Source organism: Kitasatospora sp. NPDC001175 (assembly GCF_053598215.1).
In genome coordinates this window covers 1-57,671 of sequence record NZ_JBSFJU010000032.1, presented here as the reverse complement: position 1 = coordinate 57,671, position 57,671 = coordinate 1, and the positions used below count along the sequence as shown (strand labels likewise).

General features: G+C 71.9%; 50 protein-coding genes, 1 tRNA gene and 2 pseudogenes (1 of these 53 running past the window's edge). 16 read left to right on the top strand and 37 right to left on the bottom strand.

Annotation, left to right across the window (positions count from 1 at the left end):
- The 6 genes from ACWDAK_RS22805 to ACWDAK_RS22780 all read right to left on the bottom strand — a co-directional run.
- A protein-coding gene (locus ACWDAK_RS22805) for a DsbA family protein (protein ID WP_344635561.1) crosses the window boundary here: on the bottom strand, positions 1–136 show its beginning. The gene continues 656 nt to the left of window position 1, outside the view; 136 of the gene's 792 nt are visible here — the first part of the coding sequence; its start codon is at positions 134–136; the stop codon falls past the left edge of the window.
- 98 nt (positions 137–234) lie between these two features.
- Positions 235–894, bottom strand: coding sequence for a hypothetical protein (locus ACWDAK_RS22800; protein WP_344635560.1), 660 nt, complete (start codon positions 892–894; stop codon positions 235–237).
- A 180-nt stretch (positions 895–1,074) separates the two neighbouring features.
- Positions 1,075–1,563, bottom strand: a complete 489-nt coding sequence (locus tag ACWDAK_RS22795) for a MarR family winged helix-turn-helix transcriptional regulator (RefSeq protein WP_344635559.1) — start codon at positions 1,561–1,563, stop codon at positions 1,075–1,077.
- Positions 1,564–1,729: 166 nt separating this feature from the next.
- Positions 1,730–1,891: a nuclear transport factor 2 family protein gene (locus ACWDAK_RS22790; RefSeq protein WP_425557556.1), complete on the bottom strand. Its 162-nt coding sequence runs from the start codon at positions 1,889–1,891 to the stop codon at positions 1,730–1,732.
- Complete coding sequence (locus ACWDAK_RS22785; protein WP_344635558.1) at positions 1,882–2,688, bottom strand: MBL fold metallo-hydrolase; 807 nt, start codon at positions 2,686–2,688, stop codon at positions 1,882–1,884. The genes ACWDAK_RS22790 and ACWDAK_RS22785 overlap by 10 nt, the downstream gene beginning before the upstream one ends.
- Positions 2,689–2,738: 50 nt before the next feature.
- Entirely contained in the window at positions 2,739–3,347 is a 609-nt protein-coding gene (locus tag ACWDAK_RS22780; RefSeq protein WP_344635557.1) for a DsbA family protein, read from the bottom strand.
- Between the two features lie 88 nt (positions 3,348–3,435).
- Between ACWDAK_RS22780 and ACWDAK_RS22775 the strand changes: the two are divergent.
- Positions 3,436–3,639, top strand: a pseudogene (locus ACWDAK_RS22775) (adenosine deaminase); the annotation flags it as partial.
- Positions 3,640–3,667: 28 nt separating this feature from the next.
- Here ACWDAK_RS22775 and ACWDAK_RS22770 read toward each other — a convergent pair.
- From ACWDAK_RS22770 to ACWDAK_RS22720, 11 genes are all read right to left on the bottom strand, one after another.
- A complete protein-coding gene (locus ACWDAK_RS22770) occupies positions 3,668–4,465 on the bottom strand; it encodes a DUF4389 domain-containing protein (RefSeq protein ID WP_344635556.1) in 798 nt (265 codons plus the stop codon).
- A gap of 105 nt (positions 4,466–4,570) precedes the next feature.
- A complete protein-coding gene (locus ACWDAK_RS22765) occupies positions 4,571–5,482 on the bottom strand; it encodes a DUF2797 domain-containing protein (RefSeq protein WP_427393036.1) in 912 nt (303 codons plus the stop codon).
- A gap of 156 nt (positions 5,483–5,638) precedes the next feature.
- Entirely contained in the window at positions 5,639–6,454 is an 816-nt protein-coding gene (locus ACWDAK_RS22760) for an ABC transporter permease (protein WP_344635554.1), read from the bottom strand.
- A 17-nt stretch (positions 6,455–6,471) separates the two neighbouring features.
- Positions 6,472–7,344 carry an ABC transporter permease gene (locus tag ACWDAK_RS22755; RefSeq protein ID WP_344635553.1) on the bottom strand — a complete coding sequence of 291 codons (873 nt, stop codon included), beginning with the start codon at positions 7,342–7,344 and terminating at the stop codon, positions 6,472–6,474.
- Between the two features lie 3 nt (positions 7,345–7,347).
- Positions 7,348–8,550, bottom strand: a complete 1,203-nt coding sequence (locus ACWDAK_RS22750) for an ABC transporter substrate-binding protein (protein WP_344635552.1) — start codon at positions 8,548–8,550, stop codon at positions 7,348–7,350.
- Between the two features lie 27 nt (positions 8,551–8,577).
- Positions 8,578–9,618, bottom strand: coding sequence for an ABC transporter ATP-binding protein (locus ACWDAK_RS22745; protein ID WP_427393037.1), 1,041 nt, complete (start codon positions 9,616–9,618; stop codon positions 8,578–8,580).
- 168 nt (positions 9,619–9,786) lie between these two features.
- On the bottom strand, positions 9,787–10,341 hold the full coding sequence (grpE, locus tag ACWDAK_RS22740) for a nucleotide exchange factor GrpE (protein WP_344635550.1): 555 nt from the start codon (positions 10,339–10,341) through the stop codon (positions 9,787–9,789).
- Positions 10,338–12,200 (bottom strand): molecular chaperone DnaK, encoded by a 1,863-nt coding sequence (gene dnaK, locus ACWDAK_RS22735; RefSeq protein ID WP_344635549.1) that lies wholly within the window; start codon positions 12,198–12,200, stop codon positions 10,338–10,340. Before dnaK ends, grpE begins: the two co-directional genes overlap by 4 nt.
- Before the next feature lie 340 nt (positions 12,201–12,540).
- Positions 12,541–13,719 (bottom strand): serine hydrolase domain-containing protein, encoded by a 1,179-nt coding sequence (locus ACWDAK_RS22730; RefSeq protein WP_344635548.1) that lies wholly within the window; start codon positions 13,717–13,719, stop codon positions 12,541–12,543.
- On the bottom strand, positions 13,716–14,642 hold the full coding sequence (locus ACWDAK_RS22725) for a DUF6895 family protein (protein ID WP_344635547.1): 927 nt from the start codon (positions 14,640–14,642) through the stop codon (positions 13,716–13,718). Before ACWDAK_RS22725 ends, ACWDAK_RS22730 begins: the two co-directional genes overlap by 4 nt.
- On the bottom strand, positions 14,642–15,424 hold the full coding sequence (locus tag ACWDAK_RS22720) for a hypothetical protein (protein ID WP_427393038.1): 783 nt from the start codon (positions 15,422–15,424) through the stop codon (positions 14,642–14,644). Before ACWDAK_RS22720 ends, ACWDAK_RS22725 begins: the two co-directional genes overlap by 1 nt.
- Positions 15,425–15,748: 324 nt before the next feature.
- On the opposite strand from ACWDAK_RS22720, the gene ACWDAK_RS22715 reads away from it, so the two are divergent.
- A complete protein-coding gene (locus tag ACWDAK_RS22715) occupies positions 15,749–16,012 on the top strand; it encodes a dsRBD fold-containing protein (RefSeq protein WP_344635545.1) in 264 nt (87 codons plus the stop codon).
- 47 nt (positions 16,013–16,059) lie between these two features.
- Here the strand turns inward: ACWDAK_RS22715 and ACWDAK_RS22710 are convergent, their stop codons facing one another.
- From ACWDAK_RS22710 to ACWDAK_RS22700, 3 genes are read right to left on the bottom strand one after another with little or no spacing between them, the layout of a single operon-like run.
- Complete coding sequence (locus tag ACWDAK_RS22710) at positions 16,060–17,136, bottom strand: TolB family protein (RefSeq protein WP_427393039.1); 1,077 nt, start codon at positions 17,134–17,136, stop codon at positions 16,060–16,062.
- A complete protein-coding gene (locus ACWDAK_RS22705) occupies positions 17,133–18,419 on the bottom strand; it encodes an MFS transporter (protein ID WP_427393040.1) in 1,287 nt (428 codons plus the stop codon). The genes ACWDAK_RS22710 and ACWDAK_RS22705 overlap by 4 nt, the downstream gene beginning before the upstream one ends.
- A 3-nt stretch (positions 18,420–18,422) precedes the next feature.
- Positions 18,423–19,340 (bottom strand): glycosyltransferase family 2 protein, encoded by a 918-nt coding sequence (locus ACWDAK_RS22700; protein ID WP_344635542.1) that lies wholly within the window; start codon positions 19,338–19,340, stop codon positions 18,423–18,425.
- Between the two features lie 359 nt (positions 19,341–19,699).
- Between ACWDAK_RS22700 and ACWDAK_RS22695 the strand changes: the two genes are divergently transcribed.
- The 6 genes from ACWDAK_RS22695 (at position 19,700) to ACWDAK_RS22670 (ending at position 28,732) form a co-directional block, all read left to right on the top strand.
- Complete coding sequence (locus ACWDAK_RS22695) at positions 19,700–21,052, top strand: sugar transferase (RefSeq protein ID WP_344635541.1); 1,353 nt, start codon at positions 19,700–19,702, stop codon at positions 21,050–21,052.
- A 64-nt stretch (positions 21,053–21,116) separates the two neighbouring features.
- Complete coding sequence (locus ACWDAK_RS22690) at positions 21,117–22,379, top strand: Gfo/Idh/MocA family protein (RefSeq protein WP_427393041.1); 1,263 nt, start codon at positions 21,117–21,119, stop codon at positions 22,377–22,379.
- Positions 22,373–23,065 (top strand): acetyltransferase, encoded by a 693-nt coding sequence (locus ACWDAK_RS22685; RefSeq protein WP_427393042.1) that lies wholly within the window; start codon positions 22,373–22,375, stop codon positions 23,063–23,065. The genes ACWDAK_RS22690 and ACWDAK_RS22685 overlap by 7 nt, the downstream gene beginning before the upstream one ends.
- Before the next feature lie 22 nt (positions 23,066–23,087).
- Positions 23,088–26,555: a DUF4082 domain-containing protein gene (locus ACWDAK_RS22680; RefSeq protein WP_427393043.1), complete on the top strand. Its 3,468-nt coding sequence runs from the start codon at positions 23,088–23,090 to the stop codon at positions 26,553–26,555.
- Between the two features lie 91 nt (positions 26,556–26,646).
- Positions 26,647–27,684, top strand: coding sequence for a glycosyltransferase family 2 protein (locus ACWDAK_RS22675; protein WP_344635717.1), 1,038 nt, complete (start codon positions 26,647–26,649; stop codon positions 27,682–27,684).
- A gap of 67 nt (positions 27,685–27,751) precedes the next feature.
- Entirely contained in the window at positions 27,752–28,732 is a 981-nt protein-coding gene (locus ACWDAK_RS22670; protein WP_427393044.1) for a class I SAM-dependent methyltransferase, read from the top strand.
- Between the two features lie 71 nt (positions 28,733–28,803).
- Here the strand turns inward: ACWDAK_RS22670 and ACWDAK_RS22665 are convergent, their stop codons facing one another.
- The 4 genes from ACWDAK_RS22665 to ACWDAK_RS22650 are packed head-to-tail and all read right to left on the bottom strand — an operon-like array spanning position 28,804 to position 33,122.
- Positions 28,804–29,598 (bottom strand): glycosyltransferase family 2 protein, encoded by a 795-nt coding sequence (locus ACWDAK_RS22665; protein WP_344635536.1) that lies wholly within the window; start codon positions 29,596–29,598, stop codon positions 28,804–28,806.
- Complete coding sequence (locus tag ACWDAK_RS22660) at positions 29,598–31,064, bottom strand: oligosaccharide flippase family protein (RefSeq protein WP_427393045.1); 1,467 nt, start codon at positions 31,062–31,064, stop codon at positions 29,598–29,600. The genes ACWDAK_RS22665 and ACWDAK_RS22660 overlap by 1 nt, the downstream gene beginning before the upstream one ends.
- Complete coding sequence (locus ACWDAK_RS22655) at positions 31,061–32,425, bottom strand: O-antigen ligase family protein (protein ID WP_344635534.1); 1,365 nt, start codon at positions 32,423–32,425, stop codon at positions 31,061–31,063. Before ACWDAK_RS22655 ends, ACWDAK_RS22660 begins: the two co-directional genes overlap by 4 nt.
- A 7-nt stretch (positions 32,426–32,432) precedes the next feature.
- Positions 32,433–33,122 carry a YveK family protein gene (locus ACWDAK_RS22650; RefSeq protein WP_344635533.1) on the bottom strand — a complete coding sequence of 230 codons (690 nt, stop codon included), beginning with the start codon at positions 33,120–33,122 and terminating at the stop codon, positions 32,433–32,435.
- A 190-nt stretch (positions 33,123–33,312) separates the two neighbouring features.
- Here ACWDAK_RS22650 and ACWDAK_RS22645 point away from each other — a divergent pair, with 190 nt between their 5' ends.
- The gene (locus ACWDAK_RS22645; protein ID WP_344635532.1) at positions 33,313–33,951 is read left to right on the top strand and encodes a hypothetical protein; all 639 of its coding nucleotides are present in this window, start codon (positions 33,313–33,315) and stop codon (positions 33,949–33,951) included.
- A 57-nt stretch (positions 33,952–34,008) separates the two neighbouring features.
- On the opposite strand, the gene ACWDAK_RS22640 is transcribed toward ACWDAK_RS22645, so the two are convergent.
- The 3 genes from ACWDAK_RS22640 to ACWDAK_RS22630 are packed head-to-tail and all read right to left on the bottom strand — an operon-like array spanning position 34,009 to position 37,831.
- The gene (locus ACWDAK_RS22640; protein WP_344635531.1) at positions 34,009–34,767 is read right to left on the bottom strand and encodes a WecB/TagA/CpsF family glycosyltransferase; all 759 of its coding nucleotides are present in this window, start codon (positions 34,765–34,767) and stop codon (positions 34,009–34,011) included.
- Between the two features lie 3 nt (positions 34,768–34,770).
- The gene (locus tag ACWDAK_RS22635; protein WP_344635530.1) at positions 34,771–36,603 is read right to left on the bottom strand and encodes a DUF4082 domain-containing protein; all 1,833 of its coding nucleotides are present in this window, start codon (positions 36,601–36,603) and stop codon (positions 34,771–34,773) included.
- Positions 36,604–36,643: 40 nt separating this feature from the next.
- Positions 36,644–37,831 (bottom strand): glycosyltransferase, encoded by a 1,188-nt coding sequence (locus ACWDAK_RS22630; RefSeq protein WP_344635529.1) that lies wholly within the window; start codon positions 37,829–37,831, stop codon positions 36,644–36,646.
- Positions 37,832–38,475: 644 nt separating this feature from the next.
- Between ACWDAK_RS22630 and ACWDAK_RS22625 the strand changes: the two genes are divergently transcribed.
- The gene (locus tag ACWDAK_RS22625; protein ID WP_344635528.1) at positions 38,476–41,970 is read left to right on the top strand and encodes a S8 family serine peptidase; all 3,495 of its coding nucleotides are present in this window, start codon (positions 38,476–38,478) and stop codon (positions 41,968–41,970) included.
- A gap of 88 nt (positions 41,971–42,058) precedes the next feature.
- Here the strand turns inward: ACWDAK_RS22625 and ACWDAK_RS22620 are convergent, their stop codons facing one another.
- The 6 genes from ACWDAK_RS22620 to ACWDAK_RS22595 all read right to left on the bottom strand — a co-directional run bounded on the left by ACWDAK_RS22620 (position 42,059) and on the right by ACWDAK_RS22595 (position 48,539).
- Entirely contained in the window at positions 42,059–42,919 is an 861-nt protein-coding gene (locus ACWDAK_RS22620) for a bifunctional 5,10-methylenetetrahydrofolate dehydrogenase/5,10-methenyltetrahydrofolate cyclohydrolase (RefSeq protein ID WP_344635527.1), read from the bottom strand.
- Between the two features lie 267 nt (positions 42,920–43,186).
- On the bottom strand, positions 43,187–44,287 hold the full coding sequence (locus ACWDAK_RS22615; protein ID WP_344635526.1) for a hypothetical protein: 1,101 nt from the start codon (positions 44,285–44,287) through the stop codon (positions 43,187–43,189).
- A 112-nt stretch (positions 44,288–44,399) separates the two neighbouring features.
- A complete protein-coding gene (locus ACWDAK_RS22610; RefSeq protein ID WP_427393046.1) occupies positions 44,400–45,803 on the bottom strand; it encodes an ABC transporter substrate-binding protein in 1,404 nt (467 codons plus the stop codon).
- A gap of 28 nt (positions 45,804–45,831) precedes the next feature.
- Positions 45,832–46,710: a carbohydrate ABC transporter permease gene (locus tag ACWDAK_RS22605; RefSeq protein ID WP_344635524.1), complete on the bottom strand. Its 879-nt coding sequence runs from the start codon at positions 46,708–46,710 to the stop codon at positions 45,832–45,834.
- Entirely contained in the window at positions 46,707–47,666 is a 960-nt protein-coding gene (locus ACWDAK_RS22600) for a carbohydrate ABC transporter permease (protein WP_427393047.1), read from the bottom strand. The genes ACWDAK_RS22605 and ACWDAK_RS22600 overlap by 4 nt, the downstream gene beginning before the upstream one ends.
- A 414-nt stretch (positions 47,667–48,080) precedes the next feature.
- Positions 48,081–48,539, bottom strand: a complete 459-nt coding sequence (locus tag ACWDAK_RS22595) for a pyridoxamine 5'-phosphate oxidase family protein (RefSeq protein WP_427393048.1) — start codon at positions 48,537–48,539, stop codon at positions 48,081–48,083.
- A gap of 195 nt (positions 48,540–48,734) precedes the next feature.
- On the opposite strand from ACWDAK_RS22595, the gene ACWDAK_RS22590 reads away from it, so the two are divergent.
- Positions 48,735–49,598, top strand: a complete 864-nt coding sequence (locus ACWDAK_RS22590) for a YwqG family protein (RefSeq protein ID WP_427393049.1) — start codon at positions 48,735–48,737, stop codon at positions 49,596–49,598.
- Positions 49,599–50,341: 743 nt separating this feature from the next.
- On the opposite strand, the gene ACWDAK_RS22585 is transcribed toward ACWDAK_RS22590, so the two are convergent.
- Entirely contained in the window at positions 50,342–51,406 is a 1,065-nt protein-coding gene (locus ACWDAK_RS22585) for a PP2C family protein-serine/threonine phosphatase (protein ID WP_427393050.1), read from the bottom strand.
- Between the two features lie 534 nt (positions 51,407–51,940).
- Positions 51,941–52,028: transfer RNA gene (locus tag ACWDAK_RS22580), tRNA-Leu, on the bottom strand.
- Positions 52,029–52,274: 246 nt separating this feature from the next.
- Here ACWDAK_RS22580 and ACWDAK_RS22575 point away from each other — a divergent pair.
- From ACWDAK_RS22575 to ACWDAK_RS22560, 4 genes and pseudogenes are all read left to right on the top strand, one after another.
- Positions 52,275–53,612: a M20/M25/M40 family metallo-hydrolase gene (locus ACWDAK_RS22575; protein ID WP_344635716.1), complete on the top strand. Its 1,338-nt coding sequence runs from the start codon at positions 52,275–52,277 to the stop codon at positions 53,610–53,612.
- Between the two features lie 452 nt (positions 53,613–54,064).
- A complete protein-coding gene (locus ACWDAK_RS22570) occupies positions 54,065–54,307 on the top strand; it encodes a chaplin (RefSeq protein ID WP_344635519.1) in 243 nt (80 codons plus the stop codon).
- Between the two features lie 103 nt (positions 54,308–54,410).
- A pseudogene (locus ACWDAK_RS22565) lies at positions 54,411–55,013 on the top strand (chaplin); the annotation flags it as partial.
- Between the two features lie 399 nt (positions 55,014–55,412).
- Positions 55,413–55,544: an LPXTG cell wall anchor domain-containing protein gene (locus ACWDAK_RS22560; RefSeq protein ID WP_344635726.1), complete on the top strand. Its 132-nt coding sequence runs from the start codon at positions 55,413–55,415 to the stop codon at positions 55,542–55,544.
- A gap of 343 nt (positions 55,545–55,887) precedes the next feature.
- Here the strand turns inward: ACWDAK_RS22560 and ACWDAK_RS22555 are convergent, their stop codons facing one another.
- Positions 55,888–56,097 (bottom strand): DUF5703 family protein, encoded by a 210-nt coding sequence (locus tag ACWDAK_RS22555; protein WP_425557555.1) that lies wholly within the window; start codon positions 56,095–56,097, stop codon positions 55,888–55,890.
- 397 nt (positions 56,098–56,494) lie between these two features.
- Between ACWDAK_RS22555 and ACWDAK_RS22550 the strand changes: the two genes are divergently transcribed.
- Entirely contained in the window at positions 56,495–57,112 is a 618-nt protein-coding gene (locus ACWDAK_RS22550; protein WP_344635518.1) for a hypothetical protein, read from the top strand.
- Positions 57,113–57,227: 115 nt separating this feature from the next.
- On the opposite strand, the gene ACWDAK_RS22545 is transcribed toward ACWDAK_RS22550, so the two are convergent.
- Positions 57,228–57,671 (bottom strand): ATP-binding domain-containing protein (locus ACWDAK_RS22545; protein ID WP_449806490.1); only part of this gene is annotated, 444 nt, incomplete at its 5' end.

Here is a 57,671-nt window from a genome sequence, read left to right as displayed (position 1 = left end):
CCGCCAGGGCCACCACCACGGCGGAGGCCACGCCGAGCACGACCCGGCGGCGGGTCTTCTCCGCCTTCTCCTCGCGGAGCCGCTGCTCGCGCAGGCGCTCGGTGGCCGACTTGTTCGACTTCTGCTGGTTGCTCATGGTGATGCGGTTCCTGTCTCACGCGGTCCGGATACGGATGGGCACGCTCCGGCGAAGTGCCGGGAGCGGCGGGGCCTGCGTGAGGTGCGGGACGGTGCTCAGCAGGCCGGCGCGAAGGCCGGCGGCCCCCGGCGGACGGCGGGGCGGAGCAGGACGGGGTCGGCGGGGATCCGCTCGCGGCTGGCGCGGGGGATCCGCAGCCGGAGCACCGGCCGGGCCGGGAGCGGGGCGCGCAGACGCAGCACCCGCCAGCTGCCGGCGAGCAGTTCGCCGAGCGCCCGGGCGACCGTGGCCTGGCCGCGCAGCGCGCGCTCGCTCTGCCGCAGCCACCAGGAGGCGAGGACGGCGAGCAGGACGTGCCCGAGCAGTACGGACAGACCGCCGACCGACGCCACCGTGGCCGCCGGATCGGTGAGGAAGCCGCCGACCGAACCGCCGCCGCAGATCAGTTCCTCAAGGCTGCTGCGGCTGCCGTGCAGCGCGGCCTCGCCGCTCGGACAGGTGGCCTGCCCGAGGTCGAACAGGACGTTGACCGCCAGCTCGGTCGGAAGGAAGAGCGCCAGGATCCGGCCGAAGCCGTGCTCGGCGCCGGAGCAGACGAACGCGACCAGGAAGGTTGCGAGCGCACCCCCGCCGAGGACGCTGACCGGCAGCGGCCGGCCGCTCAGCACCACCTGGCTCAGGGCAGCCAGCAGCACGACCAGGGCGGCGAAGATCGCGGCCCGGATCGTCCTGGACGCCTGGCTGGTTGTGTACACGAGTCCCGAGTGTGCCATGGAGAGGTGTCGGTTCGGAATAAGGGGGCCGCACCCCGGGGATGCGGGGAAGGGCGCTGAGCGTGAGGTGACCGCCCCGTGCTGAAGAAGGGGTGCGAGGCCGTGTGCTGGAAGGCCCGCGACCCGGTGCCCGGCGGTCACCGACGTCATGACCGAGTAGACCTAGCGCAGTGGCGGAAGCAGCGAGCGGGCATGCCGCCCGACCCGGTCGAGCGCGCCGATCATGGCAGTCAGCTCCTCGGGCGGCAGCGCCGCGTACAGCTGGCGATCGGTCTCGCGGACGTGGGCACGGGCGGCCCGCACCAGGGCAGTCTCGCCCTGCTCGGTCATCGAGACCAGCTGGACCCGCCGGTCGCTCGGGGACGGCCGGCGCTCGACCAGCCCGGCCTTGACCATCCGGTCGACCAGCCGGGTCGCGCCGCCGCTGGTGACGACCAGCCGCCCGGAGAGCTCGCTCATCGGAGCGCCGTCCGGCCGCTCGGCCAGGATCAGCAGGATCTCGAACATCGAGTGGCTGATCCCGGCCTCGCGCTGGATCGCGGTGCCGAGCTGGTGCTCCAGCAGGGCGGACGCGCTCAGCAGGACCCCGACCGCCCGGATGCGGGGGTCGGCGGCGGCCTGCGCCCCGCTGCTGATCTGCTGCTCCGCCACCGCGAGCCCTCCCTGGTTGATCGAACTGGTGCCCGGACCAATCGTCCCGGGCGGCCGCACCGGCCGTCCAATCGCGTAGGACCGACCAGCGATGCGGCCGGCACAACGACGCCGCGGGCCCTGTCGCCGGTCGGTCCAAGTACCGACGGACCGGGCGGGGCCGGCCTCAGGGCCGCATCGCGGCAAGCACCTCCGCGGTGTCCACGAACTGCTCGAACCGGACGATCAGACCGCCCCGGACCACGAAGTGGTGCGCGACCCGGACGTCGAGCGGCTTGCCGGCGGTGGAGAGTACGGCGGTCGCGGTCGAGTCCACGGTCAGCCCCACGCCATCTCGCCCTTGGCGACCTTCGGGCCGATCTGGGCCGCGATCAGCATGCCCGCGCCCGGGTAGCGCTCGACCAGTTCCTCGGTGACGGTGGCGCCGTCGGCGGCCGCGGGGAGCATCGCCTCGAAGGTCAGCAGGTAGTCGCGGGTCCAGGCGACGGCGCTGGGGTCGGCCGGCGAGCCGGGCAGCCGGTGACCGGGGACGACCAGGCGCGGGTCCAGCTCCTCGATCTCGTTCAGCTGCTCGATCCAGGCGGTGCGCTGCTCCGCCCGAGGCGTGTCCGCCGTCCAGACGTGCTCCCGCTGGAAGACCAGGACGCCGCCGAGCACCGCGCGGTGCTCCGCCTGCCAGAGGTAGTGGCGGTCGGGCAGCGCCGGGGCCCCGCCCATCAGCTGGAAGCGGTGGCCCTCCAGGTGGAGGTCGCCGGCCAGCGGCTCCAGGTCGACCAGCCGGGTCGGCCGGTTGGCGCCGACCGCCTCCCAGGCCTTCAGCTTGCCCTCGAACTTGGCCCGGATGTGGCTGATCACCGGTGCGGTGGCGACCAGCCGGGCGGTGGGGAAGGCGTCGGCGAGGACCTCGGCGCCCCAGTAGTAGTCGGGGTCGCCATGGCTGACGAAGACCGTCGTCAGCTCCTTGCCCGAGTCGAGTACCTCGGCCACCAGGCGGTGGCCGTCGGCCCGGGTGAAGCCGGTGTCGACCAGCAGCGCCTCGCTCTCGCCGGTGACCAGGGTGGCGGTCTTGTTCTTGCTGCCGACCGGGAAGTCCAGGTCGATGACCTTGAAGTCGAGGGTGCTCATCGGGATCTCCTGAGGATGGTGGTGGTCGACTCGTGGGCCGAAGCGGACGCTCAGAGCGCCGCGAGGCGGCGGTCCACCTCGGCGGCGGTGGCGTGGCCGACGGCCAGGACGGTGGCGCGGCGGCCGTCCACCGCGAGCAGGGTGGGGAAGCCTTCGACGCCGAGCCGCGCTGCCCGGCGGAAGTCGGCGGCGGCGTCGGCCGCGGCGGCGGGGGACTCGAAGTAGCGGACGACCGCGCCGGCGTCCAGGCCCGCGTCGGCGGCGACCTTCCGGTAGGTGTCCGGGTCGGAGAGGCTCAGGCCGTCCCGGTAGAAGGCCTGCTGCAGGTCGGCGGCAAGCTCGACGGCCCGGGCCGGTGCTGCCGAGCGCAGGGCGGCGAGAGCGCGCGCGGCGTCGTCGGAGTCCATCACGAACGAGCCGTCGGCGATCAGCCGTTCGTACGCCGGGCCGAACTCGACGCCGGTCAGCTCGGATATCCGGGCGTTCGCGCCCCGGACGTAGCCGAACTCCCGGATCGGCACCCGGCGGGCACCGGTGAACAGGCCGCCGGAGACCGCCTCGACCGGAAGCCCGGGGTGGCGGTCGGCGACGGTGGCCATGGTGCGGGCGAAGCCGTAGGACCAGCCGCAGTAGGCGTCGAGGACGTAGACGAGCTGCACGGGAAACCTGCCTCGAGAAGGGGGTGTGGGCGATTCACCTGACACAACAGTAACTGACTCGTCAGATATTTCCAGAGGGGAGAACTCGAAGTTCACCGCTGTCTACCGGCGGGCCCGCGAGCTCGGCCTGCGCGCGGTCGCGCACGCGGGCGAGGAGGGCCCCGCCGGCTACGTCGGGGAAGCGCTGGACCTGCTGGGGGTGGAACGGTTCGACCACGGGCTGCGGGCGATGGAGGGCCCGGAGTTGGTGGAGCGCCTGGTCCGGGAGCGGATTCCGCTGACCCTCCGCCCGTACGGCCCTCGCGGCAGTCGCCCGCCGCTCACGCCGCCCGCACCACGGCGGTGGCCGCGTGGAACTCCGTGTTCTCCTCGCGGTGGGGGCTGCCGAAGGAGGTGGCGAGGTCTCCGATCAGCCCGAGCACCAGGAACAGGGCGACCAGGAACCTGGCCGGGCCGCCCAGCAGCAGGGGGCGGGTGGCGGAGTGCGGGCCCGTCGGGGGAGCCTCGGGCGGCTCGTCGCCGAACAGCCGCTTGGGGTAGGCGGAGGTCAGCAGCAGGAAGTAGGCGTTCACCCGCATTTCGTAGCGCAGGGTCGCGGCGGTCGCCTCGAACAGCGGGCGCGGCATGCGCCCGAGGACCAGCACCAGCAGCCAGAAGAAGACCGCCAGGAGGTACCAGCCGGAGACGGCCAGGCTCGCCACGACGACCGCCGGGATGATCAACGGCAGTCGGAAGAACACGGCCAGGCGGTTGAGCCGCCCGGCCCGCAGCTCCAGCTGGACCGGGTAGTCCGGGGGCGCGTCCAGGGTGAACGGCGGGTACCGGTCGACCAGCAGCATGGTGGCGGCGTTCACCCGGGTGGCGTAGCCGAGGTACTCGGCCAGGAACCGGTGCACCGCCCTCGGCAGCCTGCCGAGGGCGAGGGCGGCGAACCAGCCGATCACCACCGTGACCAGGGCCGCGATCTTCAGCAGGAAGACCACGATGTACTGGGGGATCAGCAGCAGCAGTCGCAGCAGCACGGTGAGCCGGCGCTGCCGGTCGGGCCCGGAGATGTCGAGGGCGGGCAGCCACTCCACGGGGGCGCTGCTCGGCAGGGTCCATCCGGTGCTGGTCACGGCAGACCTCCTCCAGATCGCGTCCTGCGGCGCTGCCTCCATGATGTCGGCCCCGCGACCGGGCGGCATCCGTACGGCGCAGCGTGCCCGTCCCCCGTCGAGCTGCTAGAACAGCGCGTCCTGGGTGGTCGGCGCCTCGGGGCGGCGGCGCGGGCGGAGGCCCAGGCCGGGGCCCGCCGGGCGGTCGGTGGCGGAGAGTGTCCAGCCGGCCAGGCGGCGGGTGTCCAGCAGCAGGGGCACGCCGTCGGACTGGTCGAGGAAGAGGTGGCGGCCGATCGGGCGGCGCAGTGTCCCGGCCAGTACGGCACCGTCGGACAGGCCGGCGACCTCGCGGTACTCGGCGGGGGCGCCGTCCGTGAGTCCGAACAGCTCGACGTGGTCGGTGATCTCGCCGTCCGGGAAGCACTCGATGCGGTGGCCGGCCAGCAGCCGCAGCGCCTCGCCGCGCGCTTCGGCCAGGTCGCCGTGCCGCCGGGCGGGGCCGGGCAGATGCCACCAGCCCTCGGTCTTCGCCAGGCTGCGGTACCGCTCGCGTGCCAGACCCGCGCCGGAGAGCGTCAGTTCGGCGCGGCGGATGCCGGGCAGCGGGCCGCGGGCCAGGAAGGTGAAGGCGAGTGCGCCCTGTTCCAACAGGCGGCTGGTGCCGCGCTGTTCGGCGGTCAGACCGACCTTGAGCAGGCCGGTGCCGAGCCAGGCGAGGTAGAGCCGGTAGGTGCGGCCGTCGTCCAGGATCTGGTCGCGGGCGAGTGCGAGACCCCGGTCCGCGCTCTGGCAGGCCGGGCACTGGATGGCGGCGCCGTCCGGGTCGATGGTCGCGCCGTGCGGGCAGGGGCGGCGCTGCGGCTCGCCGGGGAGCCAGACGCCGGTGCAGCGGCGGGGGCCGGTGAGCAGCCAGCCGATCCGGTCGCCCGGAGCCACCGCGCGCTCGTGCTCCCGCTCGCCGTTGCGCGCGCTCAGATACGGGCGGCCACCGTGCCAGTGCAGCCCGTTGGCGGTCCAGCCTGCTCGCTCCCTCACCCTCACCACGCTACCCGCAGGCACCGACAGCCCCGGGGCGCGGGGCGGTCCCGGGAGGTGGGGCGGTGCCAGGGTCTACCGGACGGCCCCAACTCACCCACGACGACATGGTGTTGATCCAGCGATGCGATGCCCGGCCCGGCGGCGCAAGGGCCCTCACAGGCGGCCGGCGGACGGGGAGTCGGAGGTGAGCCGCTGGGCCAGGTAGACCGGGACGACGGAGAGCAGGACCAGCACGGCGGCGACCACGTTCACCACGGGGGCCTGGTTGGGGCGGGCCAGGTTGGAGAAGATCCAGATCGGCAGGGTCCGCACCCCGGCGCCGGCGGTGAAGGTGGTCACCACGATCTCGTCGAAGGAGAGCGCGAAGGCCAGCAGGCCGCCCGCCACCAGGGCGCTGCGCACCAGCGGGAAGGTGACCAGCCGGAAGGTCTGGAAGCTGTCGGCGCCGAGGTCCATCGAGGCCTCCTCCAGCGAGCCCTGGCCGCGCCGCAGCCGGGCGACCACGTTGTTGAAGACCACCACGATGCAGAAGGTGGCATGCCCGATGATCACCGTCACCATACCGAGCCCGACCCCGAGCGGCCCGAGCACCGTACGGAAGGCCGTGTTGAGAGCGATGCCGGTGACGATGCCCGGCAGCGCGATGGGCAGCGCCACCAGGAAGGAGACCGCCTCCCGGCCGAAGAACCGGTGCCGGTGCACGGCGAACGCCGCCAGGGTGCCCAGCACCAGTGCGATCGCGGTGGCACCGAGCCCGGCCCGGACCGAGGTCCACAGCGCCTGCCGCGCACCGGAGTCGTCCCATGCATCGGCCCACCAGCGCAGCGTGAGACCGCTCGGCGGCCAGCCGAAGGTGCGGTCCGCGTTCACGGAGTCGACCAGGACCAGCAGCAGCGGTACGTAGATCACCACGAGCCCTGCGAACGCGGCCGTGCGCACCGCGATCCGGGCGGCTCGGGACAGGTGCACGGTGGACTCCTCGGCGGTCAGAGGGAGTTGAGCGCGCCGCTGCGCCGGACGGCGAGCAGGTAGAGCACGATGACCAGCACCGGCACGGTGGCGAGCGCCGCCGCGAGGGGCAGGTTGAGGGTGATGTTCGCGTAGACCAGGTTGCCGATCAGCTGGGTCTTGCCGCCGACGATCTGCACGGCGATGTAGTCGCCCAGGCTGAGCGAGAAGGTGAACACCGAGCCCGCCGCCACCGAGGGCAGCACCAGCGGCAGCACCACCGAGCGGAGGGTCCGCCAGGGCCCGGCTCCGAGATCGGCGGAAGCGTCCAGCAGCGCGGGCGGCAGCCGCTCAAGACCCGTGTAGACCGGCAGGATCATGTACGGCAGCCACAGGTACGCCAGTACCGCGACGGTCGCGCCGAGCCCGAACCCGGGGGAGTGCAGGCCGAGCGGCCCGCCCGCCCAGTCCAGCAGCCCGCCCTCGGCCAGGATGCCGCGCCAGGCGTACGCCTTGACCAGGTAGCTCGCCCAGAGCGGGGTGAGCACGGCGACCACCAGCAGTGGACGTATCCGCGGCCGGGCGACGTGGGCCATGTAGAAGGCGATCGGGAAGGCGATCACCGCGTCCAGCACGGTGACGGCGACCGCCGTGCCGAGGCTGCGCAGGGCGACCTGCCGGTAGACGCCGGTGGTGAACAGCTGCTGGAAGTTGTCCAGGTTCCACACCCTGACCACGTCCGAGGTGAACGGGTCGGTGGTCCACAGCGCCGAGCAGAACAGCACCGCGAGCGAACCGAGGTACGCCACCAGCAGCCAGGCCGCCGGGGCGCCGAGCAGCAGGGTGAGCCGCAGCCAGGGCCGGCGGTGCAGACCGCCGGCCAGCCGCTGTGCGGAGGTCGGTGAGCTCACCGGTCAGCCCTTGATCGCCGTCCAGGCCTGCACCCACTGCGCGTACGGGACGCACGTGGTGTCGGTGCGGCCGTCCAGGCACTGCGGGACGGGGGTGGCCCAGAAGTGCACCCTGCTCCAGTACGCGGTGTCACCGGCGTGGTAGGTGGTGCAGAAGTTCTTGTCGGTGGTCTGTTGGCAGGCGAGCTGGTTGGCGGGGGCCTCGCCGAAGTACTCGGCGACCTGGGCGTTGACCTTGGGGGAGGTGATCCAGTTCAGCCACTGGTAGGCGCAGTTGGGGTGCTGGGCCTTGGCGTAGACCATCCAGGTGTCGGCCCAGCCGGTGGCGCCCTCGGTCGGGAGTGCGGTGGCCACCGGTGCGCCCTCGCCGACGGCGGTGTTCACCACCACCTGCCAGGAGCTGCCGATCACGGTGTTTCCGGACTTGAGCGCGGAGGCGGCCTTGAGGTAGTCGCTCCAGTACTCGCCGATGTTCCGGTTCTGCTGCTTCAGCAACGCCACGGCGGCGTCGAACTGCTTCTGGTCCAGTGCGTACGGGTCCTTGATGCCGAGCTCGGGCTTGGCGGACATCAGGTAGACGGCGGCATCGGCCAGGTAGATCGGCGAGTCGTACGCCGAGATGTGCTTGGCGTAGGGGGAGTCGACCGCGAAGACCGAACTCCACGAGGTGGGCGCGGGATTGACCTTGTCGGTGCGGTAGGCGAGCAGGTTGGCGCCGTAGCCGTGCGGGATGCCGTAGGCGACGCCGTTCACCGAGTTCCACTTCTGCATCTTCTGGGACGGCGAGATGTCCCGGTAGTTGGTCAGCAGCCCGGTGTTGACCGGCGCCGCGTCACCGGAGGCGATCAGCCGCAGGGAGGCGTCGCCGGAGGCGGAGACCGCGTCGTACTCGCCGGTCTTGATCAGGCTGACCATCTCGTCGGAGGTGCCGGCGGTCTTCGCGTTGACCTGGCAGCCGGTCTGCTTCTGGAAGGGGGTGACCCAGTCCACCTTGGGGTCGTTGGAGCCGTTCTCGGCGTAGCCGGCCCAGGCGATCAGGTTGAGTCTGCCCTCGCCAGGGCCGATGGCCTTCTGCGCCTCCAGCTTGGGCGGGTTGAACCCGCTACGGCTGCCGCTACCGCCGCCGGTCGAGCCGGAGCAGGCGACGGCGAGGGCCAGGGCGCCCAGGGCCGTGACTGTTCGGATGGTCCGCGTGATGCTCCGCATGGTCGGGTTCCGTTCGGTTCCGTGGGGTCAGTCGGACGGGGATACCTGGTAGTCGTGGGTGCGCTGCCAGAGCAGGGTGATCCGGGAGCCGGGTTCGGCGGGGGCGGCGTCCTGGGGCTGGAGGACGGTGAGCCGTCCGCCGCCGTCGAGGTCGACCAGCAGCCGGGTGCTGTGGCCGAGGTAGCCGCGTTCGGTGACGGTGCCCTCCACGGCGTGCTGGCTGGCGCCGGGCGTGGTGCCGGCGGGCGCGACGAGGATCCGCTCGGGGCGGATGCTGTGGGTGCCGCCGACCCCCAGCAGCCGCCGGGACTCCTGCTCGCCGAGCAGGTTGGAGGTGCCGACGAAGGAGGCGACGAAGGCGGTGGCGGGCCGCTCGTACACCTCGGCCGGGGAGGCGACCTGTTCGATCCTGCCCCGGTGGAACACCGCGATCCGGTCGCTGAGTGCCAGCGCCTCGCCCTGGTCGTGGGTGACCAGGACGAAGGTGATCCCCACCGACCGCTGGATCTGCCGCAGTTCGACCTGCATCTGCTCGCGCAGCTTGAGGTCGAGCGCGCCCAGCGGCTCGTCCAGCAGCAGCACCTTGGGCCGGACCACCAGCGCCCGCGCCAGCGCCACCCGCTGGCGCTGGCCGCCGGAGAGCTCGCTCGGACGGCGGTCCTGGTAGCCGTCCAAGCGGACCTGGTGCAGGGCCTGCCCGGCCCGATCGGCGCGCTCGGCCCGGGGCACTCGACGGACCCGCAGCCCGTACTCGATGTTCTGACGAACCGTCAGGTGCGGGAACAGCGCGTAGTCCTGGAAGACCGTGGTGACGTCGCGCTCGAACGGTGCGAGGCGGGTGACGTCGGTGCCGCCGAGGTGGACGGTGCCGGCGCTCGGGCTCTCGAAGCCCGCGATCAGCCGCAGCACGGTGGTCTTGCCGGAACCGGACGGGCCGAGCATCGAGAAGAACTCGCCGTCGGGGATCTCCAGATCGACTCCGGCCACCGCCTCCGTGTGACCGAAGGACTTCCGTAGGCCGGAGAGGCGGATGGCCGGAGCGGTGACAGCCTGCTGACTGCTCGTCATGCTCGGTTAACTTATGGAGTCACAGGTCAAATGGCAATGATCCGGAGGCACATGAGTCACCTGTGCCCCGGCCGAGTGAACCGATCCGGTCACGGGCCCGGCATTCTCGCCAACACCCTTGCCCGGTAGGTGCGGTGATCACCGCCCGTGCGCGCGGCGCGACGGCCGTCACCCGTGCTCGGGCGGTGCGGTGACCGTCACCTGGGCAGGGCGCAGCAGATGGCCGCCGACCCGGTAGCCCGGCCGGTGGACGGCGGTGCAGACGGGGGTGGCCGCCTGCGGGGAGTGGAGGTAGGTCAGGGCCTCGTGCCGGGTGGGGTCGAAGCGCTCGCCCACCTCGCCGAACGGGAGCAGGCCGAGTGCGGCGAGGTGCTCGGTCAGCTCGTCCGCGACGGCCTGGAACCCGCCGGTCACCTCGCCGAACTCGCGGGCCCGGTCGAGGGCGTCCAGCACCGGCAGCAGGCCGAGCAGGACGTTCGCCACCGCGATCTCCCGGACGGCCAGCCGGTCCCGCCGCACCCGCTTGCGGTAGTTCTCGAAGTCGGCCTGCACCCGCTGGAGATCGGCGGTCCGCTCGGCCAGCAGGGCCGTCAGCTCCTCGGGGGTCGTCGGCACCTCCTCATCGGCGCGAGACCGGACGGGCGTGAAGTCGGGCTCGGCACGGTGCCGGGCGCCGCAGAGCACCAGTTCGCCGGAGCGCTCGCCCTCGTGGGAGTCGTTCATGGGGACGTCCCCTTCGGCCGGTCCTCGTCGACGATCTCGGCGTCCACCACCTCGTCCTCCCTGGCCCCGCCGGCGCCGCCCTCGCCCGCCTGGCCGCCTGGAGCCTGAGCCTGGGACTGCGCGTACATCGCCGCGCCGATCCGCTGCGCCGCCGTGCTCGCCCGCTCCAGTGCGGTGCGGATCGCGGCGTCGTCGGTGCCCTTCAGGGCCTCCTTGAGCTCGGCCATGGGCTGCTCGACCTCGCTCTTCACATCCTGGGGGATCTTGTCCGGGTTCTCCCGGATCAGCTTCTCGGTGGTGTAGACCAGCTGCTCGCCCTGGTTGCGGGTCTCGGCCGCCTCGCGCCTGCGGCGGTCCTCCTCGGCGTGCTGCTCCGCGTCCCGCATCATCCGGTTGATGTCGTCCTTCGGCAGCGCGGACCCGCCGGTGACGGTCATCCGCTGCTCCTTGCCGGTGCCGAGGTCCTTCGCGGCCACGTGCATGATGCCGTTGGCGTCGATGTCGAAGGTGACCTCGATCTGCGGCAGGCCGCGCGGCGCGGGCGGCAGGCCGGTCAGCTCGAACATGCCGAGCTTCTTGTTGTAGGCCGCGATCTCGCGCTCGCCCTGGTAGACCTGGATCTGCACGGACGGCTGGTTGTCCTCGGCCGTGGTGAAGATCTCCGAGCGCTTGGTCGGGATCGTGGTGTTGCGCTCGATCAGCCTGGTCATGATGCCGCCCTTGGTCTCGATGCCGAGGGACAGCGGGGTGACGTCCAGCAGCAGGACGTCCTTGACCTCACCCTTGAGCACGCCCGCCTGCAGCGCGGCGCCGATCGCGACGACCTCGTCCGGGTTGACGCCCTTGTGCGGGTCGCGTCCGGTGAGCTCCTTCACCAGCTCGGTGACGGCCGGCATCCTGGTGGAGCCGCCCACCAGGATCACGTGGTCGATGTCCTTGACCGTGATCCGTGCGTCCTCGATCGCGTGGTGGAACGGCGTCTTGCAGCGTTCCAGCAGGTCGGCGGTGAGCTGCTGGAACTCCGCCCGGCTGAGCCGCTGTTCCAGGTGCAGCGGGCCCTCGGGCGAGGCGCTGATGTAGGGCAGGTTGATGGTGGTCTCGGTGGCCGAGGACAGTTCGATCTTGGCCTTCTCAGCGGCCTCGCGCAGGCGCTGCGAGGCCATCTTGTCCTTGGACAGGTCCACGCCGTAGCCGTTCTTGAACTCCTTGACCAGGTGGTCGACGATGCGCTGGTCCCAGTCGTCCCCGCCGAGGTGGGTGTCGCCGTTGGTGGACTTCACCTCCACCACACCCTCGCCGATCTCCAGCAGCGAGACGTCGAAGGTGCCACCACCGAGGTCGAAGACCAGGATCGTCTGCTCGTTCTCCTTGTCCAGCCCGTATGCCAGCGCGGCCGCGGTCGGCTCGTTGACGATCCGCAGCACCCGCAGACCGGCGATCTCGCCCGCCTCCTTGGTGGCCGTCCGCTGGGCGTCGTTGAAGTAAGCCGGGACGGTGACCACGGCGTCGGTGACCTCCTCGCCGAGGTACGCGGAGGCGTCCCGCTTCAGCTTCTGCAGCACCCGGGCGGAGATCTCCTGCGCGGTGTACCGCTTGCCGTCGATGTCGCCGGACTCCGGGAAGTGCCAGTCGGGTTCGCCCATGTGGCGTTTGACCGAGCGGGCGGTGCGGTCCACGTTGGTGACCGCCTGGCGCTTGGCGACCTCGCCGACCAGCACCTCGCCGGTCTTGCTGAAGGCCACCACGGACGGTGTCGTCCTGGCACCCTCGGCGTTCGGGATCACCGAGGGCTCGCCGCCCTCCAGGATGCAGACGACGGAGTTGGTGGTACCGAGGTCGATACCGACTGAGCGGGCCATGTCCGCGCTCCCTCCCTGGGAGGTCACCTCACCCCATTCTCGCGCGCACCGCGGGTACGGTCACGCCGTGAGTGGCGAACGGGTCGGCGGGTTCCGGAGGAGGTACGGCCGGGCAGCGCGAGTTGTGGAACCCGGAAGAGTGGGGGAGGCCGTGTCCGGTGGGAGGTGACGACCTGGATCTGTTCCTGCACCGGCTGGGGGGCCCGCGGCCCTGACCGCCGCTGTGGAGGCCCGGACGGACGCACGGGGAGCCGCGCGGACCGGTCTGCGGCCTTGCGGCCGTCCTGTCCGCGCGGCTCCCCGTGCCCCGACGGTCTCCCCGGCCGCCGGGGCGTGGGGCTCAGGCCGCCGGTGGGCGGAGGAGGTCGTGCAGGATCCGGCGGCCCGCACCGACGACCGGGTGGGCACGGGTCGGGGTGGCGTTGGCCAGCACTGCGACGCCCGCCCCGGCGTCCGGGCTGACTGCGAGGTAGCCGGTGAAGCCGCCGGTGGCGCCGGCGTGCGAGAGGACGGTCCGGCCGCGGCGGGTGATCCGGTGGTTCCAGCCGAGGCAGACCGGTCCGGCACCGTCCGGCAGCGAGTGGCGGGGCCGCTGGGTGGCACGCAGTGCCTCGGCCAACGGAGTCTGCCCGGGGTGGAGTTGGGCGCGCAGGAAGGTGAGCAGGTCGGCCCCGCAGGAGTGCAGGGCGCCCGCCGGGGCGAGCGCCTGGAAGTGCCAGTCCGGCACCGTCCGGCCGCGGCGGTGGCCGCTCGCCCGGTTGGCCATGGTGGCGTCGAAGTCGCCGGTACCGGTGCCGGTGAGGCCGAGCGGCCGCAGGACCCGCTCGGCGAGCAGCTCGCCGTACTCGGCCTGGGCGGCCCGGGCGAGCAGCAGGCCCAGCAGCCCCATCCCGAAGGTGGAGTACCGGACGGCGGGCGGTGAGCGGCGGGGCCGCAGCCTGGCGGTGGCACGGTACAACTCGGCCTCCCCGTACCTTGCGTACGGGTCGGAGACGATCCGGGCCGCCGCGCTGCGGTAGAGCCCCCGGGGGAGCCGGGGGAGTCCGGAGGTGTGGGTGGCCAGGTCGAACAGGGTGATCGGCGGCTCGGATCGGCGGCGCGGGGCGGCCCCGACCGGGAGGTAGGTCTCGATCGGGTCGGCCTCGGCGACCTCGCCGCGGGCGACCAGTTCGGCGAACAGCAGGGTCGTGAACGCCTTGGTGAGCGAGCCGACCTGGAAGCGGGTGGCGGGGTCGGGGGTGGTGCTGCCGCCCAGGGTGAGGACGCCCGTGCAGTACACGGCGGCCGCGCCCGGGCGGATCGCCGAGATCACCACTGCCGGGACCAGGGGATCGGCGGTCACCACCGCGGCCTGTGCGGCGAGCAGTTCGCGCAGCTCGCCCTCGGAGGGGTTGCACGCCGGTGCCGGGCGCGGCGGGCCGGGCAGGGCGAACGAGTCGGCAGCGGTGGTGAGTTCGGCGCTTCGGGCCGCCTGACCGGCTGGTGGGAGGGGGTGTGTCCCGGGGCTTCGCTCGCTCAACTAGCCACCCCCGCCGCTCGGGGACTGCCGATCGCCCGGGAGAGCGCCAGGGTTCCGGCGACTGCAGCGGTGATCGTCGGGTGGTGGCTGCGGAAGGCCCGCTCGGGGCCGGAGGGCGGCCGGGTGGCGCCACCCGGCAGCATGCCGTCCGCCTGCTGCGCCTGGGCGAGGGCCGCCCACGCCTCGGCGTGGAACAGCGGCTGCTCCAGGCAGGCGCCGACGGCGAGGAGTTCGCCGAGCAGGTCCCAGCTGCGGGCCTCGGTGAAGGCCTGCAGCCAGGCCGGGAGCCACTGGTGCAGATAGCGCTGGAGGTGTGCGGGCAGGCCGGCCGGGTCGGCGCCCCGGTCGGTGAGGTGGAAGACGGTGCGGGTGACCCCGTGGGCGCCCCGGCCGTCCAGCATCCAGGGCTCGGGGACGCCGCCGAGCCAGGTGCGGCGGGTCAGCTCGGCCAGGTCGTGGTGGCCGGGCAGCCCGATCCGGCGGGCGGCGGCGGCCACGGCGAGTCGGCGGCCCGGTGAGTGCTCCGGCACCTGGGCGGCCCTGGTGGCGGACAGGTGGGCGAGCAGCCGGTCCAGGGCGCGGTGGCGGTAGCCGAGTGCGGCGAGCGGCGAGTAGATCTCCATCGGGTAAGTGGCCGCGGGCGTCTGCCGCTGGAGCTCGTACAGCAGCTCGCCCTCGTGGAACTGTCGCCAGCTGAAGGCCAGCAGCCGGTCGGCGGTCCGGGCGGTCTCCGGGCTGCCCACCGACTCCCGCCGGACCGTCGCGGCGGCCAGCGCCAGTTCGGCCAGCGCCCCGAGGGAGGGCTCGTCGATCTCGTACCAGGGCACGGCCGGGTCCAGCGCGAGGGAGCCGTGGCAGCGGTCCAGCCACTCAAGGGCGCGGGCGCCCACCTGGCGGGGCAGGTGCAGGTCGAGCGGGTCCATCAGCGCGCCCCCATCCAGTACCGGTCGGTGTCGGCGGTCCGGCGGGCCAGGGTGGTCTCCAGCAGCGTCCTGGGCTGGTCGGCGGCGAGCACCTCGATGTGGGCCAGTGCGGTGCTCAGCAGCGGTTCGGGACGGGTGGCGCTGTCCAGGGCGAGCCAGCGGGCCAGCCGGGCGGCGCGCAGCAGGTCGCGGCGGAGCAGCGCGTGGGTGAGGCCCCGGCCGAGGTCCAGCCGGCGGCGCCTGGCCTGGTCACGCTGCGGGCAGTGCAGTCCGGGCAGGGCCAGCGAGGACAGCTGGGCCAGGCCGGTCGTCCAGGTGGGCCACGGCTCGTCGGCGAGCCGGGGCTCGATCCGTTGGACCGGATCGACGGGCGCGGGTGCGGGTGCGGCGAGGCCGTACCGGTGGATGTCGGCGAGCCCGTCCCAGCCGTCCGGGTCGACGCCGAGGGCGGTCAGGGTGCGGCACAGGGCCCAGTCGCGCAGGCCCCAGAGCCGGTCGGTGACGGGGTCGAGCGGCCGTGGGGCGGGGACGGCGCGGACGGCCTCGGTGAGCAGGGCGACGTCGCCGGGGCCCAGGGTGTGCGGGCCGACGACGAAGGGGGCCAGCGCGTCGGCTCCGAGCGCCCGTACGGCACCGAGGTGGGCGGCCTCGGCGCCCTGCGGGTGCTGCTCCAGCCGGAACGCGGCGTCGCCCGCACCCCTCAGGGCGCAGGCGACGTCACTCGCGAGCCTGAGGGTGGCCGTCTCGACCGTCTCGGGCTTCGAAGGGTGTGGGGTGGGCAAGGCCGGGACGCCCTCAGTCGCCGGTGCGGCGGGAGTCGGCGGGCCGGATCCCGGCTGCGCGGTCCTGGACGGTGACAGGCTCATGCGGGGACATGCGGATCACCTCGCGGATAAATAGGGACATAAGGGTCCCAAACATAACCATTCGTTCTCAAGTGGCCGCTCCGGCACACGTGGACTGATCGGGTGGTAGGGCATCCTGACGGTCGGTCAGCGCGCGGCGCCCGGGCGGCGGACGGGGCCCGGGCGGCCGTGCCTTGCAGGCGGCGGGGGCGGGGCGCACGCTTGGGGTAGCGACGGCAGCAGGGGGTTTGGGAGGTCGCCATGCAGAACCAGTGGGATGTGCAGCTGAGCTTCTCCGAGGACGGGGTGCACACCGTCTGCGAGGCGTCCCTGGTCGGACCCCGGGCACCGGGGCTGCGCGGGCACGGCGAGGCGACCCGCAGCGTGGAGGATCGCCCGCTGGCGCGGATCGGGGAGGAACTGGCGGCCTCACGCGCGCTGGAGGACCTGTCGCACCGGCTGAAGGCCCAGGCGAACGGCGAGATCGCCGACGAGGGGCACCGGCCGGGCTACCTGATCTACTGAGCTGCGGCGGCAGCGGCTTCCGGGGGACGGCGGCAGCGGCTACCGGGCTACGGCAGCAGCGCGGGGGAGAAGCCGCCGTGCAGCAGCAGGGCGGGGCTGCCGGTGCCGTCGGCCGGTACGGTCCACAGGTCGGAGCCGGTGCCGCCGGCGGCCGGGAGGGCGTAGGCGAGGGTGGTGTCGTCGAGCCAGGCGGCCTGGTCGTCGACGCTGTGCGTCTCGGCGAGTTCGGTCTCCCTGCCGCTCGCCAGGTCCAGCACGTACAGCCGCCAGGGGCGGACCGGATCGCTGGAGACGCGCTTCTTGAAGGCGATCCTGGTGTTGTCGGGGGAGAGCGAGGGGCACTCGACGTTCTCCCGCAGCACGGTCATCCGGCGTGCCGCCAGGTCTCCCCTGACCAGGTACGTCTTCCCGGTGCTCACCGGGGACATGGTGGCGTAGAAGGTGTTGTCGTCCGAGGTGAAGGTGACGCCCCAGAAGTTGCGGTCCGCCGGCAGGTAGGACTCGCCGTCCTTGCTGACGGAGAAGTCCTCCAGGGTGGCGGTCAGGGCTCCGGTGCGCACGTCCAGGACGGAGGTGCGGGTGGAGAAGGAGTTGGCGGCGTAGGAGTCGCCGGAGGTGAAGACCGTCCAGGAGGCCATCCGGCCGGAGGCGGAGATCCGGGCGCGGTTGGGGGCGCCCGCGCCGAGGTCGATCCGGCGCCGCTCGCGCAGGGCGGCGTCCAGGATCCTGACGTGGTGGCTGGGGATCGCGCCGTACTCGGTGGTGAGGCAGACGACCGTGCCGGCAGCGGAGTAGACGCGCTCGCAGGCGGTGTGGCCGACGGTGCGCGGGCCGGTGGGGTCGGCGCGGTCGACGGTGGCCAGCAGGCCGAAGCCGGGGCCCGGTTCGGTGTCGCGGAACAGCAGCTCGCCGTGTGCGCCGGTGAGGTCGAGCTCCCCGGCGGCGGGGGCCGTGCCGGACCCCTGGTGCATGCCGCGGTCGGCGCGGTGAGCGGCGTGCAGGCCGTAGCCGATGCCGAGGCCGGCTAGCAGCACCAGGGCCACGGCGAAGACGGCGAGGCGACCCCTGGTGAACAGCGGCCCGTCCTGGTCGGCCTCGGACGGGACTCGGCGGGTCAAGGTCACTTCGCCTCTTTCGCGGTCGGCGCGTTCAGGGGGCGGGGCAGGACGGCGCGGACCAGTACGGCCGACGCCACCAGGCAGAGCAGCAGGCCGAGGCCGAAGGCGTACAGGGTCGGATGCGGCCCCAGGTAGCGGTACGCCAGGCCGAACAGCAGCGAGGAGGCGAACATCCCCAGCGCCTGGAGGCTCTGCAGCACTGCGAAGCCCGAGGTGCGGGAGTGCGCGGGCAGCAGGGCGGCGGCATGGGCCATCAGCGGGGCGTCGGTGGCCGCGTAGAAGACGCCGTGCAGCACGAGCACTGCGACCAGCACCACCGGCCCGCCCCGGGAGGAGGCGAGCAGCGCGAGGACGGTGAGGAAGCAGACGTGTCCGGCGAGGAAGAGCCGCCAGGGCCCGAGCCGGTCGGACAGCGAACCGAGCGGCAGCGAGAGCAGCAGGTACGGCGCGGCGGTGCCGAGGGCCAGCAGCGGGAACCAGCGGGCGGCCAGGTCGTCCTGGCGCTGGAGGGACAGGTAGACGAAGGCGTCGCTGATGGTCGCGGTCTCCAGCAGCATCACGCACAGGCAGGTGCGGCCGAAGGCCCCCTCACGCAGCAGGCCGAAGGCGGCGCCGAGGGTGACCGGCCGGCGTTCGGGGCGGGGGCCGCGCCGCTCGCGGACGAAGAGCAGCAGCACCAGGACGCCCACGGCGGCCACGCAGAAGCTCGCCATGAACACCGCGTCATAGGCGGTGGCCACGGCCGAGAGGACTGCGAAGGCGATCAGCGGACCGCCGAAGGCGCCCGCGGTGTCCAGGGTGCGGTGCACACCGAAGGCCCGGCCCTGTGCCCCGGGGGTGCTGGAGAGCGAGATCAGTGCGTCGCGCGGGGCGGTGCGCAGGCCCTTGCCGCTGCGGTCCACGGCCAGCACGGTGCTGATGCCCGGGAGCGAGGCGCCCGCCGCCGGCAGGCCGAGCTTGCACACGGCGGAGAGCGCGTAACCGGCCACCGCGACCGGCTTGCGGGCGTGGAACCGGTCGGCGAGGTGGGCGCCGGCCAGTCGCAGGAAGACCGATGCCCCGTTGAACAGCCCGTCCAGGAAGCCGGTTTGGAGCATCGTCAGACCGAGCACCGAGGTGTAGTACAGCGGCAGCACCGAGCTGACCATCTCGGAGGAGACGTCGGTGAGGAAGCTGACCACCCCGAGCGCCAGCACATTGGCTGCGACCCGGCGCCCGGCGCGGGAGCGGGGAGATCCGGTGCCGGTCCCGGCCGCGGAGTCGGCGGCCCGACTGGAGGAGAGGTACACCGGTCAGACCAGGTTGTCCGCGGTCGGCCGGGTGCGCAGCCTGGCGGGACTGAGCAGGGCCGCGGCGGCCCGCCGGCTGCGCTCCTGGCCGAGCAGTGCCCGGGAGCCCTCGCGCAGCAGCATCGCCGCCCAGAACACGGCGCTGGCCGCGGCGGAGTTGCGGCGGTGGAACAGCCGGACCTTGTTGAGGGTGAGCAGAGTCCACAGCCGGGGCGAGACCTCGGAGTCGCCCTCCAGGTGCACGGCGTGGGCGTCGGGGGCGAGCCGGGTGCGGTGGCCGAGGTCACGGGCGCGCAGCGCGTACTCGGTCTCCTCGGAGTAGAGGAAGAACGATTCGTCCCAGGGGCCGCAGTCCCGCAGGCAGTCCCAGGAGATCAGCAGGGCCGCACCGGTGGCCCAGTCGACGGTGGTGGCGGCGCGGTAGGCGGCCCCGGCGGTGATGGTCTCGCCGAGCAGCGACCAGCGCCCGGCCCGGCGGTTGCCCAGCACGGCCTCGCCGATCGCCCGCAGCACGGCGGGTTCGCGGCGCAGCGAGTGGGTGAGGGCGCCGCTCTCGCCGTGCAGCCGGGGCACCACGATGCCGGTGCCGGGGCGGTCGAGGTGCGGCAGCATGGCGGCGACGCAGCCGGGGGAGAGGCGGATGTCCGGGTTGAGCACCAGGACGGCGGTGCGGGGTTCGAGACCGGCGAGTGCGGCGTTGATCGCCGCCGCGTACCCGGCGTTGTAGCCGGTCCGGACGATCCTGGCCCCGGGTATCCGCTCCTGGAGGAGCGTCAGAGTTCCGTCCGCCGAGGCGTTGTCGGCCACCGTCAGCCGCCACTGGACTCCCTGGAGCCCCTGTTCCAGGGAGTCCAGCAGTCCGGGCAGGACCTCGGCACTGTTCCAGGTGACCACGATCACCTCGACCGTCGCAGGCTTCATCATTCCCCTCCAGCTGGCGCGAGCCCAGTATGCGACGGATTGCGGACCTCGGTCAGGGATTCGTCTCAACATCATCTCCACGGTACGGCTACATAGTTGAAGAGATTGTTTGCGGTTTGTCCTCGCGGGAGGTGATCGGGCCGCTACCTTGCTCGGTGGGGATCGCATGGTGCTACGCGAGCGACACGGCCTTCGGTGGGGGATGTCGGTGTCCGGCGCTCGTATTCGCAGTTCGGGGCAACCTTTGTCGGACGCACCAGGGGGGAAGTATGGCCGTCGAGTCGGCCGCACGTTCGGAGAGTATTCGTGATGTCATCACACCCCGGGAGCCGCAACGGCGGTGGGAGTACGACCATCTTGTGAAGCTCGTCGCCCTCGACCTGGGGGCCGCGGCCGCCACCGCCGTGGCCGCCCAGTTCTGCGGTGCGCGGCGGGAGGTCGTCCTGCTGCTGCCGCTGCTGTGGCCGCTCGCGCTGCTGGCCGTCCGTGCCTACGGGCAGCGGCAGTTGACCGGGGGGCTGGAGGAGTACCGCCGAATAACCAGGGCCGCCCTGGTGCTCGGCGCCATCGCCGTCCTGGGCTCCGGACTCGCCCTCGGCCGCGACGAACTGGTCTACGACGCGGTGCTCGCGCTGGCCGGCGCGGCCGCCCTGACCCTGGCGCTGCGCCGGGTCCTGCAGTGGCGGCTGGCGGCCGCCTGGTCGGCCGGACGCAACCTGCGCCGGGTGCTGGTGCTCGGCCACCCCGGCGGGGTGGCCGAGCTGGCCGGGTCTCTGGCGAGGCAGTCGCCGCACGGCCTGCGGCTGGTCGGCGCCTGCCTCACCGCGGCACCCGCGCCGGACCGGCGGCCCGACCCGCAACTGCCCGTACTGGGCGGCCGGGAGAACGTGGTCTCGGTGGTCCGCCGCACCGGCTGCGAGATGGTCATCGTGCTGCCGGACGCGGCCCTGGACCAGATGGCGCTGCGCCGGCTCGGCTGGGACCTGGCCGCTGAGGGCGTCCAGCTGCTGATCAGCCCGCAGTTGGCCGATGTCGCCGCAGCCCGGCTCAGCGTCCGCAGCATCGGCGGCCTGCCGCTGCTGCACCTGCGGGCCCCCGTCGGCTCGGCCCTGGCCCGGCTGCCGAAGGAGATCCTCGACCGGCTGATCGCCGCCGTCGGACTGTTACTGCTCACCCCGCTGCTGCTGGTGGTCGCGGCCGCCGTGCGCAGCACCAGCCCCGGGCCCGCGCTGTTCCAGCAGCGCCGGGCGGGCCTGGGCGGCGAGCAGTTCACCATGCTCAAGTTCCGCACCATGGTGCAGAACGCCGAGGAGCTCAGGGACGAGCTCGCGGAGCTCAACGTCAACAGCGACGGTCCGCTGTTCAAGCTGCCAGGGGACCCGAGGACCACCGGCGTCGGCCGGTTCCTGCGCCGCTACTCGCTGGACGAACTCCCGCAGCTGATCAACGTGTTGGCCGGGCACATGTCCCTGGTCGGGCCCAGGCCCCCACTGCCCGAGGAGACCCTCGACTACGACGAGGTCACCCGCCGCCGGCTGCTGGTCAAGCCGGGACTGACCGGGCTCTGGCAGGTCAGCGGACGTTCCGACCTGCCCTGGAAGGAAGCCGTCCGGCTCGACCTCAGCTACGTCGACAACTGGTCCCACGCGCTGGACGCGCGGATCCTGCTGCGCACCACGGGCGCCGTGGCCCGCGGCAAGGGCGCCTACTGACACACCTGCCGGATGGGCGGGAATGATTGACGACTCGTCAGATCACTTCGAAAGGAACCGTCACGTGACAGCCACTGCGCCGACCGCCCGGACGCAAGCCCCTCCGCTGGGCCTGGCCGTGGTCGGGGCCGGCTACTGGGGCCCGAACCTGGTGCGCAACTTCCAGGCCTCACCGGAGTTCCGGCTGCGCTGGCTCTGCGACCTGGACCTTCTCCGGGCGCGGCGGGTGCTGGGCGAGTACTCGACGGTGGCCGCCACCGACGACTACGCCGAGGTTCTCGCCGACCCCGGGGTGGCGGCCGTCGCCGTCGCCACCCCGGCCGGCACCCACCTGGAGGTGGCGCTGGCCGCGCTGCGCGCGGGCAAGCACGTGCTGGTGGAGAAGCCGCTCGCGGCCACCGGCGAGGAGGGCCGGCTGCTGGTCGCCGAGGCCGAGCGGCGCGGCCTGGTGCTGATGTGCGACCACACCTACTGCTACACACCGGCGGTCGGCCGGATCCGTGAGCTGGTCGGCTCCGGGGAGCTCGGCGACATCCAGTACGTGGACTCGGTCCGGATCAACCTCGGCCTGGTCCAGAAGGACGTGGACGTGCTCTGGGACCTCGCCCCGCACGACCTGTCGATCCTGGACGCGGTACTGCCCGAGGCCGACCGACCGGTCGCGGTGGCCGCGCAGGGCGCCGACCCGCTCGGCGTCGGCCGGGCCTGCGTGGCGTACCTGACGCTGCAGCTGGCCTCCGGGGCGATCGCCCACGTGCACGTCAACTGGCTCTCCCCGACCAAGGTGCGCACCACCATGGTCGGCGGCTCCAAGCGCACCGTGATCTGGGACGACCTCAACCCGCAGCAGCGGATCGCCCTGTTCGACCGGGGCGTCGACCTCGCCACCCCCGAGCAGCTCGGCGACGGGGAGCGCCGGGAGCGGCAGGTCGACTACCGCTCCGGCGACATGGTCGCGCCCGCGCTCGGTGAGAAGGAGGCGCTGCGCGGGGTGGTGGAGGAGTTCGCCGCCGCCATCCGACAGGGTCGCGCCCCGCTCACCGACGGCCGGTCGGGGCTGCGGGTGCTGGAGATCCTGGAGGCGGCCGAGCTGAGCCTGGAGCGCGACGGCGCGCTGGTGCCGCTCGCCTCGGCTGAAGGGCGCGCCGACGCCGAGAGCGACGAACGGCAAGTGAGCGGACCGGGCGTAGGAGCTGGGGGCACCTCCCAGCCGCCAAGGCTGGGGGCGAGCGTCGGCGTCGACCCCGCCGATCAGCGGCTCCGCCGCGGGGAGCGCCCGGAGGCGAGCGGGCGAGTAGCGGCCCGAGCGGGGGAGGCCGCGTGCTGAGGCGGGACCTGGTGATCGTCGGCGCCGGGGGCTTCGGCCGGGAGGCCGCCGAGGCGGCCCGGGCGGCCGGCGACAGCTGGCGGCTGCGCGGCTTCCTGGACGACAACGAGGCACTGCACGGCAGCGAGGTGGACGGTGTCCCGGTGCTCGGCCCGGCCGAGGCGGTGCACGACCTGCCCGACGCGCAGGTGGTGCTGTGCACGGTCAACCCCCGGGTGTACCACAGCCGTTCGGATCTGCTGGAGCGGCTGAAGCTGCCCGAGGACCGGTACGCCACCCTGGTGCACCCGAGCGCACAGATCGCCCACGCCGCCGAACTCGGGCCGGGCAGCGTGCTGCTGGCGAACGTGGTGATGACCGCCCGGGCGACGGTGGGCGCGCACGTCGCCGTGATGCCGCAGACGGTACTCACCCATGACACCGAGGTCGCCGACCTGGTCACGCTGGCCACCGGGGTCCGCCTCGGCGGCGGGGTGCGGCTGGAGCGCGGCTGCTACCTCGGCGCGGGCGCGATGGTCCGCGAGTACACCACGGTCGGCCGGTGGTCACTGGTCGGCATGGGGTCGGTGGTACTGCACGACGTGCCTCCGCGCCAGGTCTGGGCCGGCAGTCCGGCCCGGTTCCTGCGCGCGGCGGCTGGGGCACCCGAAGGGGCGAATCCCCCGCCGGTGCCCGGGAGTTCATAGGCACATCAGGGGAGCAACGGCAATGAAGAACGGCAGCACGATGAACATATCCCCACCCCGTCCGGCCATCCGGCGCGGCGGACACGGCACGGCGGGGTTCCTGCGAGCCCTGCTGGCCGCCGTGCTGCTGCTCGCGGCCACCGGCCTCGCGGCGGCGCCGGCGGCGCACGCGGCGGGCGACCCGTGTGCCCCGCCCGTCACCAACAAGGTCGCCTGCGAGAACACCAAGCCCGGTGACCCGATGTCGGACTGGTACTCCCCGAACGCCTGGGGCGCCATCCAGGGCTTCACCACCCACGAGAGCGTCAAGGCCGGCGACACCCTCCAGTTCAAGGTGAACTCGCCCACCCCGTACACCATCGACATCTACCGGCTGGGCTGGTACCAGGGCAACCGGGCCCGGCGGATGCCGACCTCGCCCACCGCGACCTTCCCGGCCAAGAGCCAGCCCAACTGCCTCTCCGACAGCTCCACCGGGCTGGTCGACTGCGGCAACTGGAGCGTCACCGCCAGCTGGACGGTCCCCGGCGACGCGGTCTCCGGCCTGTACATCGCCAACATCTCGCAGGCGGACGGCACCGGGCTGATGCCCTACCCGTTCGTGGTCCGGGACGAGGGGAGCCACAGCGACCTCGTGGTGCAGACCAGCGACGAGACCTGGCAGGCGTACAACACCTGGGGCGGTCAGAACCTCTACCTCGGCTCCGGCCCGGCGCCCGACGGCCGCGCCTACAAGGTGAGTTACAACCGCCCCCTGGACATCGGCGCCGACAACGGCGTCTACGGCTCCGAGTACGCGATGATCGGCTGGCTGGAGCGCAACGGGTACGACGTCAGCTACCTCTCCGGCATCGACGTCACCACCAAGGGGCTGCTGCTGCAGAACCACAAGGTCTTCATGTCCAACGGCCATGACGAGTACTGGAACCAGGCCCAGCGCGACAACGTGACCGCCGCCCGGGCCGCCGGCGTCAACCTGGCCTTCTTCTCCGCCAACGAGATGTTCTGGCGCACCCGGTTCGAGAACTCCATCGACGGCACGGCCACCCCGTACCGCACCATGGTCAGCTACAAGGAGACCAAGCTCCAGATCCCCGGAGTGGACGGCGTGCCCGACCCCAGCGGCCAGTGGACCGGCACCTGGATGGACCCGGTCGGCGCCGGACGCGGCGGCGGCAAACCGCAGAACGCGGTGACCGGCCAGCTGTTCCGGGTCAACGGCTACCGCAACGACGCGATGACCGTCCCCGCCGCCTACGGCAAGCTGCGGATCTGGCGCAACACCTCGATCGCCGACCTGCAGCCCGGACAGGTCGCCACCTTCCCGACCGGCACCCTCGGCTACGAGTGGGACGTGGACGAGGACAACGGCTTCCGGCCGCCGGGCGCCGTCGACCTCTCCTCCACCACCGTCAGCATCACCGACGGCACCTACCTGCTGGACAACGGCAACACCTACGGCAACGGCGTCGCCACCCACAGCCCGACCATCTACCGCGACCCGGTCTCCAAGGCACTGGTCTTCGGGTCCGGCACGGTCCAGTGGTCCTGGGGCCTGGACACCCTGCACGTGGGCAACGCCACCAACGAGGATCCCAGGATGCAGCAGGCGACCGTCAACCTGCTGGCCGACATGGGCGTCCAGCCGACCACCCTGCAGTCCGGCCTGGTCAGGGCCAGTGCCTCCACCGAACTCACCGGCCCCACCGTCACGGTGAACACCCCGGCCGCCGGCGTCACCGTCCCCGTGCTCAAGCCCGTCACCGTCAGCGGCACCGCCGCCGACCTCGGCGGAGGCCAGGTCGCCCGGGTCGAGGTCTCGGTCGACGGCGGCACCACCTGGAAGGGTGCCACCGGCCTGGCCAACTGGAGCTACACCTGGACCCCGCTCGCCCAGGGCGCGGCCTCGATCCAAGTCCGCGGCGTCAACGACTCCGTCAACACCGGGCCGGTCGCAACCGTCAACCTGACCGTCGGCCCGCAGCAGTGCCCCTGCACCATCTGGCCCAGTTCCGCCGTGCCGGCCCACACCGACTCCGGTGACGCCGGGGCGATCGAGCTCGGTACCAAGTTCCGCACCACCGTCAACGGCGCCGTCACCGGCATCCGCTTCTACAAGTCCGCGCTGAACACCGGCACCCACACCGGCAGCCTGTGGAGCACCGACGGCACCCGCCTGGCGACCGGCACCTTCACCGGCGAGAGCGCCAGCGGCTGGCAGCAGCTGACCTTCGCCACGCCCGTCCCGGTCAAGGCCAACACCACCTACATCGCCTCCTACTACGCCCCCAACGGCCACTACTCCTACGACGACGGCTACTTCACCAGCCAGGGCGCCGGAATCGACCCGATCAAGGCCCTGATGGCCGGAGCCGACGGAGACAACGCCCTCTACCGCTACAACACCGGCGGTGGGTTCCCGAACTCCAGCTACCACAGCTCCAACTACTGGGTGGACGCCGTCCTCGACACCTCGGTGGACACCATCACCCCGCCCGCCGTCACCGGGACCACACCCGCCACCGGCAGCACAGGCGTCGCCATCACCGCGACCCCGACCGCCACCTTCAACCACACCATCGACACCGGCACCCTCAAGTTCACCCTGACCGGCCCCGGCGGCACCCCGGTCACCGCGAGCACGAGCTACGACTCGGCGACCGCCACCGCCACGCTGCGCCCCAACGGGCAGCTGGCGCTGAACACCGCCTACACCGCCACCGTCCAGGCCGCCGACCCGTGGGGCAACCCGATGGGCGGCTCCAGGAGCTGGACCTTCACCACCAGCGCCACCCCGCCCGCGGTCAACTGCCCCTGCTCGCTGTGGGACTCCACCGCCGCACCGGCCAGCATCGACTCGGGCGACGCCGGCGCGGTCGAGCTGGGCACCCGGTTCACCTCCACCCTGGACGGCTGGATCACCGGCGTGCGGTTCTACAAGTCGGTCGCCAACACCGGCACCCACACCGCCACGCTGTGGAGCAACACCGGCACCCAGCTGGCGAGTGGCACCTTCACGGGCGAGAGCGCCAGCGGCTGGCAGCAGCTCAACTTCACCACCCCGGTGGCGATCACCGCGGGCACCAGCTACGTCGTCTCCTACCACGCGCCGAACGGGCACTACTCCGCCAGCAACGGCTACCTCGCCGCGGGCTACTCGGCGTACCCGCTGCGGGCCGTCGCCGACGGCGCGGGCAGCGCCAACGGCGTCTACAAGTACGGCGCCGGCGGCTTCCCGACCAGCACCTTCAACTCCACCAACTACTGGGTCGACCCGGTCTTCACCAACGTCCGGCCGGCCGCCGCGGCACAGCCCGCCGTGCTGAACCTCGCCGCTCCGCTGAAGCCGCTGACGGACGTCCTCGGCGGAGTGCTGAACGGCCTGCTGGGCAAGGCCAAGGGGCCGCAGACGGCCGTCCCGGGCCGGGAACCGGCGCCGCTCGCCCCACCGAGTGGGTCGGCCACCCCGGCGGCCCGCCGCACGGGGTGACACCCCCCTGCTCCGGCCCGGTCCCGCCGTGCGGCGGGACCGGACCTCTTTCCCCACCCGATCCGAGAGGACGAGAGCCAAGTTGAGCACCGTGAGCGTGGTCATCCCGTGCTACAGGTACGGGCACTATCTCGCCGACTGCGTGAGCAGCGTGCTGGACGAACAACCCGGCGTGGACGTCCGGGTACTGATCATCGACGACGCCTCGCCGGACGACTCCGCCGAGGTCGCCCGGAAGCTGGCCGCCACCGACTCCCGGATCGAGGTCCGGGTGCACGAGACCAACAAGGGCCACATCGCCACGTACAACGAGGGCCTGTTGGAGTGGGCCGACGGCGACTACACCGTGCTGCTCTCCGCCGACGACCGGCTCACCCCCGGCGCACTCACCCGCGCCGCCGCCCTGCTGGACGCCAGTCCCCGCGTCGGCTTCGTCTACGGCCACCCCATCCACTTCCAGCACGGCAAGCCGCTGCCGCCCGCCCGAACCCGGCTGCGCGGCACCACCGTCTACCCGGGCGGGTGGTGGCTGGAGCGCCGCTTCAAGGAGGCGCACGGCTGCATCACCTCGCCCGAGGTGGTGGTCCGCACCTCGCTGCAGCGGGAAGTCGGCGGCTACGACCCCGAGTTGCCGCATGCCGGGGACGTGGAGATGTGGATGCGGCTCGCCGCGCGCGCCGACGTCGGCTACCTCAGGGGCGTCGACCAGGCGTACTACCGGCGGCACGGCGAGAACATGTCCGCCACCGAGTTCGGCGGGCAGATGGACGACCTGCGGCAGAACAAGACCGCCTACGACTCGGTGATCGCCAAGTGCGGCGACCGGATCCCCCGGGCGTGCCCTCTCGCCGACACCGTCAACCGGAAGCTCGCCCGGCTCGCGCTGCGGCGGGCCGTCCGCGCCTACGACCGGGGCCGCACGGACGTCGTCCCCGAGGCCGAACTCGTGGCCTTCGCCGCCGAGTGCTGGCCGGCCTACCGCACGCTGCCCGAGTACCGGGGCCTGCGGCTGCGGCGGCGGATCGGGGCGCGGGCGATGCCGTACCTGCAGCCGCTGGTGCTCACGGCCGTGGTGGCCAAGGGGCGGGAGTGGCTGTGGTGGAAGTCCTGGCGGTTGCGGGGGATCTAGCAGGACCGCCAAGCGATGCTCGGCACGCCTGGGAACGGTGAAACTTCTGCGAGGGAAAAGGGAGTCCGTGTTCAACAACCTGGTGAACCGCCATGACGTCTACCGTGTCGGGCGGAAGCTGCGGCGGGGGCAGCTCGACCGACTGGTGTCCAAGGTGCGGATCCGTGGTACGGAGCGGGTGGTCGCCCACTGGTCCGCCGTGGATCCGTCGCTGCAGGAGTGGTGGGCGATACCGGCCGTGGTCCGGCGGTGGAACACCTTCGCCAGCGGCGATCCCGAGATCGGGTTCCCCGAGTACGTCGCCGACCGGTGGCTGGCCGGCCGCAGCGGCCTGCGCGCCCTGTCGCTGGGCTGCGGCACCGGCGGCAACGAGGTGATCTGGGCCCGCCTCGGCGTCTTCGAGCACATCACCGGCATCGACATCTCCCCGGACCGGATCGCCTACGCCACCGGCCGGGCCAAGGAGCTCGGCCTGGACGACGTACTGGGCTTCCGGACCGCCGACGTCCGCGAACTGCTGCAGGCGGGCGAGAAGTACGACATCGTGCTCGGTCTGCAGTCGCTGCACCACTTCGACCGGCTGGACCGGACCATGGACCGGATCGCCGGGTTGCTGAACCCCGGCGGACTCCTGATCGTGGACGAGTTCGTCGGGCCGACCAAGTTCCAGTGGACCAGTGGCCAGCTGCGCGCGGTCGACCGGTTGCTGGCGGGGCTCCCGCCCGAGCGGCGCAGACTGGCGGACGGGAGGATCAAGCGCCGTGCGGTGCGGCCGAGTCTGCTGTCGATGCGGCTGGACGATCCCTCGGAGGCCGTGGACGCGGCCCGGCTGCTGCCCGCGATCCGCAACCGCTACCGGGTGCTGGAGGAACGCCCTTACGGCGGAACGGTGTTGCACGTTGCCTTCTCCGGTATCGCGCAGAACTTCCGCGACGGCGGCGAGGAGGAGGCGAGGCTGATCGAGCGCTGCTTCGCCGCCGAGGACGCCGTACTGCCCTCGCTCGGGCACGACTTCGTCTTCATGGTGTGCGAGCCGAAGCCGGCCTGAACGCGGAGGTCGCCGGCCGCGTGAGGGCGGCCGGCGACGGGCGGGCGGGAGCGTCAGTTCGCCGGTCGAACTCAGCGCTCGGACCAGCTGGACCAGTAGCTGTCCGGGTTGACCAGATAGCGCACGGTTGGTACGGGCAGGTGTTCGACCCGGTGGGTCCGGCTGTAGCGGAACACCAACTCCCAGTCCTCGCGCGGGATCACCTCCGGCGGCCGCCGCAGCCGACTGAACCGCAGCGCGCGGGTACGCCGGGCCACCACCGCGTTGGTGTCCAGGAAGCCCTCCTCGGCCGCGTGCCGCCGGTCGAAGGGAACGGACAGGACGTCCATCTCGCTGCCGTCCGGGTGCAGCCGCCGCAGCGCCGTGTAGACGGCGTCCGGACCACCGGGAGCGCTGAGCGCCTGGACGGCGCGCTCCAGATGGTCGGGCTCCCACTCGTTGTCGTCGTCCAGGAAGGCGACGTACCGGGACGAGGTGAGCCGGATCCCGACATTGCGCACCACGCCGGCCACCGCCGTGTTCCGGGCCAGGCTGACCGCGAACAGCCGTGGATCATCCGGGAGTTCGGGAAGCCCGGCGCCGTCGTCCACCACGATCACCACCTGCTCCCGCAGGGTCTGCGCCAGCGCGCTGGCCACCGCGCGCCGCAGCCCCTCGGGGCGCCGGTAGGTCGGGATCACCGTCGCCACCAGCGCCGACGGGCGCCGGCCGAGCTCGGCCGCGAGCCGGCGGACCTCGGCGTCCTCCTGTCGGCGCAGCCCGACGGCCGTCCAGGCCAGCACTGCCTTGTTCCGGGTCTCCATCAGGCGCAGAAAGCCGAAGGTGCCGCGCAGCACCTGCTTCGCCTGCCGTACGAGCACTGCCACTACCGTTCACCCTCCGCCGCCAGAACCCGTTCCTCGTGCGGCACCGGAGCCTTCGACCCGCCGCCGCGCAGCTGCCGGCGCATCGGCAGCACCACCGGTACGTACGCCGCCAGCGCCGCCGTGCCCGCCGCGAACATCCCCCAACGGGTCTCGCCGCACCAGTGGTAGACGGGCAGCGAGACGGCCGCCATCAGCAGTCCGCCGCCGAACGGCCGGGCACAGGCCCGCAGCACCACCGCGCCACCCACCCCGGCCCGGCGCATCGCCCACCAGAAGGCCGGGGCCACCAGCAGTGCCGCCACCACCAGATGGCCGGCGCCGACGCCGCCGATGCCCCAGCGGTGGGCGCCGAGCAGCAGCGCCGGGACCAGCGCCGCCAGCCACCAGCCCTGGACCGCGATCAGCGAGCTGCGCCGGCCGGCCGCGGCCAGGCAGTCGTACGCCAACTCGTAGGCGATCCGCAGCAGTCCGAGCAGCGCCAGCCACCGCAGCGCACCGGCGGCGGGGGCCCAGCGTTCGCCGTAGATGGTTGCCACGACCGGTTCGGCGAGGACCGCGAGCAGGACGCACGGCGGTACGGCGGCCACCATCAGGACGGCGAGCCCGCGGCCGAAGGCGTCCGCCAGAGCCTCCCGGGAGTCGGCGACCCGGGAGAAGCCTGCGAAGGAGATCCGGCGGGCAGCCTCGGAGATGCTGCGGACCGGCCAGCTGGAGACGTTGAAGGCCAGTTGGTAGAAGCCCAGGGCGACCGGGCCGAGCAGGGCGCCGGTCACCACCGAGTCCACGTTGAGCATGGCGAGCACCAGCAGGCTGGCCCCGGCCAGCGGCAGACCGAAGGAGATCAGCGCGCGGGCCTCGGTGGCCTTCCAGCCCGGGCGCAGCACCCCGGGCACCACGACGGCGCAGCCGGCCAGGGCGCACAGATTGCCGGCGAGCGCACCCCAGGCGAAGCTCAGCGCACCGGTGCCGGAGTAGGCCAGGGCGAGCGTGGTGCCGGTGGTGACCAGGAAGTTGAGCAGGTCGAGGACCATCCGGGCGCCCTGCCGGAACTCACGGGCGATCACCTGGTTGGGCACGCAGGCGAGGCCGTCGATCACCACGGAGAAGCAGAGCACCCGCAGCATGGTTGTCGCGTCCGGTGAGCCGAGCGCCCGCGCGGTGGCCGGGGCCGCGACGAACAGCATCCCGTACAGCACGGTACTGGAGAGCACCGAGAGGGTGAGGACGGTCGGGGCGAACTCACCCATGTCCCGGTCCCAGCGGACGATCGCCAGACTGACGCCCATCTCGTTGGCCGAGAGCAGCACCCCGAGCGCGACCATGCCGGTGGCGTACAGACCCCACTCGCGCGGACCGAGCAGGGTGCGGGCCAGCACCACACCGGCCGCGAAGTTGCCGATCCGGATGACCACCGTGTTCAGCAGACTGATCCGGGCACCGGCCCGGACCTTGGCGCCGAGGCTCACCTGGCCGCTCCGGCCGCCGAGCGGAGGCTGCCGAGCAGGCTGCCACCCATGCCCAGCAGCAGGAAGAACATGCCCGCGAACATGGGGAACCCCAGCGAGTCGAAGGTGGCGCTGATGACCAGCGCCACGGCGGAGGCCGCGACGAAGCACTGGGCGAGCTCGCGGGTGGCGTCGTCCTCGGCCAGGCGCCGGGCGGCGCCGCCGCAGTGCAGTCCGGTGAGGAAGAGCAGCAGGAGGGCGAGGAGGCCGAAGACGCCCATCTCGGCGGCGGTCAGCAGGTACATGTTGTCGGTGAAGAAGTACAGCTCCGGGATGAAGGTGCCCATGCCGTGGCCGATCCACGGCGAGGTCTGCATGTAGTCCCAGATCTTGGCGTAGTCGCCGGTGCGGGCCTGGGTGCTGTCGTCGGTGTTGCTGAAGAAGGAGCTGAACAGGCCGGTCAGGGTGGACAGCAGGCCGGGTATCGCCACCCCGAGACCGAGCACGCCCACACCGAGCGTGCCCAGGACGGCCGTGCGCCGCCGCGGCCGCCAGGCCGGGAGCATGGCCAGCAGGGCGACGCCGACGCCGATGATGCCGGTACGGGAGACCGACAGCGGCAGCGCGCCGGCGATCAGGAACACCGGCAGCCAGCGGCGCAGCACCCCGCGGTGGTGGCGGGCCGGATCGAAGGCCTGCTGCACGGCGAACGGCAGCATGATCGAAAGCATTCCGCTGAACTCCAGCGGCTGGGCGGTCGTCCCGCGCGGCCGGGTGAAGCCGCCCCGGCTCATCGTCTCCAGCCCGGGGGCGCTCGACTGCAGGCCGGGGATGTGCAGCGAGGCGGCGATGTTGGTGTCGGTGAGGAAGTCGTACCAGCCGAGCAGCGCCACGATGCTCGCGCACACCACCATCCGCCGCAGCAGTACCTCCAGCCTGGCCCGGTCGGTGATCCCGGCGGAGGACACCACCACCAGGCCCGTCCAGGCCAGTACGGCGATCAGCCCCCGGTCGGCGCCCTGCAGCTCCTTGGTCACGGCGGGCCGGCCGGCACAGGCGATGTACGCCAGCAGCACCGCCGCGCCGAACACCACCAAGGCTATACGCGGGGCGTGGGTGCCCCTGGCCGGGACGATCCGGTCGGTCAGCCAGGCGGCGAGGTACCAGAGCAGCGCGAGCAGGGCGACGACGTTCGCCGGGGTGCCGACCCCACCCATGCCCGGCAGCACCAGGTTGGACGGGATGAACATCGCCAGCAGGACGTAGCCGGTGAGCACCGCCACCGCGTCCATCCCGTAGGCGCCCCCGGCCGCCGGGTCGGCCGCGCCCGCGGACGGGACCGGGCGCGACGGGACCTCGACCGTGGCCTGACGATCCGCCATCCGGGCGCTACCTCCCTGCGGCCAGCGACGGCTCGGCCGCCTGGTCCGCCGCCGTGGCACCGGCGGCAGCCGCACCGGAGCCCGCCCGGCGCCGCTGCAGCACGCCCGCCAGGTTCTCGGCGACGAACGCGGACAGGAAGGCGACCGCCAGGCCGGCCAGCCCGATCAGCGCGACGGACTGCAGCTTCTGCTTCAGCTGCGCCTGCGGCTCCTGCGGGGGGATGATCACCGTCGAGGTGATCTGCGCACCGGCCGGCGCCTTCTGCTCGGTCTGGATCGCCTTCAACTGGTCGGCGGCATAGGTGTTGAGCACCACGGTCGACTTCTTCACCTGCGCCGGGTCCGAGCCGGTCACCGTCAGGGTGAGGAAGGGCCCCATCGCGTTGTCCGCCAGCTTCACCCCGTACTCGCCGGTGAGTCCACGGGCCTTGAGGTCCTTGGCGGACTCGTCCGAGCTGAGTCTGCGCCCGAGGAAGTCGGCGGTCACGGTGAGCGCCTGGCTGAAGCTCAGGAACGGATTGCCGTTGTTCGGCGCCTCGGCGGCGACGTCCGGAGAGTTCAACAGCGAGATGGAGCACTGCGACTGATAGGTCGTCGGAAGCACCGAGTTGGCCACCGCGGACAGCGCGACCGTGATCAGCACGATCGGCAGCGTGACGTACCAGCGTTTGCGGATCACTCGAAGGACCTCGCGCATGTCCAACACATTCTCCCCCTGGGGCCGTAGCTGACCCCAGTGTCGCAGTCGCCCCGGCCGATGCCGAGCTGGCTGTCAAGACACCCCCGTACGAGCCTAGTTGGAACGGGCATGCGGGCGGAGAACAATCCGCGAACTGCCGCAACCGCGCTCCGGGAGGTGGCAGGATGGCCGACGGGGTGGGGTGACGATGTCCTTTCGCGGAGTGGTGCGCGCGCTGCTGCGGCGCTGGTACGTGCTTGCCCTGGCGGCGGTGCTGACACTGGCCGGTGCGGTGGTGGTGGCGAAGCCACCGGTGGTGTACCGGTCCGCCGCCGTGGTGCGGATCAAACCGCCCGAGACACCGCAGGACCCGAGCGGGATGACGGACTTCCGGCCGTCGTTGGCGATCATCGGGGCGGCGGTGGTCACCGTCCTGAAGAGCCCGTCGGGGACGGGCGAGCTCCGGCAGGCCGGGGTGAGCGGCGACTTCGACCTGGCGCCGCGGAACACCGGCACCACCAAGACCGAGGCGTACGTCGTCCCCACCGTGGAGATCAGCGTCAAGGGCGCCGACCCGAAGCGGGCCGACCTCGAAGTCGACGTGATCGTCCAGTACTTCGGCACCGAGCTGCGCAGGCTGCAGGACGGCAAGAACATCCCCGAGCAGCGGTACATCACCAGTGACCAACTGGTTCCGGCGACCGCGCTGCCGGTGCTCGGAGTCAAGAGCCGGGGGCTGGTGGGGGTGGCCGCGCTCGGGATGCTGGGCGGGGTGGCGTGCACCCTCTGGACGGACGAGTACCTGCGCTCCCGCGCCAGGCGCCGAACGGTGTTGCGGGCAGCGTGAGGCACCAACGGCGGTGCGGGGCGTCAACGGCGGTGCGGCCGGCGGCGAGGTGGCGCCTCAGCGGGAGGGACGGAGCCGGAGGGCGGCCATCCGGGAACAGAAGACGGGTATGCCGATCACATAGCGGCCGAACAGCCGGCGGGGTTCGACGGCCAGGCGGAACAGCCACTCCAGGCCGGCCCTGCGCATGGCGAGCGGGGCCCGCGGCACCTTCCCGCCGAGGTGGTCCAGCACGGCACCCCCGTTCACGATCAGGACGGGGTGCGAGAGGGCCGCGCGCAGCTCCATGCTGACCGCCTCCTGCTTCGGCATGCCCATCGCCAGCAGCACGAGGTCGGGCTCGGCCGCGAGGGCCTGCCCGACGTACTCCTCCGGCGGGTCGAAGCCCTCCCGGGTCGCGACCACGGTCAGTCCCCAAGACTCCAGCGTGCGGCGGGCGTTGTCCAGCCACGGCGAGCGGGTGCCGAACAGCGCCACCCGCCTGCCCCGGTAGGCGCGGCAGACGGCGGGGATGAAGTCCGTACCGTTCATGTTCCGCCCGTACGGCCGTCCGAAGACCCGCATGCCCAGCTTCATCCCGATGCCGTCGCGCAGCAGCAGGTCCGAGCGGAACAGCCCGTCCAGCATCTCGGGTCGGCGCCACCCCAGGTTCACCGCATGGGCGTTGACGAAGGAGAGGACGAACGGGCGCTTGAGCAGGGTGAGTTCGTCGAGCAGTGCCTGCTCGGCAGGCTCGTCTCCGACGATGCGGATCCGGTCCATCAGGGTCTTGAAGTCGCGGGCCTGAACGGTCTTCGCGGCCTGTCGGTGCTCCATGCTTCAACTCCCGTCGAGGGTGTAGGCGTGCGGCTGGTAGGCGTCGAAGCGGTCGGTGAAGGTGCCGTCGGTGGCGGTGAGGGTGCGGCCGTCGTCCGTGCGGATCTTCCCGCTCCAGCGGTCGGGCAGGGTGAAGGTGGCCGTTGCCGGGCCGCCCCGGGGCAGTTCGGGCGAGTCGGTGGCGACCGCGAGGACGGCGGTGCGGCCGCCGGCCTTCCGGAGGGTGGCCGTCACGGGCGCACCCTGGGTTGCGACGCCGACCAGGAGCGGCGGTGCGTTCCAGTACCCGGCGTACGCCTGCGCGTCCGCGTTCACCTTCCTGATGGTGGCCGCCGAGCCGGCGTCCCGCAGGCAGGCGTCCACCTGCTGGGACTGGGCGGCGAAGGAGTGGCAGAACCAGCTCAGCCCGGTCGCGCCGTTGACCAGCGCCGCCCAGGCGGCCGCCCGGACCTGGGCGGGCGAGGCGGCCTTCGCACCCGACGGGGTGGCGGAGCCGCCCAGCATCTGCACCGGTGTCTCCAGGAAGACCCACACCGGTTTGCCGGGTGCCAGCGCCCGGGCACGGGCCGCCGTGGCCGCGTACGTGTGGACGCCCTTGGTGCGGGCGGGGGAGGACGGGTCGGTGATGCCGTAGAAGTCGACCGAGACGATGTCCGCGGCGGCGGTGTAGCCGCTGAAGTCGGTCGGGCAGCCGGGACTGCGGGCACCGCCCGCGACCCCGCTGCCGAAGTTGACCAGCACCGGCCGGGTCCGGTCCTGCTGCCGCAGGCTCCTGGCGAAGCCGGCCAGCTTCTCCGGCGGCATGCAGCCGGCCCCCGTCGGGGTGCCGTTGGGGACGTTCATGTCGGGCTCGTCCGCGAGCTGGTACCCGGCCAGGGCGGCCCCGCCGAGTTTCGCCGCCTGCGCGGCCAGCGGCAGGTCCGCGGTGTCGCAGGCCCATGCGGCGGCCCCGGTGGCGCCCGGCGCCGGGGCGCAGGCCCCGCCCCCGGCGATCACGGCCAGCCCGGCGGCGGTCGCGGCCCGGATCTGGCCGTGCTCCTCCTCGGGCCAGTCCCACAGCCCCACCAGGGTGTTGACCCCGAGCGCGGCGAAGGCGTGGGCCTCGTCAAAGCCGTCGAAGGGCGTCGTCGGATCCTGCATCCAGACGCCGATCGGGAGCTTCGAAGAGTCCTTCCAGCGCTCGGTCGCGGGCCACTTGGACCAGTACGCGGTGGTGAAGGCGTCCGGGACGTGCGAGGCGGACTCGGTCGGGGCGAAGGCCACGTCGACGTAGTAGTCGGTGTTCTCGTGCGACTGGGCGGGGAAGGCCAGCGTGCCGCCCTGGGCGAAGCCGCCGCCGACCGCCGTCAGCGGGCCGGAGCCGAGGGTGACGGGGCCGCCGTCGAAGGCGTTCGGTGCGGCTGCGTAGTGCCCGGACGGCGCCAGGTACCCGGCGGTGTACGTGGCACCCGGCGCGATCCGCACCGGCTCGGCGAACTTCGCCTGCTGCCAGCCGGTCTGGGACTCGTCGGCGAAGGCGGCCAGGGCCAGCTGCCTGCCGTGGGCGTCCCAGAGCGCTCCCAGGTGGCTGCCGGTGTTACCGGGACCCTTGTAGAAGCGGACGCCGGTCACCAGACCGGGCAGCGTCGAGGTGAAGCGGACGCCCAGTGTGGTGGCGGCGGGATCGGCGAACGCCGGGGTGGCGGGCTCGGCGGAGCCGAACATCGTGGTGGTCGGCCCGACCGCGCCGCCGGGCGACGGCGGAGCCGGTCTGGGGCTGCTTCCGGTGCAGGCGGGGAGCGTCGCCAGGGTCAGGCCCAGCAGCGCGGCGAGCGCGGAACGAGAGCGGCTGTGCACGCTGGTCTCCTTGTTGCGTGTCCGGTTCGCGCGGTGCCCCTCAGCCCGCCGCCGGCCCTTCGATCAGCTCGCGCAGCTCGGCCGCGCGCCGCTCCCAGGAGTCCTGTTCCACCGAGGCCCGGCGGCGGTGCACCGCCCCTTCGTCCTCGCTCCCGGCGGCCGCCAGGAGCGCGCCGACCGCATCGCTGAACTCCCCGGCCGTGCGGGCGATGGTCAACTGGTCCGCGTAGCGCCGTACTTCGGGGAAGTCGGTGGTCACCACCCGAAGGCCCAGAGCCAGGTACTCCTTGAGCTTGATCGGATTGCAGTGCCGGACCCAGTCGTTGTCCAGCCACGGCATCAGCGCCACGTCGAACCCCCGGCCGTAGGCGGGTATCTCGGCGTGCGGGCGGAAGCCGAGGTGGTGGACGTTCGGCAGGGCGGTGAGCGCGCCCAGGTCATGGGTGGTGTCGCCGATCAGCACCAGCTCGGCGTCCGGATGGTCCTTGGCCACCCGGGTCAGCAGGTCGAAGTCGACGATGAAGTCGTCCAACGCGCCGAAGAAGCCGATCCTCGGGTGCGGGATCGCGGCCAGATCGGCCGGCTCCGCCGCGCCCTCGGGGGTGAAGTGCTCCAGGTCCACGCCGTGGTCCAGGAACACCGCGCGGTCACGGGTGAGTTCGTGCTCGGCCGCCATCAACTCGGTGCTGACGTACAGCACACGGTCGGCGGTGGCCATCAGCCGCCGCTCCAGCACCTCGATGAAGGCGGTGTCGGCCTCGGGGAAGGCGGAGTGCCGGTCCGAGCGGTTGTAGACCAGGGTGCGGTGCGGCAGGTGCTCCACCACATCGGCCGCGGTCGGCATCGTCACCACGCAGACGTCCGTGGACATCCGCAGACTGCGGGCCGCCAGTCTGACCTGCAGCGCGATCAGTCGGGCGTTGAGCGCGCGGGCGAGCCGGCTGCCGTAGAACGGCAGCAGCACCGGAGTCATCACCGCGAAGCCGGGCAGCTCCGGCACGGGCCGCTGCACCTTGCGCGCCATGCTCCGTGCCTTGCGCAGGATCCGCCGCAGCGGCTGCGAACTCCGACCGGGCATCGGCATCCGCATCGCGATGCTGTTCACGAACAGGACCGGCCGCTGCTCCGCCAGCTTCAGCATCAGCTGCACGTCGGAGTGCGCCCGGTTGTGGTACCACCAGTCCTGCCCCGCGAAGCACACGTAACCGGCACGTCCCGCAGACGCCACGTCCCCAACCCCCACGATCGGACCACGACTTCGAACCCCCGCGCCAGGCTAGCGGAACCGGTCGGCCGTGGAGGGCCGGACCGGATTTCCGGTCAGCTGATTGCGTTTTGTCGGTTCATCAGATCAACGTCGATTCTTTTTGCGGGGCCGAGCCGGGGCCGTGACCCGGACCCGGCCGCACGTTGCCCGTCCACCGGTTCCGTGCCACCGGAACGCACACGCACCCGGCACGCCGAGCAGACGCCATGCCCCCAATCCGCACGATCGGAACCCCGGCCTCCCACCCCCCGCGCCTGGCAGTCGGAACCGGTCGCAGTCAGGAGGTTGGAGCGGTTTTCCGCTGTCTGGTCCGTATTTGCCGTTCCGTCAGTCGGTCCAACCGGGTAAAAGTCGTCAGAAAATTTTTACGGCGGCTCAAGCGGTCTCGACACGCCGGTTCCGAACTGCGGACTTGACCGGTCCTTGGGCATTTCCGCAGCGCGTTCACCTGCTCGTCCGCCCTCGATCCCTCTTGTCCCGGGGTCCGTTCATGCGCTGGAATGCGGGCCTGTCGGGACGGGTGTTCCAGGATAGTGCATGCGTCCGACCCTCGTTCGTGTGCTCGGACACAGGCTCCTGACATCGAATCAGATGAAGGGATGTTAATGATCCGTCGGCATAAACCGCGGCTGGCAGCGGTCACCCTTGCCGCCGCCGCTTCCATGGTGCTGGCCAGTGGGGCCACCGCCTGGAGCGCGCCACTGCCCGCCGTGTCGGGGTCCGCCACAGCTGCCGACAGCGGCGCGCCGGCCCCGGTCATCGTGATCCTCAAGGACCAGCTGTCGAGTGCCCCGGCCGACTCCGGGCACCTGACCGAGCGCAAGCAGCAGGCCGCCTCCGCTCAGGCGCCGCTGCTCGCCAAGGTCAGGGCCGAGGGCGGTACCAACATCAAGAGCTTCGTGGTCGGCAACGCCTTCTCGGCGACCGTGAGCCCGGCGCTGCGGGCCGCGCTCGCCGCGAACCCGGCGGTCGCCTCGGTGGTCCCCGACCAGACGGTCACGGTGACCCCGACGAGCCCGGCCACCCCCGCCGAGAGCAAGGGCGGCAAGGGCGCCAAGACCGCGAAGGCCTCGGTCGCCCCGGACGCCGCCGCCTCCGCCAAGGCCGCGGACGGCGGTCCGTACGGCGGCGCGATCTGCCCGAGCGACCCGGACAAGCCGTTGCTGGAGCCGGAGGCGCTGTACACCACGCACGTGCAGGGCACCAAGGGCTCGCCCGGTGCGAACGAGATCGCGGACGGCAAGGGCGTCAAGGTCGCCTACATCGCGGACGGCCTGGACCCCGACCACCCCGACTTCATCCGGCCGGACGGCTCGCACGCCGTCATCGACTACAAGGACTTCTCCGGCGACGGCTGGGACGCGCCCAGCGGCGCGGCCGAGGCCTTCGGTGACGCCTCCGCGATGATCGCCCAGGGGCGGCAGAGCTACGACCTGTCGAAGTTCGTCAACCCGAGCCACCCGCTGCCGGCCGGCTGCAACATCCGGGTCCAGGGCATGTCGCCGGGCGCCTCGCTGGTCGCGCTGAAGGCCGGCGGTGAGACCTTCCCCAACTCCGCGATCCTGCAGTCGATCGACTACGCGGTCTCGGTGGCGCACGTCGACGTGCTGAACGAGTCCTTCGGCAGCAACGTGACCCCGGACAGCAGTGCGCACGACACCATCTCGCTCTTCAACGACCAGGCCGTCGCGGCCGGTGTGACCGTCACGGTGTCCAGCGGTGACGCGGGCATCAACGGCACCATCGGCACCCCGTCGACCGACCCCAAGGTGATCTCGGTCGGTGCCTCCACCGACAACCAGTCCTACCTGCAGACCGGTTACGCCGCCGCCCAGTTCTCCAACGGCACCTGGTCGAACAGCCGGATCTCCGCGCTCTCCTCGGGCGGCATCACCCAGGGCGGGAAGACCGTCGACCTGGTGGCCCCGGGCGAGGCCGACTGGTCGCTGTGCGGCCCGGACACCAGTAAGTACACCGAGTGCACCGACTACAAGGGCGAGGGCAGCTCGATCCAGCCCTTCGGCGGGACCAGCCAGTCCGCGCCGCTGACCGCCGGTGCCGCCGCCGACGTGATCCAGGCGTACCGGGACAGCCACAAGGGCGCCTCCCCGTCGCCGGCCCTGGTCAAGGCCTTCCTGACCGGTACCGCCGCCGACCTCGGCCTGCCGGCCCAGGAGCAGGGTGCCGGTCTGCTGAACGTCCGTGCCGCCGTCGAGGCCGCCCGCGGCTACCACAGCCCGGACGGCGCCAAGGACAGCTCCACGGTCGCCGTCACCACCGGCCAGATCGACCTCACCGGCCACCCGGGGCAGACCCACACCGCCGACGTCAACGTGGTCAACACCGGCAGCAGCCCGCAGACCGTCAGCGCGGCCACCCGCACCTTCGCCCCGCTGAGCTCGTCCCACCAGGACGTGCAGCTGAACTCGGCCACCGACCCGACCTTCAACTACGCCACCAACGGCGCCACCTGGGTGCACCACGACGTGACCTTCACCGTCCCGTCCGGCGCCGACCGGCTGGCGGCGTCGATAGCGTGGCCGGGTGTCGCCCAGAAGTCCGGCAGCAACACGGTCACCCCGGTGGTCCGGATGACCCTGCTGGACCCGTCCGGACGGCTGGAGACCAACACCCGCCCGCAGGGTGGCCCGGTCTCGGCCAACTTCGGCATCGTGGACGTCCCGCACCCGGTCGCCGGGGAGTGGAAGGCGATCCTCTACACCCCCGCCGGCAGCAACGGCTTCACCGGCAAGGTCCAGCTGGACACCTCGTTCCAGCGGGCGGTTCCGGCCGGTGCGGTGAGCCCGCAGGTCACCACGCTGGCGCCGGGTCAGAGCAAGACCCTGCACGTCCAGTTGACCACGCCCACCACCAGCGGTGACAGCGACCAGTCGATCACCGTCGCCGGCTCCAACGGCCGTACCACCAGCGTGCCGGTCATACTGCGCAGCCTGGTCGACCTGAACGGCACCGGCGGCAGGTTCACCGGCACCATCACCGGTGGAAACGCCCGCAGCTACTCGCCCGCGCAGAGCTTCACCTACGCGTTCGACGTGCCGAAGGGCCACCGCGACCTGCGGGTCGGCCTGGCCCTCGGCGGCGACCCGAACGTGCTCCTGCAGGGCGTTCTGATCAGTCCGAACGGCACCCCCGTCGATGTCGAGAGCAACGCGCTGTTCGACGCCGGCGGGAGCCTGTCCGGCAAGGCCGCGAGCCTGTCCGTGACCACGATCAACCCGGCGCCCGGCCGCTGGCGGTTCGCCCTGGTGGTCGTCAACCCGGTCAGCGGCACCGAGCTCAGCCAGCCGTTCACCGGCACCATCGGGCTCGACCAGAACAAGGCCGCCGCCAACCTGCCGGGCAGTGCCAGGGCGAAGCTGGCCGCGGGCAAGGCCACCACGGTCACGGTCACCTACACCAACAACACCGGCGCCACCCAGGTCGTCCAGGCCGACGGCCGGCTGAACCGGAAGGTCGACCTGCCGCTGGTGCCGCAGGGCACCTCCGGGACGGTCGCACTGCCGCTCGGCCCGAGCTCCCAGACCCCCGGCTTCCTGATCCCGCCGGGCACCGACCGGCTCACCGCGGTGGCGGCCTCGACCACCCCCGCACAGCTGGAGCTCGGCGGCACCACCGGTTCGCCGGACCTGTTCGGCGACCTGAAGAAGGCCCAGAACGGTTCGACCATCTCGGTCGCCCAGTCCGTCGGCTCGGCCGCCCAGCCGATCGTCCCGGGCTTCTGGAACACCTCGGTCCAGCAGATCGGTCCGTTCCCGAACTCGGGTGCGCCGGCCGGCAGCTCCACCATCACCGCGACCGCGCACACCCTGGCGTTCGACCCGGCGATCACCTCCAGCACCGGTGACCCGTACACCCTCGCGGTGAACGCCGGCGCCAAGGCGACCACCCCGGTCACCGTCAAGCCGGGTGCGACCGGCACCATCCAGGTCACGGTCACCCCGACCGCCCCCAAGGGCACCACCGTCTCGGGCGTCCTGTACCTGGTCACCGCCCCGAACGGCGTGGTCGCCGCCAACAACCAGATCGGCATGACCGGTTCGGTGCTGGCGGCGCTCCCGTACAGCTACACCGTCAACTGACGTACGTCAGACGGCAAGTACGCCGAGGCTGTCCCCGATCCCGGGGGCAGCCTCGGCTGCTTTCCGGCCCTTCCCGGCGGAGTGCCGGTCAGACCGAGGCCGCCGCGAGGGCCGTCTGCCTGGCCGCCGCGTCGACGGTCTGGTCGATCAGTACGGCGATGGTCATCGGCCCGACCCCGCCCGGCACCGGCGTGACCAGCCGGGCGCGGCCCATCGCCCCGTCGAAGTCGACGTCGCCCACGTTGCCGGGGTTGTACCCCGCGTCGATCACGACCGCACCGGGCTTGAGCTGCTCACCCTTGATGAACTCCGGCCTGCCGACCGCCGCCACCACGATGTCCGCGGTGGCGAGGACGGCGGGCAGGTCGACGGTCCTGGAGTGGCAGTAGGTGACGGTCGCGTCCCGGGCCAGCAGCAGCATGCCCATCGGCTTGCCGAGGATCGGACTGCGCCCGACCACCACCGCGTGCTGCCCGACCGGGTCGACCCCGTACGCGTCCAGCAGCCGCATGATCCCGCCCGGGGTGCAGGAGGCGAAGCCGTCGTGGCCGAAGGCCATGTTCGCGAAGGACGCCATGGTCACACCGTCGACGTCCTTGGCCGGGTCGATCGCCTCGAACGCGGCCCGCTCGTCGATGTGGGCCGGCACCGGGTGCTGCAGCAGGATGCCGTGCACGGTGGGGTCCTCGGACAACTCCCGGATGACGGCGACCAGTTCCTCCGTGGTGGTGGCGGCCGGCAGCGGTACGTGCCGCGACTCGACACCCGCCCTGGCGCAGCGGTTGCGCTTCATCGCGACGTAGGTGACCGAGGCCGGGTCCTCGCCGACCAGCACCGTAGCCAGACACGGGCGCACCCCGGTCTCCGCCTCCAGGTGCCGTGCGCGCTCGGCGGCGCGCTCGAGGGTCTCACGGGCCAGGTCGGTACCGGTCATCAGCTGTGCGGTCATGGGCAGTCCAAGGGGTCTAGCGGACGGGATGCCCAGGCGCGCGGCTCAGACCGAGCGGCAACGGGGCCCGCGGCGTCGCGGGTCGATCATCGCCGGTCGGTCTTGGAACTGAAGGCGGATCGCTCCCCGGTGGTGCCCCACCCAAGCGCCAGTCACGGCCCGCGCGGTCATCCTAGCCGCTGCCCGGCCGTGCCGAGGCGGCGGGAGGCGGCGGGCCGGTGGACCCGGGCGGGTGCCGGGTGTGCGGATCCGGCGGTGCCGGAGAGATCAGCGGCGCCAGCGGTAGACGGCGTCCCACTCCTCGGTGATCCAGGTGCCGTCGCCGATCAGCATCACGGTGTCGACCTCCGGCATCGGGTACTCGATCCGGCCGTGCAGGGCGCCCGTGGCGGGGTCGGCCAGCCAGTGACTGTGCTCCCGCCAGTTCTCCCTGCCGAACATGTACACCGCGGCCTCGTCGTACGGGTTGTACAGCGTCACCATCGCCGTCTCGTCGTCCACGAAGCCGCTCCAGGTGGAGAACTGCGGGTCGTTGTGCACCGCGCAGTCACCGGTACCGGGGACCGGCAGGTCGCTCAGGCCGAGCGTGGCGGTGACCTCGTACGTGGGGAGGCGGTGCCAGGTGATGTCCCGTCGGCGCCGGTCGACGGTCATGCAGCGGGTGCTCGTGGAGTCCATGCCCAAGTAATCGCGCTCCTGGAGGAGCCGGTCGTCCGAGCCGTTCCTCAACTGCCCGCCCAGTACGATGGCACCGGCCTCCCACCGGGCCTCGTAGTGCGTGGAGGGCACTCCCGCACCCGACACGGTCACGCCCGCGACCTCGTCGTTCTCGTCCCAGAGCAGGCTGACGGACCGCTCGTAGCCGCCGCACGGGAGCATGCTCCGGGCCAGGACCGTGCCCTCGGCGTCCAGGGTGAGGATCAGGGTGCTGTCGGGCAGGCCGGAGGGGAGCCGCAGCCACATCCGGAGCTCCCCATCGGTGCCGCCGGTCGAGGAGCGGCCGGCCGCCGGGCGGGCGGAGGACCTGACCGTCGAGAAGTCGAGGTAGCCCCAGCGGCCGACCTCCCAGCCGCCGTACGGCTGTTCCCACAGCCTGGTGCCGTCCTGGGTGACGGCGACGTACCCGGTGGTGGTGCCGAAGACGGTGAACGACAGGTCGGGTGCCACCCACTCCCGCGGCCACCAGCCGGAGGAGGGGGCCGGGAACTCGGCCGTCAGCTCGGCCTGGTCCTTCAGTTCGTAGATCCGCAGCGACCTGGTGTTCCGGACCTCCAGGCGGGGAACGGGGCCGGTGCCGTCGACGAAGACCTGGGCGCCGTCCCGGTCCGGGATCAGGTACTTGGCCACCAGCCGGGGAGTGATCGTCATGCCGCCATCCTCTCGTGGCGGACCGACAAGAGCGTTCCCCGCCCGGACCCTGAGGACGAGAGGGCCGGCCCGTCCCGCGGCGGGGAGCAGGACCGGCCGGCCCGGTGGCGGGTCAGCCGACCGAGGCGTTGTAGCTGTCGAGGGCGGGCTGGAGGTCCTTGGCGGCGTCGCCGAGGGCCTGCTGCGCGGTCTTGGCGCCGCTGATGGTCTGCTCGATGGCCGTCTCGACGCCCTTGCGGGCCTGGGGCATCACACCGAGCAGGCAGCCCGCGGTGGCAGGGGTGGGCTTGGTGGCGTGGAGTTCGTCGATGGCGGTCTGGAACTGGGGGTACTTGGCCAGCCACTCCTTGTCCTTGGGGTCGTCCAGGGCCTTGCGGTTGACCGGGAAGTAGCCGGTGCCGGTGTGCCAGACGGCCTGCTGGGCGGGCTCGGTGAGGAACTTGGCGAACTCCCAGGAGGCGCGCTGCTCGGCCGCCGAGTGCCCGGGGCCGTCGATCCACAGCGAGGCGCCGCCGATCACCGGTCCGCCCTGGTCGTCGGCGGTGAGCCGGGGGTAGGGGGCGGTGGCGACGGTGAACTTGGCGGCCTCGGTGTAGCCGCGCAGCACGCCGGTGGACTCCAGGTGCATCGCGACCTTCCCGGCCTTGAAGGCGGCCTGGGCGTCGGCGGTGACCCGGCCGGTGTTGGCCGCGTACCCGCCCTTGACCAGGTCGGCCCACCACTGGACGGTCTGCGCGCCCTGCACGGAGTCGAAGAGCACCTTGTCGGCCTTCTCGGCGCGGCCGTTGTCCTGGTCGCAGTACGGGGTGCCGGACTCGGCGATCAGCTCCTCCACGAACCAGCCGTAGACGGACGCACCGAAGCCGTACCGCACCGTCTGCCCGTTCGCGTCCTTCTTGGTCAGCTTCTTGGCCGCCTCGCCGAGTTCGGCGAGCGTCCGGGGCGGCTTCGCCGGGTCCAGGCCCGCCTCCTTGAAGGCGTCCGCATCGAGGTAGAGCAGCGGCATCGAGGAGTTGAACGGCATCGCGGCCAGCTTGCCGCCGACGGTGTAGTAGTTGCGGATGCCCGGTTCGATGTCGTCCAGCTTGTACCCGTCCTTGTCCGCGAACGCCTGGGCCGGGACGGTCTGCCTGGAGTCGATCATGAACCGGGTGCCGATGTCGTAGACCTGCACCAGCGAGGGCGTGCCCTTCTGCTGCACCGAGGCCTTGTACTTGGCGATCACGTCGTCGTACGTGCCCTGGAAGAGCGGCTTCACCTCGATCCTGCCCCGGTGGGCGGCGTTGAACTCGTTCACCAGTGAGGTCAGCACGGTGGCGTTCTGACCGGTCATCGCGTGCCAGAACGTGACGGTGGTGACGCCCTGGGTCTGGTCGAGCGCGTCCGCACCGGGCGCGGAGCCGCCGGAGGAGGAGTCACCGGACGAGGAGTCGCCGGACGAGGAGGAACTGCAGGCGGTCAGGGCGAGGGCGGCCGCCGCCAGGCCGGCGGCCAGTCTGAGACTCCACTTGCTCATGGGTAACTGCCTCTCGGGTGAAGGAGGTTCAGCGGACGGCACCGGCGGTCAGCCCGCGGACGACGAAGCGCTGGCCGAACACCACCAGCACGAGGGTCGGCAGCAGCGAGAGCACCACCCCGGCGAGGATCAGCCCGGGGTCGGCCCGTTCGGCGTCCCGCAGACTGGCCAGCCCGATCTGCAGGGTCTGCATCTGAGCGGTACGGGTGATGATCAGCGGCCAGAAGTACTGGTTCCAGGCGGAGAGGAAGACGTAGATCGCGATCGCCGCGAGCGAGGGCTTGTTCAGCGGCACCAGGATCCGCCACAGGAAGCGCCAGTGCCCCGCCCCGTCGATCCGCGCCGCGTCCCGCAGTTCGGCCGGGAACTGTCGGAACGACTGCCGCAGCATGAAGGTCCCGAAGCCCGAGGCCAGGAACGGCAGCACCAGCCCGAAGTACGTGTTGCCCAGCCCCCACCCCGACAGCATCAGGTAGTTGGGGATGATCACGGCCTCCCACGGCACCATCAGCGTCGCCAGGAACACCCCGAAGACAGCCGCCCGCCAGCGCAGCGGCAGGAAGACGAAGGCGTACGCGGCCAGGATCGAGGTGAGCAGCTGCGCCAGCGTGATCAACCCCGCCGTGACGGCCGAGTTGAGGTACTGCCGTCCGAGCGGGATCACCTCGACCGCGCCGGCGAAGTTCCGTCCGGTGACCGAGTGGGGCAGCAACGCCGGCGGGTAGGAGGAGAGTTCGGACGGTCCCATGACGGCCCCGGCGAACGCGTAGTACACGGGGAAGGCGACGGTCACCACCGCTGCGCCCAGCAGCGTGTAGACGGCTGCCCGGCCTGCCGACTCCCGTATCCGCGCGGTGCCTTCGCGGGCGGCACGGGCCCTTGCCGGAAGGCGTTCGGTCGTGGTCACGCGTAGTGCACCTTCCGCTCCAGAAGCCCGAACTGGACGCCCGCGCAGGCGAGTACGACCACCAGCAGCACCACCGCCTGGGCGCTCGCGGTGCCGAAGTCGCTGGACCCGTAGGCGAAGGCCTTCTCGTAGACCGAGTAGACGAGCGTGCGGGTCGCGCCGTCCGGGCCGCCGAGGGTCAGGATGTGGATCTGTCCGAAGCTCTGCAGGGAGTTGATGGTGGACACCACGATCAGGAAGAACAGGTGCGGCCCCAGCAGCGGCACGGTGATGCTCCGGGCCAGCCGCCAGCCCGTCGCGCCGTCCAGCCGGGCCGCCTCGACGGTCTCCTGCGGGATCGAGCCGATTCCGGCGGAGAGCACCAGCACGTTGTAGCCGAGGTTCATCCACACCGTCGCGGCGCTGACCGAGAGCAATGCGTACCGCTGGTCGGTGAGCCAGCCGACGGGACCGGTGCCGAACTGCGACAGCAGCCCGTTCAGCACCCCGATCGCCGGGTTGAAGAAGACCGAGAACACCACCGAGGCGCTGGCCACCGAGAAGGCGAACGGCAGCGCGAACGCCGACCGCAACCAGCGCACCCCGCGAACCCGGCTCTCCAGCAGCAGCACCAGGCCGAGTGCGCCGAACACGCCGGGAAGTACGGTCAGCAGGACGAACAGCAGGGTGGTGACCAGCGTCTTGTGGAACTCGGCGGAGGCCAGCAGGTCGGTGTAGTGCCGCATTCCGACATACCGGGACGGCGCACCGAACAGGTCGTTCCCATGGGTGCTCAGATACAGGGTGCGGCCCAGCGGATAGCCGATGAAGAGCGCGAAGACCACCAGCGAGGGCAGCAGGAAGGCCCAGGCCAGCGTGCGTTCACCCCAGTCGGGCCGGCCGGGCCCGCGCTTCGGGGCCGCCGCGGTCGCTCCGGCCCGCCCGGCCGCCGCGGCCGCTCCGCTTGATCGGGGCATAGGGCGTCCACCTCTCCTCGCAGTGCGCTCGGCCGAAACCGTGTCGCGTTCGGGCGGCGCGGCGACCACCACCGGGTAGCCGCCGGGTGGCGCCCGATTTACGTGTTCGCATCAGACCTCGTCGATCCCGATCCCTACCCCGGAGACAGCTCTCCAGCCCTCCGTTTCAGCCCGCCTGACTCGCCGTGATGAACGGCCATTTCGGAACGGGGAAGGCCGTTGCCCCCGGGAGCGAGGGAGCCGGGAGCGTGGAAAGGCCGTCCCCGCCAGTGGCGGAGACGGCCTTCGAACCGTGAGGCGCGGTTCGGGACGGTGAGACTCGAACGGTGGGCCCTCGACCACCGGCGTGCCGCCGCCGGGGACGGCCCGGCCGCCCCGCTGCTCCTCGGGCAGTAGGGCCGGGAGCGAACGGACTCAGCCCTCGATGTCCAGCGCGGTGCCGTACAGCCGGCTGACCTTCAGCCGGATGACCACCCGGCGCTCGGCCACCTGCTGCGCCAGAAACGCCTCCTCGTCCTTGGGCGTCCCCAAGTCGGGGATCATCGAGAGCAGTTCCCGCCCGGTGGCGTCGCCCGGCACCGCGGTCACCTCGGAGACCTCCGCGTCGCCCTCGGCCACGGCGAACGACCACACGTCGCCACCCGGCACGTGCAGCGCCGCACGCGAATCGTTCCGCAGGTGCTTCACCTTCGTCCGGTCCGCGGTGGTGGAGAAGCGCACCACACGGGCGTCAGGATCCCAGTGGTAGAGCATGGTGGTCAGATGCGGATGGCCGCTGCGCCTGACCGTGGCGAGGGTGCCGAACCGCTGGCTGCCCAGCAGCTCGGAGAGGGCCTGATCGGACAGCGCGCGGGGTGCGGGGCCTTGAGTCATGCCGTGATCAACTTCCGTGCCCGCCCGGATATTCCAGGACCAGCCCCGGCCGGCGCGCGGAGAGGCCGGGCAGCCGGTCCGGGCCCGGCGGGACGGCCGGTCGAAGCCTGAACGGGCCGACGGATGACCGACCGAGCGGCGGTCGCGGCCGGTGGCTCCCAGGGCACTGTCAGGGACATAGCGCATCATCTACCCATGACTACCGCTCAGCCCGCACCATGGACCACCGAACTGACCGCCGCCGCCAGGCGGCACCTCCCGGCCGAGAGCGCCGGGAGGTGGGCGGCCCTGCTGCGGCCGTGCGTCCGCCTCTCGACCGCGCCCGCCGGGGTGGTCGGCCCGGTGGTCGGCCGACTCGGCGGTGAGCCCGAGCTGCCGCCCGGCACCGAGTGGCCGGTCTGGGAGGGCAACGGGCCGCTGTCCTTCGTCGCGTCGATCGACTGCGCGGCGCTGCCCACGGGCGAGTTGGACATCCCCGTGCCCTCGGACGGGACGCTGCTCTTCTTCTACTTCGACGGCCAGCTGGACGACGGCGACGCCCTGGTCCTGGTCGACGACCGCGACAGCTGGGCCGGCGCCCGAGTCGTCTACGTCCCGGCCGGTGCCGAGACCATCAGTCACCCCACCCCCGAAGACCTGGAGCCCTACCGCGAGGTACGGCTCACGGCCCGGCTCACCGCCTCCGAACCCGGCCGCTGGCACCCCACCACCACCGATGCGTTCGGCCCGGAGACCGACGAAGACCTGCGGGACAACTTCACCGACGCCGTGCGCCTGTCCTGGGGCGGCCGCCAGCACCGCATAGGCGGCCACCCGATGCCCATCCAGAACCCGGTCGAGTACGAGGTCGCCCACGCCGTCCTCAACGGCCAGGCCGGCTGGCACACCCCCGAACTCCAGGCCGAGGCCGAGCGCTGGGTCCTGCTCGCCCAGATCGACAGCGACCCCGCCGCCGACATGATCTGGGGCGACATGGGCTCGCTGTACTGGCTGATCCGCCCCGCCGACCTGGCCGCGAAGCGCTTCGACCGGGCGGTCTTCAACTGGCAGTGCAGCTGACGGGCCTTGCTGTCGCCCGGCTCTCCCAGTCAACAGCCACAGGAACCGGGGAAACCAGAAGACCCCGGTAGAGCTTCTGAATGCCTTACCGGGGTCTGATCTGTGCCCCGGGGCCTTGAACTCCCGCCTCTGACACCAGCTTTCTACGTTTCTGACCTGCTAAAACGTTGGTGGCGAGTGGTCGGGCCGACAGCTTCGGCTGCCTGCGCGTCCGGCCTGTTCCGGAGTGCTGCTGACCGCTGTGGGGCATGTGTGGGTCACGTGACTCCGTCCCGGTGGCCAGTGGCCTACGCCACGTCTTCCCGGAGTCGTTGGCCGGTCAACAACTCATTCGCGCACCTGGCGGCCGAACGAATCACTGCCACGAACGGCGCCCTCCGGCCACAGCGCCCGGACGGGCACGCCGGTGCGCTGGGCGTATGCCACGACATCGGCGGTGCCGCCGTAGCCACGTGCGTGCGGGGAGGCCGTCCCAGACCGCGATGCTGGTCCTTGCCCCGCCCGCAGGCATGGCACAGGATCCGTTCGGGTGAGGTGTGGACGTCCGGTCGCAGCCAGCAGCCAGCAGCCAGCAGCCAGGGCCGGCCGCTACGGGCCGCGTCGGCACCCGGGCCTGGCGAGGCGTCGTCGAGCTCGCAGGCTCACGCGTTCCCTCACCTGCCTGCGCGGGGCACCGAGACAGCGAATGCACGGACGTCAGGTGATGTAACGGAGCCGTTGTAGCGGCGTGCCGGCTCCGGCCGTCAGGCGGTGCCCGAGCCGGATGGACGAGGATCTTCGCGGTCCGGGTGTTCACGCAGGCGTACGGCGAGGGCCGCGATGTCGTCGTTGAGTCCGCCATCGCTGTGGTCGATCAGGTCCTGGTGAAGCCGGTCGAGTAGCTGGCGGGGCGCGGTTGGGCTCTGCCGCCGCATCCAGTCCGGTAGCGGGAAGAACTCGCCGCTGCGGTCGCGGGTCTCGACCACGCCGTCCGTGTAGAGCAGCAGCAGGTCACCAGGGGTGAACGGGACGGAATCGACGATGTAGTGGTCGCCGATCAGCTCCGCGAGGTTGAGGAGCGGCGAGGGAGCCGTGGGCTGCAGCACGCCGAGCTGCCCGGCGTGCACGAGCAGCGGCGGGGGATGCCCGCAGTTGAGGAGTCTGATGCAGCCGCCGTCTCGCGGGATCTCGGCGAGGATGGCGGTGGCGAAGCGCTCCGGCGAGTCCTGGGTGGCGTACACGTCGCTGTGGCGGGTACTACTGGTCTCCAGGCGGCGGGCGACGCCGCGCAGATCCGGTTCGTCGTAGGCGGCCTCCCTGAAGGAGTTGACCACTGCCGCGGCCGACCCCACCGCGGACAGGCCCTTGCCCCGCACATCGCCGATGAGCAGCCGAACTCCGTACGGTGTGTCGACGGCTTCGTAGAAGTCGCCGCCGATGCGGGCCTGCGCCGCTGCCGCGAGATACAGCGACTCGATCTCGATGCAACCGACGAAGCGTGGCAGAGGACGCATGACCACTTCCTGCGCTGCGTCGGCGACGAGTCGGACGTGCAGAAGGGTCGTCTCCCGCTGGAGCCGGATATGGCTCGCGTACGCGGCCGCAACCGTGACCGCGACGATCGCCCCCACCGTGTACCACGTCCCCAGGTCCGGATAGACGAGGCTGAGGCCGATCATGATCAGAAGGCAGAGCATCCCCAGCAGGACGGTGGGAAGCACGGGCCACATGCACGCGGCGAGGGCCGGTGCGGCGGTCAGGATGCGGCTGAAGGCGACCTCCCTGGGCGTCGCGAACGCCAGGCTGGCGACGACGACGGTCAGGATCACCGGCGCCAGCAGAACAGGTTCTGACCGCGCGCCGGAAGGACGGCGACGCCGTAGCCGATCACTAATGATCACAAAAACTATCCTATCGACACAAACCGCTATCAAAGCCTGCTACGCGGCGCATCGGGTGGCGATGCGGAGAACGCGGTTGTTGCGGTTGGACGCGCAGACGGAGCAGTCGCGCGCTGGGATCAGGGCGCCGGCCACGATCCACGACCTGTCCGCTCCCGCTCCGGACGGGGGCGTCGGCTCCGGCGCCGGGAACGGGCCCGGCTCCCGCGCGACGTCACACCGTCGACGACGAGCCGCCGAACGGCGGCGTCAGCTGGTGCGTCGTCGGATTTTCTCCGGTAGCAGCAACGGCGCTGGCATCGTTGCGGGTGGTTCATGTCGGCACGGGCGACGCGGATCCCAATTGCGGCAGGGCTTTGCAGCCCAAGGTCGGGAGCTGCTCGCACCGAGTGGTGATCGCAACGGCCCGGCAAGTACCAGAAACGCAAAAACCGCTGGTCACAGTCGTGACCAGCGGTTCGCTGGTGTCCGAGGGGGGACTTGAACCCCCACGCCCGATAAAGGGCACTAGCACCTCAAGCTAGCGCGTCTGCCATTCCGCCACCCGGACTAGGTGTCTGTCGTTGCGGTTTTCGTTTCCGTGCCGCGCTGACATGGATAACTGTAGCAAGATCGGCTTGAGGATCCAAAATCGTCCGTCGCGAGCCCTGGCGGGCTTCGATCTGTGGGATTGCCCTTGGGGCGGGGCGGTTGCTGGGGGAGGATGGCGGGAGCGTGCCCGCAGGGCCGCGGCCGTGGGGCCGGGGATGGCGTGGAGATGCGCCGGGCGGGCTTGAGACGAGGAGTGACCGTGACCTTGAGCGAGTCGAAGGCGGAGCGGGTGGCTGTCCCGGGCGTGACGGCTGAGTCGGAGGTCGCCGAGATCTGCCGTGACCTGATCAGGATCGACACCAGTAACTACGGTGACGGCTCGGGGCCGGGGGAGCGGGCCGCGGCGGAGTACGTCGCGGAGCAGCTGGCCGAGTTCGGCCTGGAGCCGCAGATCTTCGAGTCGGCCAAGGGCCGGGCCTCGACCGTGGTCCGGATCGAGGGCGAGGACCGCTCCCGTCCCGGCCTGCTGATCCACGGCCACACCGATGTGGTGCCGGCCAATGCCGCGGACTGGACGTACGACCCGTTCGCCGGCGAGATCGCGGACGGCTGCGTCTGGGGACGCGGTGCCGTGGACATGAAGGACATGGACGCGATGACCCTGGCGGTCATCCGTGACCGGCTGCGGACCGGCCGCAAGCCTCCGCGCGACATCGTGCTGGCCTTCCTCGCGGACGAGGAGGCGGGTGGCACCTACGGTGCCCGTTTCCTGGTGGACAAGCACCCGGAGCTGTTCGAGGGCGTCACCGAGGCGATCGGCGAGGTCGGCGGCTTCTCGTTCACGGTCAACAACGATGTCCGGCTCTACCTGATCGAGACGGCCGAGAAGGGCATGCACTGGATGCGGCTCACGGTCGAGGGCCGGGCCGGCCACGGCTCGATGGAGAACGACGACAACGCCATCACCGAGCTGTGCGAGGCGGTGGCCCGGCTCGGGCGGCACCAGTTCCCACTGCGGATCACCAAGTCCGTGCGGGCGTTCCTGAACGAGCTGTCGGACGCGCTCGGGGTCGAGCTCGACCCGGAGAACATGGACGAGACGCTCCGGGTGCTCGGCGGTATCGCCAAGATGATCGGCACCACGCTGCGCAACACGGCGCAGCCGACCATGCTGGGTGCCGGCTACAAGGTGAACGTCATTCCCGGCCAGGCCACCGCGCACGTGGACGGGCGCTTCCTGCCCGGCTACGAGGAGGAGTTCCTGGCCGAGCTGGACCGCGTGCTCGGCCCGCGGGTGAAGCGCGAGAGCCTGCACTCGGACAAGGCGATCGAGACCGACTTCGACGGGCCGCTGGTCGCGGCGATGCAGTCCGCGTTGCGTGCCGAGGACCCGATCGCCCGCGCGGTGCCGTACTGCCTCTCCGGCGGCACGGACGCGAAGTCCTTCCAGGACCTGGGGATCCGCTGCTTCGGGTTCGCGCCGCTGCAGCTGCCGCCGGACCTGGACTTCGCCGGGATGTTCCACGGCGTGGACGAGCGGGTGCCGGTGGACGGGCTGAAGTTCGGCGCCCGGGTGCTGGACCGGTTCATCGACGCCTGCTGAGCGGACAGTACGAAGCCCGCGGACGTTGCGAGGTCCGCGGTCGGTACGAAGCCCGCGGTCGGTACGGAGTCCGACGGATGGCCCGCCCCGGAACACGGGGCGGGCCATCCGCATGTCCGGAGCGTCCGTGCCGGCATCCTCCGCTGAGCGGGCCGAGGGCGCGCCCCACCATCGCCGCAGCATCGCCGGAGCGCGTTGCCGGCGCTGCTGCGCGCATTGTCGGAGCGAATGACTTGAAGCCTGCTGGAGGGGGCTAAGAAGAAACGATAAATCCCGGAACAGCAGATCGATTGCCTGTGCGAGATGTAACCGTTACGGGTGAATGGGTGATCGCCTCCGTACCCCGTTTGCCGCATCGTCGTTCACCCATACGGCAGCTCGGAGCCGGGCTGTGGAATGACGAATCGACATCAGCCGCCCCGGAGATCTGCCGGGAACGGCCAGGAGGAACCATGAAGGTCAAGAAGATCGTTGCCGTTGTCGCCGCCGCCGGTGGTCTGGCGCTCGCGGGTGCCGGTGTCGCCTCCGCTCACGACGGCGCGCCGGCCCAGGGTGCGGCGGTCAACTCCCCGGGCGTGCTGTCGGGCAACAACGTCCAGGTCCCGGTGCACGTGCCGATCAACCTGTGCGGCAACACCATCTCCGTGATCGGCCTGCTGAACCCGGCCTTCGGCAACAACTGCCAGAACTTCTGAGCAGCCCGCCGCAGCCCGCTGCGGCAGCTCTCGCAGGACGGTCCGACGGCTCGCGTGGCAATGGCTGAGCCGGGCGGCTGATTCACGCGCCCCCGGGCGGCGGATGGCTCCGCCCGGGGGCGTTCTCCTGCCTACCCGGCGTGCGAGTCAGTATGCAGTCTCCTCGCAACTCGATTGGGTGAACGTCTCTCGTTCGGCTCAACTTCTGCGGTGGGCTCTCGTTAATCCGTGGACGGGCAGCAGCTTCGTCAGGAATTCCGACAATCACAAGTCAGGGGAGTACATGCGACAGGTCGCCAAGAGAGGAATCCTCACTGCCATCGCCACCGGCAGTGTGCTGGCCTCCACCGCGGGCTACGCGTACGCAAGTGCCGAAGCCCACGGCGGTGCGGCCAACTCGCCCGGAGTGGGCTCCGGAAACAGCGTGCAGGTCCCCGTGGACGTCCCAGTCAACGCCTGCGGAAACACGGTCAACGTGGTCGGCGTGCTCAACCCGGCGATGGGGAACAACTGCGGGAACGTGTCACACGGCGGTCAGGGCGGCGGGCAGGTAAACACGGGTTCCGGGGCCTCCTCCGTGGGAGGCGCGCAGAACTCCCCCGGAGTCGTCTCCGGCAACAGTGCCCAGGTTCCGGTCAGTGTCCCGGTGGACGCCTGCGGGAACTCCGTCAACGTGGTCGGCGTCGGAAACCCGGCCTTCGGCAACGACTGCGGCAACCAGGGCGGGACCCACGTCACTCCGCCTGGGGGTACGACCGTGACCCCGCCTGGGGGTACGACCGTCACTCCGCCTGGGGGTACGACCGTGACCCCGCCTGGGGGTACGACCGTGACCCCGCCTGGGGGTACGACCGTGACCCCGCCTGGGGGTACGACCGTCACCCCGCCTGGGGGTACGACCGTCACTCCGCCTGGGGGTACGACCGTGACCCCGCCTGGGGGTACGACCGTCACCCCGCCTGGGGGTACGACCGTCACCCCGCCTGGGGGTACGACCGTCACTCCGCCTGGGGGTACGACCGTGACCCCGCCTGGGGGTACGACCGACACCCCGCCTGTCACGTCGGTGTCGCTGCCGCCCCAGGGCACGCCCCACCAGCCACCCGTGGCCAGCACCGGCCCTGACCACCTGGCCTCCACCGGTGCGGCCGGGCTGGAGCTGATCGCCCCGACCGGAGTGGCGCTGCTGCTCGGCGGTGGCGTGCTCTACCGCCGCTCCCGTGCCGGAGCCCGCTGAACCCCGTCCCGAGGACGGCGGAGCTCCGTAGGGCCCCGCACGAGTCCCGTTCCGCCCCCGGGTGACTCCTGTCCCGGGCGCGGGCGACCGGCCGGGGCCCACCCGAGCGCCCGCAGTCGTGCGGTTCACGGCTGCGGGCGCTCGCCCGTCCGGTGCGGGCGGAGGAGGCCCGGCCGCCGGGGCGCGGGACGGCGGCAGCCGACCGGCCGGCACGGGGTGGTCAAGGGCCCGGGCGTCGTCGGCCCGAGTGGTCATACGCACGATCGGCGACCCGCCCGGCGGCCGGAGTCCGCAGGTCGAACCGGAGCCGTCGCCCCGACGTCCTGTCGCCCCGCACCCGCCGCTACCAGCTCCTGACCTGCCGGATGATCCGGCGGCGCAGCAGTGCCGTGCGGCTGCCGTCCGGGAACAGCCGCAGCCGGTCCAACTCCCAGTTCCCGTACTCGGCGTGGTCGGTGAGCAGCTGCCGGGCCGCGCTTCGGGTGGTGCCGCGCGGCATGCGCAGCGACTGGTACTCGTACTCGGGCTGCCGGACCAGCTTGGGTGGGGTCAAAACTCTCCTCCTGCGGAACGTCTGGAGGCCAGGGTACGACCTGCCTGTGACAACCGGACCGGTCCTGCGAGCCGGGCCGGGGAGCCGCTGCCTGCGAGGCTGACGCGGGCGTGGCTGACAGTCAATCAGGTTCCTTGCAGCGGGAGGGATACCCAGGCCGGGCCGCCGCGATGCGCAGGTCGGGGGCGAGTGATCGTGCACGGTGCGGCCGTCGGCGGGCGGTGGTCGGGCCTCGGCGGATCCGCCGGTGTTCCGGAAGGGGGTGGTCCGGAAGGGGTGGACCGTGCGGTCACAGAACCGCCCGGACCGGACATCCGGGGGTAAGTTGCCGGGAATTCACGGGTGTAGGCGATATCCCCTGTGCGTGTCGTCCCCCTGGGGAGATAGCGTCAGCACCATGTCTGATGCCGCGCAGCTCACCATCGCCGAGGTACGCGCCGCCGCCGAGGCGGTCAAGGCAGCCATCGACCGCCATCTGCAAGCGGTCTCCGCCCCCGCAGCAGCGGACGATCCCGCTGTCGCCGCCGCCTACGAGGAGCTTGCAGCGGCGGCCATCGCCTACGACCAGATCCTCTACGAGGTCTACGACGAGGTCACGCCCTTCGAGGTCCCCGGGGACGAGAGTGCCGGCGGTTACGTCGGCCCGGACCAGCCCGAGGCGATCAGTGTGCTGATCCGCCGCGACTATCTGATCACCGACGCCAAGCGGCTGCGGGCCCAGGCCGAGCGGGTGGACAGCACGCTGACTCCCGGCGGCGGCAAGGACGGCGGGGTCAATGCGGCGATCGGCGTGCTCTTCGGGGAGTACGAACCGGACGAGATCGCCGCCCGCTGCGAGGAGTTCGGCCTGGAGGAGGGGGACTCGACGCTCTGGGTCGCCGCGTCCGAGCCGTCCGAGCCGGGGGAGTGGCTGCCGGAGCCCTTCGACGGTGCTGATCCGCAGCTGCTGATCTGCCGCTTCGACGTCAGCGAGGTCTACGACGACGACCTCGACCGCTTCGAGGGCGAGGCCTGACCGGCACGGACCACGGTGAGCGGCGCCGGATGCGGAGTATCCGGCGCCGCCCGGGCAGTCAGGGGCGGGCGGCCGGGGCGGGCGGTGCCACCCCCGGCCGGCCCGCCCGCCGGGGTTACATCTGGCCGGTCTGCTCCGCCAGGATCGACCGGAGTCGGGTGGTGCGAGGCTGGGCCGGCCGCTCGGCGACGGCCTTCGGGAGTGCTTGGCCTGCGGCGTGGACGACGGACAGGTGCCGCTCCGCGCGGCCGAACGCGGTGTAGATCCACTGCCTGGTCAGCCCGGCGGCCGCGTCGTCCGGCAGGACCGCGACCACGCCCGGCCAGCGCCGGCCGACGGCCTGATGGACCGTCAGTGCCCAGCCGTGCCGCAGCTTCGCAGCCTGCGCCGGGGTGACCGTCAGCCGGGTACCGTCGGAGAGTTCGAGGTGCAGCCCCGACGCGTCGCCGTCCAGGACCCGGCCCGGGCGGGTGATGCCGGGGACGGGCGAGTACACCACCCGGTCACCCGGGTCGAAGCCGCCGAACCGGCCGGGGCCGGGGTTGAGCCGGGCCTTGGC

Excerpts from the sequence above, each read along its gene's own strand:
- ACWDAK_RS22785 (WP_344635558.1), bottom strand. The coding sequence starts at position 2,688 with ATGAGCACCCTCGACTTCAAGGTCATCGACCTGGACTTCCCGGTCGGC.
- ACWDAK_RS22750 (WP_344635552.1), bottom strand. The coding sequence starts at position 8,550 with ATGCGGAGCATCACGCGGACCATCCGAACAGTCACGGCCCTGGGCGCC.
- ACWDAK_RS22745 (WP_427393037.1), bottom strand. The coding sequence starts at position 9,618 with ATGACGAGCAGTCAGCAGGCTGTCACCGCTCCGGCCATCCGCCTCTCC.
- grpE (WP_344635550.1), bottom strand. The coding sequence starts at position 10,341 with ATGAACGACTCCCACGAGGGCGAGCGCTCCGGCGAACTGGTGCTCTGC.
- dnaK (WP_344635549.1), bottom strand. The coding sequence starts at position 12,200 with ATGGCCCGCTCAGTCGGTATCGACCTCGGTACCACCAACTCCGTCGTC.
- ACWDAK_RS22725 (WP_344635547.1), bottom strand. The coding sequence starts at position 14,642 with ATGGACCCGCTCGACCTGCACCTGCCCCGCCAGGTGGGCGCCCGCGCC.
- ACWDAK_RS22715 (WP_344635545.1), top strand. The coding sequence starts at position 15,749 with ATGCAGAACCAGTGGGATGTGCAGCTGAGCTTCTCCGAGGACGGGGTG.
- ACWDAK_RS22700 (WP_344635542.1), bottom strand. The coding sequence starts at position 19,340 with ATGAAGCCTGCGACGGTCGAGGTGATCGTGGTCACCTGGAACAGTGCC.
- ACWDAK_RS22680 (WP_427393043.1), top strand. The coding sequence starts at position 23,088 with ATGAAGAACGGCAGCACGATGAACATATCCCCACCCCGTCCGGCCATC.
- ACWDAK_RS22655 (WP_344635534.1), bottom strand. The coding sequence starts at position 32,425 with ATGGCGGATCGTCAGGCCACGGTCGAGGTCCCGTCGCGCCCGGTCCCG.
- ACWDAK_RS22650 (WP_344635533.1), bottom strand. The coding sequence starts at position 33,122 with ATGCGCGAGGTCCTTCGAGTGATCCGCAAACGCTGGTACGTCACGCTG.
- ACWDAK_RS22645 (WP_344635532.1), top strand. The coding sequence starts at position 33,313 with ATGTCCTTTCGCGGAGTGGTGCGCGCGCTGCTGCGGCGCTGGTACGTG.
- ACWDAK_RS22640 (WP_344635531.1), bottom strand. The coding sequence starts at position 34,767 with ATGGAGCACCGACAGGCCGCGAAGACCGTTCAGGCCCGCGACTTCAAG.
- ACWDAK_RS22625 (WP_344635528.1), top strand. The coding sequence starts at position 38,476 with ATGATCCGTCGGCATAAACCGCGGCTGGCAGCGGTCACCCTTGCCGCC.
- ACWDAK_RS22620 (WP_344635527.1), bottom strand. The coding sequence starts at position 42,919 with ATGACCGCACAGCTGATGACCGGTACCGACCTGGCCCGTGAGACCCTC.
- ACWDAK_RS22615 (WP_344635526.1), bottom strand. The coding sequence starts at position 44,287 with ATGACGATCACTCCCCGGCTGGTGGCCAAGTACCTGATCCCGGACCGG.
- ACWDAK_RS22610 (WP_427393046.1), bottom strand. The coding sequence starts at position 45,803 with ATGAGCAAGTGGAGTCTCAGACTGGCCGCCGGCCTGGCGGCGGCCGCC.
- ACWDAK_RS22600 (WP_427393047.1), bottom strand. The coding sequence starts at position 47,666 with ATGCCCCGATCAAGCGGAGCGGCCGCGGCGGCCGGGCGGGCCGGAGCG.
- ACWDAK_RS22595 (WP_427393048.1), bottom strand. The coding sequence starts at position 48,539 with ATGACTCAAGGCCCCGCACCCCGCGCGCTGTCCGATCAGGCCCTCTCC.
- ACWDAK_RS22590 (WP_427393049.1), top strand. The coding sequence starts at position 48,735 with ATGACTACCGCTCAGCCCGCACCATGGACCACCGAACTGACCGCCGCC.
- ACWDAK_RS22570 (WP_344635519.1), top strand. The coding sequence starts at position 54,065 with ATGAAGGTCAAGAAGATCGTTGCCGTTGTCGCCGCCGCCGGTGGTCTG.
- ACWDAK_RS22550 (WP_344635518.1), top strand. The coding sequence starts at position 56,495 with ATGTCTGATGCCGCGCAGCTCACCATCGCCGAGGTACGCGCCGCCGCC.